This window comes from Microbacterium testaceum (assembly GCF_020781835.1).
Classification (GTDB): domain Bacteria; phylum Actinomycetota; class Actinomycetes; order Actinomycetales; family Microbacteriaceae; genus Microbacterium; species Microbacterium testaceum_H.
In genome coordinates this window covers 1-57,671 of sequence record NZ_JAJGNJ010000011.1, presented here as the reverse complement: position 1 = coordinate 57,671, position 57,671 = coordinate 1, and the positions used below count along the sequence as shown (strand labels likewise).

Genomic DNA, 57,671 nt, shown 5'->3' with positions numbered 1-57,671 from the left:
GCTCATGCAACGCCTGGCCGACGGCACGGTGCAAGAGGTCATCCTCGCCACGAACCCCAACCTCGAGGGTGAGGCGACGGCGACGTACCTCAGCCGTCTGCTGCACACCCTCGAGATCCGCGTGACGCGCCTGGCATCCGGTCTCCCCGTCGGCGGCGACCTCGAGTACGCCGACGAAGTGACCCTCGGTCGGGCGTTCGAGGGGCGCCGGACGCTCTGACGGCGCCCAGGGCGCACGCGAGGCGCGCCGCGGCCGGTGGCCGCGGGCCGGTCCGCCCCGGCGGGTGATGCCGACCGTTGCACGCTCGTGTACCGCGCGTTCATCCGCCGCTGGACCGGCGGAAACCGTGCCGCGCCAGTTTCTTGCCTACGGACTGCAGCGCGGGTACCCGACCCTTCTGTTCTGCGGCCGCCAGACAGGGGTGCCCGTGAACGAGACGCTGTCCGACCGTGCCGCGCGGCGCGCGCGGATCGTGTTCGACACTTTCCGTTCGGTCCACGATCCGCGCCTGGGCGCGTGGTTGTTGTTCCGCTCCCACTTCCTCCCGGAGCTGTCCGTCACGGCCGGCACGCTCGAGGGCACTCCCGAGGCCGCCCTCACCCATCTCGGAGTCTTCGGCGTGTGGCGGCTGCTCGCCACCAACAACCGGGAGCTCGGGCGCTGCGCACGCATCTTCGTCTCGCCGAGAGCAGCGTTCGACGCGGCCGTCGCCGAGCAAGCGCGTGAGGACGAGATGACGGTCACCACGGTCCGGGGACCGCACTCGACGACCCACGGCTGGGTCGTGCGAAGGGGCGATCGGCCGGTGCTGATCGCCGCCCGGTGGTACGAATCCGCGAGCGAGGCCGCCGCCGCCGGGCGCGCGGCGAGCTCGGCTCTGGCCACCGCGGCGATCGCCCAGGGCGTCAGCATCGGTACCGCATCGGGCCGCCGTGCCCGCGTCGTCATGAACACGCCATGATCTCGGCATCCGTCGAGGTCCCTCTGATTCCGGGACGGCCGTGACCCCCGGCCCCGGTCTCATCGCGGAGAGGTTCCGACTCGAGGGATTGCTGGGTTCGGGGGGAACGGCCTCCGTGTTCGCGGCGACCGACACGCTGCTGGACCGGTCCGTCGCCGTCAAGCTCCTGCACCCGCACCTCTCGCAGAGCGCGTCGATACGCGAGGCGTTCCTCGACGAGGCGCGGCGGACGGCCGCTGTCGCGCACCCCGGAATCGTCGAGGTCGTCGACGTCGGGACGTTCCAGGACGGCGCCGTCACGATCGCCTGGATCGCGCAGGAGCTGCTGGAGGGCACGACGCTCGCCGAGCGGGTGCTCACCCACGGCCCGGTCGGTGCAGAGGCCGCCCGTCGCATCGGCGTGACGATCCTCGGCGCGCTCGAGACCGCGCACGCCGCCGGACTGGTCCATCGGGACATCTCGCCGGCGAACGTCCTGGTGCGTTTCGAGGAGACCGAGCCGGTGCGCGTGACGCTTCTGGACTTCGGACTGGCCGACGACGCCGGACGCACCGCTCGCGGCGACGACGTGCTGCGCAGCACCGCGTCCGCGGCGGCGGGAGTGGTGGGGAACGTGCAATACGCCTCGCCGGAACAGCTGCGCGGCGACCCCGTCGGTGTCGGCGGTGACCTCTACCAGGTAGGCGGCCTGCTCTACTTCGCCCTGACCGGACGCGCCCCCTTCGAGGGCGGAGACCGGGATGCCGTGGTGCGGGCGCAGCTGTCGGCGCCGCCGCCGGTGGCCTCGGTGCGTGCCCGCGGCGTGCCGCCGGCCCTGGACCGCGTACTCGTGCGGGCGATGCTGAAGAACCCCGCGGACCGTTTCGCCGACGCGGGGGAGATGCGTCGAGCGCTCGAGGCGGCCGCCCCCGCTCCCGCTCCGCCCGCGCAGACCCGGGTGCTGCGTCCGGCCCCGGCTGCGCCGCCGATCGCCGTCGCCGCACCGCCCGCCGGCCCCGACGACGGCGAGGGGGGCACGCGTTCCCGCGGTGACGGTGCGGGCTGGGGAGCGGCGGCGGTCGTGGTGGTGGTGCTCGCCCTCGTGGCGGTCGCCGTGCCGCTCATGGCGACCGCCGGACGTCCCGAGCCCGGTCCCGCGCCGACCGCCACAGCGCTCCCCACCACGTCCGCCGACCCCGGCGGCACCACGAGCGCGTCCCCGACGCCGGAGGCGAGTGGCGTCGTCGTGCCCGGACTCGGCTCCCTGGAATCGATGCTCGCGGCGCTCGAGGAAGCGGGCCTGGTGGTGGGGTCGATCACGAGGCAGGATTCCCCGTTGCCCGCCGGTGCGGTGCTCGCCGCCGACCCGGCGCCGGGCACCGCCGTGACACCGGGAACCGTCGTGCGTCTCGTCGTGGCATCCGGGACGAACGCCGTTCCGCCCGTGGACGGGTGGACGTCGGCCGAGGCCGACATCGCCCTCCGCGCCGCGGGGTTCGTTCCCGAGCAGGTCGTGGCGGTCTCGGACCGAACGCCGGGCACCGTCATCGGGTCGGCGCCGGCGGGCGGCGCGTCGGCGCCCGTGGGGTCGGTGGTGCGTGTGCTCGTCTCCAGCGGCCGGATGACCGTGCCCACCCCGACACCGACGGCGACGACGACTCCCGCCCCGTCGCCGGTGACGGAGACGCCCACCCCGACCCCGGGGACGCCGTGAGGCGCGCAGGGCCGCGCGAGCCGTGGCATCCCTCGTTCACCTTCCGGCCAGGTCGCGTGGTCGGCCGTTCCCGGCGGCGTTCACGAACCGGATCTAGCGTCGCCCTTGCCGGCGTCCCGAGCCGGTACGAGGGACAGCGGGCGCATCGCGTCGCCAGTGGTCCGCACGTCCCGAGGCCGGCCGCGCTGCGCGGGATGCCGCCGCGGTGTCCTTGCACGACTCGCCCCACGCGACCGACGGAGAGCGCATGACCGACACCACCACCGAGGTTCTCCCTCCCCGCACCGAGGCGACGGCTCCCCGCCGCCGCTCGCTCAAGAGCGCGCCGGTGCAGGCGGACCGGGTGTTCCGCTCGGTCGCCTACGCCGCGGGAGGAGTGACGGTCGCCATCATGCTGGCGGTGGGCGTCTTCCTCACGGCCCGTGCGGGAGACGCGCTCAGCGTCACCGGCGTGAGCTTCCTCGTGACCCAGGAGTGGTCGCCGGAGACCGGATCCTTCGGGGTGGCCGCGGTGCTGTTCGGTACGGTCACGATCGCCGTCATCGCGATGGCCGTCTCGGTGCCCTTGGCGATGGGGACGGCGCTGTTGATCAGCGAGATCGTCCCACCTCAGGTCCGTTCGCTGCTGATCACCCTCGTCGACCTCATGGCCGCGGTGCCCAGCGTCGTCTTCGGTCTGTGGGGCGTGTTCTTCCTGCAGACCAACATCATCCCGGTGTCGCAGTGGATCTCCACGTACTTCGGATGGATCCCGGTCTTCCGCGTCACCGACGAGGCCGGTCAGCGCTTGACCGACGCCGGGGCGTTCACGTCGTCGGCCTTCATCGCGGGCATCGTCGTGGCGCTCATGGTGGTGCCGACGCAGACCTCGGTGATGCGCGAGGCCTTCTCGCAGGCGCCTCTCGGTGAGCGCGAGGGAGCGCTGGCCCTGGGATCCACGCGGTGGGGGATGATCCGAGCCGTCGTGCTCCCGTTCGGTCGAGGCGGCATCATCGGCGGCACGATGCTGGGCCTGGGGCGCGCGCTCGGCGAGACGATCGCCGTCGTCATGATCATCTCGCCGATCTTCACGATCAATCCGCAGGTGCTGAAGACCGGCACGAACTCGGTGTCGGCCCTCATCGCGCTGCGCTACGGCGAGGCGAGCCAGTTCGGGCTCTCGGCCCTCATGGCGGCAGGACTGGTGCTGTTCGTCATCACGCTCATCGTCAACTTCACCGCGTCGATGATCGTCGCGCGCAGCCGTTCTGGAGCGGAGAGCAACTGATGGCGATCCTGGCCCCCGATGCCGCCGCGGCCCGCGAGCACGACTCCGCGCCCGCGAGCGGGCGCACGACGATCCCTCCGCGGACCGGTCACGTGGGCGAGCGCCGCGACCTGCGTACCGTGCCGTTCGGCGACAGGTTCAACGTCCTCGGAAGCACTGCAGCGGGCCTCGCGCTGGCGACGCTTCTGTTCGGGTGGGTGACGCCGATGACGGGGGTCATCGGCTGGCTGATCGTGTCGTTCCTCGGCTTCCTCGGGATCTACGCGGTCCTGTCCTCGTTGCGCGCGGATCGGCTCGCCGTGAGCGAGCGCATCATGACGGCCCTGTTCTACTCCGCCGGTGTGGTGCTGCTGGGTGCCCTGGTCTTCGTCATCCTGTTCACGGTCGTGCGCGGGCTCCCGGCGATCATGAACGTCACCTTCTTCGTCGAGACCATGAAGCTCGCCGGCCCTCTCGATCCGCTGACCATGGGGGGGATCGCCCACGCGATCGCCGGGACGCTCATCCAGATCGCGATCGCCCTGGCGATCACGATTCCCCTCGGTATCACCACGGCCGTGTTCCTCAACGAGATCGGCGGCCCGTTCGCCCGCTTCGTCCGGACGATCTCGGATGCCATGACCGCGCTGCCCTCGATCGTCGCGGGCCTGTTCGTCTACGCCGCCGTGGTGACCCTCATCACTCACCAGCGTTCGGGGTTCGCGGCATCCCTCGCCATCAGCGTCATGATGCTGCCGATCATCATCCGCGCGTCCGATGTCGTGCTCCGTCTGGTCCCGCACAATCTGCGGGAGGCGTCGTACGCGCTGGGCACGAGCCGATGGCGGACGGTGTGGAGCGTCGTGCTGCCCACCTCGCGCTCGGGGCTGGTGACCGCGGTGATCCTCGGCACGGCGCGCGGCATCGGCGAGACCTCGCCCGTGCTGCTGACCTCGGGCGTGACGGCGGAGTGGAACCTCAACCCCTTCTCGGGCCCGATGATCTCGCTGCCCCTGCAGGTCTTCGACTTCGTGAAGTCGCCCGAGCCGAACATGATCGCGCGCGGGTTCGGCGCCGCTGCCACGCTCGTTCTCCTGGTGCTGACCCTGTTCATCGTGGCGCGCCTGATCGGCGGCAAGGGGCCCGGACAGCTTTCGGACCGGCAGCGCCGCAACGCCGCCGCCGCATCGGCGCGCGATCTCGAGCGCATCCTCGCTGCCCGCGGGCGGACGCCCGACGAGCCGTCCTCTCGCGCGGAGCGTCGTGCCAGACCGCCGAAGGGCAGGCCCCCGAGGGATCTGCAGTGGCGACTCTCGCAGCGCACCCCGCCTCCCCGCCCCGACCGACCCACCGAGGAGAACCCGTCGTGAACGTCCGCACCCGTCTGGCCCGCTGGGGGGCCGTGATCGCCACGGCCACCCTCGTGAGCCTGGCCGTCACCCCCGCCCACGCGGCCGACACCTACGTTCCGATCACCGGTTCCGGCTCCACGTGGTCGCAGAACGCCCTCGATCAATGGCGGAAGAACGTCGCCAACAACTACGGCATGACGGTGAACTACAACGGCACCGGTTCGTCCGCGGGCCGCAACGACTTCATCAACCAGACGGTGGACTTCGCGATCAGCGAGATCCCCTTCCAGTCGCAGCCCGAGGACGGCTCACCGCCGGAGACGCCCACGTCGTCCTACGCCTACATGCCCATCGTCGCCGGTGGAACGTCGCTGATGTACAACCTCAAGATCGGCGGGAAGCGGGTGACGAACCTGCGTCTGTCCGGCGAGGTCATCGCCAAGATCTTCTCGGGTCAGATCTCGAACTGGAACGATCCCGCGATCCAGGCCGACAATCCCGCGCTCGCGATGCCCGACCGCCCCATCACTCCGGTGTATCGCTCCGACGGCTCGGGGACGAGCGCGCAGTTCACGCTGTGGATGTCGAAGCAGTTCCCCAGCATCTGGACGCAGGGCATGCGGTCGCAGTTCCCGCAGATCAACGCCTCCTTCAAGGGGCAGAACGGCTCGCTCGGCGTGGCGGGGTACGTGAGCCAGAACTACGGCGAAGGCGCGATCACCTACGTGGAGTACTCGTACGCGATGAAGTCCGGGTTCCCCGTGGCCAAGGTGCTCAACAAGGCCGGGTACTTCGTCGAGCCGACGTATCAGTCGGTGGCCGTGGCGCTGATGTCGGCGGCGATCAACCCCGACCTCACGCAGAACCTCGACGGCGTGTACAACAGCGGCGATCCGCGTTCCTACCCGATGTCGAGCTACTCGTACATGATCGTGCCGACCCAGACGAACAAGATCTTCACGGCCGAGAAGGGCAAGACGCTGAGCATCTTCGCCTCGTACATGATCTGCGAGGGCCAGCAGTCCGCGAAGGATCTCGGGTATTCGCCGCTGCCGATGAACCTGGTCCAGGCGGGCTCGGACGTGATCGCCAAGATCCCGGGCACGGCGGGAGCGGTCGACTTCAACAAGTGCAACAACCCGACGTTCAAGCCCGGCGACTCTCCCTCCAACAATCAGCTCGCGCAGTCCGCCCCCAACCCCCCGGACTGCGACAAGCAGGGCCCGACCCAGTGCCTCGATGGCACGGGCGGCGCGCAGGAGGAGACCCCGGCCACGGGCTCGGGCGGCGTGTCCGGCGACGGGGCCGGGGGCACCGGCGCGACCGGCGGTGACACCACGGGCGCGGCGGCGAACGCGGCCAGTGCCGTCGCGGCCGGTGGAGAACCGGTCTACGACGCCAACGGAAACCTCGTCTCGGGCTCGGCCTCCGGCGTCGCGGCCGCGGCCGTGTCCTCGCCGTTCACCCTGGCCGAGGACGGGTGGGGCACCCCGCAATTCGTCATGCTCGCGGCCGGAGTCCTCGTCGTGGCCGCCATCCTCGTCCCCCCGCTGATGGCCCGACGGCGCGGGGGCGGCTCCCGCGGCTGACGCCCAGCCCCCGGCGGCACCGCGGGTGCCCCGGGGGCGCCAGCGTGCCTAAAAAAGGCCTTTGACCTGGGAATTAAGCGCGTTCGCACCTCCACCACATCACGGCGGTGCCTCGTTACCGCCTCGTTCATTCCGCAGACACTCGGTCGCCTTTAGCTTCTGGCGAGGGCGGACCGAAGCCCTCGACTCCCGAAGGAATCCCGTGCCCGAGAACCCTGTGCTCATCGGCGAGACCGCGCCGTCGCCGACGCCGCGCGCCCGCGTGCGGATCCGTGGCGGGCGAGCCCCCCGATGGATCGCGTCGGTCGCGGTGGGTGTCGTCACCGGCCTCGCGATCTTCGCGGTCACCGGAGGCTCCGGCGTCGTCGCCGGCACGGCATCCCGTGCCGCCGCCGAGGACTCCTCGGCCGTGACCGTGAGCGCCCGCAGCCAGGATGCCGACATCGAGAACGCACCGTTCCCCGACCTCGAGGTGACGGTGTCGCAGACCCGCGCGCTCGAGTCCCAGGGCGTCGTCGTGTCGTGGACCGGCGGTAAGGCGTCGACCGTTCCGAGTCAGCAGATCGGCGGCGCGAACTTCTTGCAGATCTTCCAGTGCTGGGGCGACGACCCGGACGATCCGAACAGCCCGGACCGCACCACGTGCCAGTACGGCATCGGCGGGGTGCCGGGGTCCCACCGCGACGACGTCCGCGAGAGCGACGCCTCCGTCGCCGACGAGGACAGGGAGTACACCGTCCCCTCGGACGGCTTCGCGAGCCCGACCTACACCTCGATCCCGTTCCGCGCCGCGAACGGCAAGACCATCGCCTCGGTCAAGGACGGCGCGTACAACTACACCGTCGGGCCCGACGGCACGACGTCCCTGCCCGACATGAACACCAACGAGTTCTTCTCGAAATACACCACCAACATGGTGTCGTGGGCGGGATCGGGCGGCGACGGCTCGGGATCGGTCAAGTTCGAGGTGCAGACCGCCCTGCAGTCCCAGGGTCTCGGCTGCGGCTCTCCGGTCACCGCCGACGACGGCACGGTCACCGGCACCAGCTGTTGGCTGGTGATCGTGCCGCGCGGCACGAAGGACTCCGGTTCGGCGTTCATCACGCAATCCGGACTCTTCTGGGACGCCTGGAAGCACCGCATCGCCATCCGGCTCGACTTCAAGCCGATCGGTGTCCGGTGCCCCATCGGGGCGTCCGAGCGACAGCTGGCCGGAAGCGAGCTCATCTCCCGCGCGGTGTCATCGTGGCAGCCCGCGGTCTGCAACCAGCAGGGCGGCTCCATCTACTCCGCGATCACCAGCGCCGAGTCCGATGCGGCGTCGACGGCGAACGGCACCGATCCGGCCCCACTCGCGCTGACCTCGCGCGCGCTGGACCCCGAGCTCGGCACCGATCGCCTCCGGTACGCGCCGATCGGCATCACCGGGGCCGCGGTGTCGTTCGCGATCGACCGCAACCCGCGGCCGGAGGATCCGACCGTCCCTGCCGACGTCCAAGGGCGAGCCGGTCTGCCCTTCACATCGCTCAAGCTCACCCCGCGCCTGATGGCGAAGCTGCTGACGAATTCGTACCTGGACTCGCTGCCGACCTTCGCCGACCGTACGCATCTCAGCCACCCGGGCCCCGGCGGCGCCGACGACCCCGTCTACAACCCTCGCACCCTCACCTACGACCCCGACTTCCTCGCGATCAATGACCCCGAGTGGGCCTATCAGGCGCTCGCGGCGGCCTCGCTCGCCGACGTTCTGATCCCGCAGGGACGATCGGATGTCGCGTGGGCGGTGTGGCAGTACGTGCTGAGCGACCAGAGCGCGCGCGACTTCCTCGAGGGCAAGCCCGATCCGTGGGGCATGACCGTCAACCCGTGGAGCGCGACGACCGATGAGGCCAACGCCTCGGGGACCGCGCTCGCGCTCCCGCGCGAGGACTTCCCGAAGGCCGACCCGGTCGAACAGGCGGCGACATCGTCGGCGGGGCCGGTGAACCTGGTGACCTGGCGTCCGTACGTCAACGACTTCGACTCCGGCGCGTACGACACATTGCGCGGCGACGGCCTCATCCTCGGAGACTGGAACCCGACCAGCACGCCGCCGAAGTACGGCAAGGCCGACCGCAACCTCCCCGGGCGCCAGAGCGTGCTCGCCCTCACCGACACGGCATCCGCCGCGCGCTACCAGGTGGTGACCGCGGCCCTGCAGAACCCGGCGGGGCAGTTCGTGGAGGCCACGGCGGAGTCGATGGCCGCTGCCGCAGCCGCCATGACGCCCGACGCGCGGCAACCGCAGGTCTACGGCTTCGACCCGTCGTCCGAGGCGGCGAAGGGGGCCGCGAGCGCCTACCCCCTGACCCTTCCGGTGTACGCGGCGGTGAACCCCCGCATGAACGACGCCGAGCTGCGCGCGAGCTACGCCTCGTTCATCCGCTTCGTCTCGACCACCGGCCAGGAGCCCGGCACCTCGATCGGCCAGCTTCCGGAGGGGTATGTCCCGCTTCCGGAGGGATGGCGCGACCGCGCTCGGGCCGCGGCGGACGACATCCAGAACGGCACCGTGCCCGCGACCCCCACCACGACCCCCGCGAACAGCGGGGGAACCTCGGGCACCCCGTTCCCGACGGGCAGCGTCGTCGGCAGCGCCCCCGCTGCCGCGGTCGCGCCGGCCGCCGCGGCGCCCGCAGGCCCCGCCGACCCGATCGCGAGCGGTGCCGCGGCCGCATCGCTGACCGGCGCCACCACCCCCGACGACCCGGACATGGGTGCGATCACCTGGGCACTGCCCGGCAGCGTTCTGGGCGGACTGGCCTCCGCGCTCGCCGTGCCGCTGCTGGGGCGCCTGCGCCGACGCCTGTGAGCGTCGGACCACGACTTCTCCTCCACCAACTGAACACCCGAAATCACAGTGCAATACCTACGAAAGGTAAGTGAGTTGAAGCTCAACAAGCTGGTCGCTCTGGGGGCGGCTTGCGGTATCGCGATCGCCGGTGTCGGCGTCGCAACCTCCGCCTCGGCGGAGCCGGTCTCCAACAGCTACTCGCTGGTCGGATCGGACACCCTGCAGGACTCGATGAACGCCATCGTGAACGGCACGACCATCACCGGCGCCACGGTCCGCGTGACCTCGAACAACAAGACGCTGGGCAACTTCGACGCGTTCGGTTCGGCCGCCATCCAGACCAAGCCCACGGGTGCCTTCTTCGGCCGTCCCGCCGGCTCGGGCGCCGGCGTCACAGCGCTGCGCGCGTCGATCACGGGCGCCAACTACAGCGGCAACCCCGCCGTGCCGGCGCGTCAGATCCTCGGCCAGGTCGACATCGCCCGCTCGTCGAGCGGACCCGGCAGCAACGCCAACCAGAACGGTCTGCTCGCGTACGTCCCCTACGCCCGTGACGCCCTCGGGTTCGCGTACAAGGGCGGGGACAGCTCGTGGGCGAACCTGACCGCCGCGCAGCTCAAGGCCATCTACGAGTGCACCACGACCCAGATCGGTGGTGTCACGGTCAAGCCGCGCATCCCGCAGAGCGGTTCGGGCACGCGCAGCTTCTTCCTGGGCGCGATCGGCAACCCGACCCTGGGCTCGTGCGTCAGTGACGCCACGGGCACGACGCCGGAGAACGACGCCTCGGTGCTCGGCGACAACGAGCTGATCCCCTTCAGCGTCGCCAACTGGATCTCGCAGGCCAACGGGGCGACCGGTATCAACACCACCACCGCCGCCGGTGTCTCCTTCGGTTCCGCGGTCGCGGGTCAGGCGGCCTTCACCGGCACCGCCCCGAACCTCGTCCCGAACTCGGCGTACTACAGCGACGCGACGTTCGGTCGCGACACCTACCTCGTCGTGGAGTACGCACGCATCACGCCGTCGAACGCCAAGTACGACGCGGCCCTGGCGAACCTCGTGAACCCGAGTGTCAACAACAGCCTCACCAGCTTCGGTTCGCTCTCCAGCTCGGTCGGCGCGGTGAAGAAGAAGTTCGGCTTCCTCGCTCCCTCGACCACCAACATCCAGCGTGCGTTCGCGACGCTCTGACCTCCGATCGACGGATAAAGGACACCTCTCGCAATGAACATCAAGAAGTTCGGATCGATCGTCGCCGCGGCGACGGCGGTCTCGCTCCTCGCCGGTGGCGTCTCGGCCACCGCGGCCAACGCCGCCACCCCGGCCCCGCAGTTCTACCTGATGGACGGCGGCGACGGCTCACGTCTGCCCGACGACAAGGTGATGGCCTGGGACGACCAGGTCATCGCCAGCCCGGGACCGGAGTTCGCCGACATCGACACGCCGTTCATCGGTTCGTCGGATGCCACGGGCGTCGGCTACTTCGTCACCACCCCCGGCACCGAGAACACCCTCTCGTCGTGGACGGCGACGGCAGACGGCGGCTTCATGCCCGGCACCCAGAACATCCTCCAGCCCAACCTCAGCCTGTCGGGCTTCATCGGCGGCAACTGGGCGTCGATCAAGGCCAACGGCGGTGACTACAGCCTCGGCTTCGCGTGGATCAAGAACAACGGTCTGACTATCGCCGACGCCGGCGTGAAGTTCGTCTCGATCCACGTCGAGCCCGGCGGTGCGTGGACGTTCGCCGATCAGACGCCGGCCCAGGCCGACGTGGCTCCGGTCATCACGACCACGTCGCTGAACGCGCTGACGAAGGACTCCGCGTTCTCGCAGACGATCGCCGCCAGCGGAACCGCTCCGATCTCGTGGGCGGTCACGGCCGGCTCGCTCCCCGCGGGCCTGAGCCTGGATGCCGCCTCCGGCGCGATCACGGGCACGCCGACGGCCGCGGGCGCGTACGGCTTCACGCTGACCGCGACCAACGCAGCCGGCTCCGACGACCAGGCCTTCTCGGGCACGGTCGCCGCCACCGCTCCGGTCGAGCCCTCGGGCTCGGACGCCAACAAGGTCACGATCCCGGCCCCGGCCGAGGGCGCGACCACCGTCACGGTCCCCGCCGGTGTCGCCAACGCCAACAAGACGCTGCAGGCGTGGGCCTGGTCCGACCCGACCGACCTCGGTCAGGTCACCACCGACGCCAACGGTGATGCCACGGTCGACGTGTCCTCGCTGCCGTCGGGTACCACCCACACCATCGCCCTGACGCAGCCGGGTGACGCGACCTTCGCGATCCTCGCCTGGGGCACCGTCACTCTCGCCGGTAAGGCGCCCGCCACCGACGACGTCGATCTCACCGCCGCCGTCACCGCCAGCGACCTGTGGTCGCTGAACGCCGAGAAGACCCAGGTCGACTTCGGTGCCGTGGCGCGTGACCAGAGCACCACCAAGGCGCTCGGCAAGGTCACGGTGGTCGACGACCGCAACGTTCTGAAGGGCTGGGACCTGAACGCGGCGTGGACGGCGTTCACCAACGGCTCCGGCGACGAGATCCCCACCAGCGCCCTCACGCTCGCGCCGAAGGCCTACGCGGGCTACACCCTCATCGACGGTGTGACCCTCGGCACCGGCACGAAGATCGCGCAGAGCTCGGCCGTCTCGACGCTGCCGACCGGTGCGCTCTTCGACGCCGATCTGACCTTCACGGCTCCCAAGGACGCCAAGGTCGGCGAGTACCACTCGACGCTGACGGTCACCCTCACCTCCAAGTGAGCTGACCCGGACAGAGCCCTGCGGGGAGGCCGTCCCGGCCTTCCCGCAGGGTGCGTTCTCGCCCGGGCGCCGACATGATCCGTGCCCGCCCGTAACAGCCCTCGTTCACCTGTGCGACACACCTCCGTCGCCCTCATCTGCGGAGATGAACCGTGCTCTCCTCGACCCCGCGCCCGTCCGGGCGCCGTCTGATCTCGGCGCTCGGTGCCGCGGTCCTCGTCGTCGCCGGGATCGCCACGACGCTCGTGGCGCCACCCGCCGCGATCGCGGCAGACGGCGACCAGCCCAGCCCCGCCACGGTCGGCGTGGCCACCCGTCCGGCCGGCGGCGACGGACGCCCCGACGGGCGCACGCGCTTCACCTACAGCGCCGACCCCGGCCAGTCGGTGAGCGACCAGGTGCTGGTCGGCAACACCGGCACGCAACGCCAGGACTTCACCGTCTACGCGACGGACGCCTTCAACGGCCAGGACGGCACGTTCTCCCTTCTCCCCACCGCTGACGTCCCCACCTCGGTGGGTGCGTGGCTCCGCTTCGACAACGGCGCCGATCGGATCCAGTTCTCCCTCGAGCCCGACGAGGTGCGGCTCCTGCCGTTCACGATGACGGTGCCGGCGGATGCCACGCCCGGCGACCATGTGGGCGGGCTCGTCGCCTCCGTGATCGAGGAGGGCCAGCAGGTCAGCCTCGACCGCCGCGTGGCGACGTCGATCTTCGCCCGTGTGTCGGGGGAGTTGCAGCCCCAGCTGTCGATCACGAGCTACGCCGCCTCGTTCGAGGGCGACTGGTGGAACCCGTTCGGCGGCCGGGTCCGGCTCCGGTACACCGTGACCAACCCCGGCAACGTCGCCCTCGCCGCCAACATCACCACGGGCGTGCGCACGTGGCTCGGGATCGCGGCGACCGGCGATCGAGGCGGCAGCATCCCCGTGCTCCTGCCGGGCAACACCGCGTCGTACGAGTTCACCGTCGATGGCGTCGGGCAGTGGTTCTACCTGAACCCGGGGACGACGCTGAACCCGTTCGTGGAGTCTCCGGATGCCGCGCAGCAGCTGCCCGTGTCCGCCGTCTCCCGCGACACGGTGGTGTTCGCCGTGCCGTGGACGGTGCTGATCCTCGCCGTGCTCGTGACCGGCATCGTGCTGTTGATCCGGTGGCGCCGTCGCCGCGACGAGGAGCGGGCGCAGCAGTGGGTCGACTACATGCAGCGTGTGGCCGCCGAGGAGGCGGCCTCCCAGGTCGAGCTCCACGAGGCGTCGCGATGAGCAGACGCGTCGGCGCCGCGCTCGGGGTGACGGCCGTCGTCCTGGCCACCCTGTTCCCGGCGCTGTCGGCCGGAGCGGAAGACGCACCGGTCGGCACGCCGCTGAGCGTCAACGTCACCGACGGCAGCACGCCCTCTCCGACGCCGGCTCCCACCCCGGGAAGCAGCGCCTCGCCGACGACCGTCGTGCCGGTGGCCGGCCGTTCGGGCGGCTCCCCGTCGACCGGCGGCTCGGGCGTCGGTCCGGCTGTCGGTGTCGGCGGCGGGGCCGGAGCGCCCGCCGGCTCCGGCAGCGCGACCGATGAAGTGAACGTCGCCGGCATGCTGTATGTGGGGGGCGTCAACGCGTCCGCCACTCCCATGCTCGATCCCGGCGAGGGGACGGTCTCCCTCTGGTTCACGGTGCGCAACGCGTCCGAGAGCGCGATCGACGCGACGGCGACGTTCTGGATGGACGGAGCGGTCTTCGGCAACCGGCTCGACACCGTCGAGAACGTCCCGGTCGCCGGCCTGCAGCCGGGGGAGAGCCGGGTCGTCTCGGTCGACCTGCACCATGGCGGTCAGTGGACCCTGCTGTCGGCGCACGCGACGCTCACACCCCCCGCCTCCGTCGGGGGAACGGCGCTGACACCGGTGACACGCGACGCGCTGGTGATCCTGTTCCCGTGGCTGCTCGCCCTCATCGCGGTGCTGCTGGTGCTCGCCGTCGTGCTCGTTCGCGTGATCCGCTCGGTCCTGGCGCCGGTTCCCGCCTCGGCGGCCGCGGCATGACGATCGACGAACGACCCGCCCCCGCCGCGCCGCCCCCGCCTCCGCGTCGGGCGCCCCGGCGCCGCCCGGCGTACGCTCCGCTGGGTCCCGCGCAGGTGTTCGCGCGCGGGGCGGCGGCGTCGCTCGCCGTCCTGGTCCTCGCCTTCCTGCTGAACGTCCTCGTCGTCAGCCACGTCATGCACTTGGCGTCCCAGCAGCAGCTGCGCGACACCTACCGTGCGCAACTGGCGGCCGGCACCGCCCCGGTCAGCGAGGGCGACTTCGACAACCACCTGCTCGCCGACGGCGCGCCCGTCGGCATCCTGTCGATCCCGCAGCTCGGCGTCGAGGAGGTCATCGTCGAAGGCACGTCGTCGAGCCAGCTCATGCAGGGACCGGGACATCGTCGCGACACCGTTCTGCCCGGCCAGGCCGGCGTGAGCGTCGTCATGGGACGTGCGGCGGCGTTCGGCGGGCCGTTCGGACGCCTGCAATCGCTGCAGCCGGGCGAGACGTTCACGGTGCGGACGGGGCAGGGGGAGCAGGTCTTCGAGGTCCTCGGCGTCCGCTATGCGGGCGACCCGACACCGCCGGCACCCGCTCGAGACGAGAGTCGCCTCATCCTGACCACAGCGCGCGGGACGCCCTACCTCCCGACGGGGATCGCCTACGTGGATGCCACCCTCACCGGCGACGCACAGCCCCGCGGCGCGCGGCAGACCACCACGATGGCGCTGCCCCCGCAGGCGCAGGCGATGGCCACCGACATGACCACGGTCTGGGCGCTCGTGTTCGCCCTCCAGTTCCTGGTGGTCGCCGAGTTCGTCGCGGTCTGGTCCTACCGACGGGTCGGCTGGCAGAAGACGTGGATCGTCTTCGCCCCGGTTCTCCTGCTGGCGAGCGTGTTCGTCTCCGACCAGCTCATCCGCCTCCTTCCCAATCTCCTCTGACCCGAAGGCCCGACATGACCGATCGCCGCGATTTCGACCGCGAGGACCGCGCTGCCCACCCCGGCGACGACCCCGACGACCCCTTCATGACCGATGTCCTCCGCGCCGACGATGTGCGCGTCCTCGACGAGGTCGTGTTCGAGTCCGCCCCCGTGGGCGATGCCACCCCCGGTGCGTCCTCGGACTCCGCGGCGGGACCGACACCGGATGCCACGCGCGCGAGCCTCGGCATCGTGCACCGGCGCTCGCGTCGAGGGGGCGTGTTCGGCCGCCGCGAGGCGCCCGCCGTCCCCACCGCCGGTGCCGATGAGGTCACGAGTGTCATCCCGGCGCCGGGAGAACCGGGCGACGCCGTCCACGGCGCCCAGGCGACCGTCGTCGCGCCGGTGCTGGTGGCCGGCGCGGACGAGCCCGCATCCTTCGCTCAGCCGGTGACGGATCCCGCCACGCTGTCCGAGCTCGACGCGCGGTCGATCTCGGCCTGGTTCGGGGATCACCAGGTGCTCCTGGACGTGTCGTTGACGATGCCTCGCGGGCAGGTCACCGCCCTCATCGGCCCGTCGGGGTGCGGCAAGTCCACGTTCCTGCGCATCCTCAACCGCATGCACGAGCTCGTCCCGTCGGCGTCGCTCGCCGGCGAGGTGCGGCTGGACGGCGACGACATCTACGACCCCTCCCATCGGCTGATCGACGCGCGGAAGAACATCGGCATGGTGTTCCAGAAGCCCAATCCGTTCCCGGCCATGTCGATCTACGACAACGTCATCGCCGGGCTGAAACTCACCGGCACCCGCGCCTCGCGCGACGAGAAGGACGACCTCGTGGAGCGCTCGCTGACCTCGGCGGGGCTGTGGAAAGAGGTCAAGGACCGTCTGCGCGCGCCCGGCGGCGGTCTCTCCGGTGGACAGCAGCAGCGTCTGTGCATCGCCCGGTCGCTCGCGATCAAGCCTCGGGTGCTGCTGATGGACGAGCCCTGTTCCGCGCTGGATCCGACGTCGACCCGTGTCATCGAGGAGACGATGGGGGAGCTGCAGAAGGAACTCACGATCGTCATCGTCACGCACAACATGCAGCAGGCGCAGCGGGTCTCCCAGCAGTGCGCGTTCTTCCTGGCATCCCAGGGGCAGCCGGGCCACATCGTCGAGCACGGCGACACCGAGGCGATGTTCGACTCGCCGATCGACCCCCGCACGTACGACTACGTGAACGGGCGATTCGGGTGATGCGCCGGATGCGCCGCCCGTTCGCTTTCGCCGTGGCGGCTGCGGTGGCCACGGTCGTCCTCCCGGGCCCCGGGTCGTGGGCGGCCGTCGATGCGTACGCCCCCCTCAGCGGCTCGGGGTCGACCTGGGCGCAGAACGCCGTCGAACAGTGGCGTCGCGACGTCGCCGAGCTCGACGGCCTGACCGTCTACTACGCCGGCAGCGGGTCGACGGCCGGTCGCCGCGACTTCATCGACCAGACCGTCGACTTCGCCGTCACCGACATCCCGTTCCAGACCGCACCCGAGGACGGGTCGCTGCCCGAGACGCCCACGTCGTCGTTCGCCTACGTTCCGACCGTGGGCGGCGGTCTGGCGCTGATGTACAACCTCCGGATCGACGGCGAGCGGGTCACCGACCTCCGCCTGCCCGGTGAGGTCGTAGCGGGGATCTTCTCCGGCGCGATCACCCGGTGGAACGATCCGGCGATCCGGGCCGACAACCCGGGGGTGGCGTTGCCCGACCGCGCCATCACCCCCGTCTACCGCGCGGACGCCAGCGCGACCTCGCTGCAGCTGACGTCCTGGATGGCCGATCGCTACCCCGAGGTCTGGACGAAGGGGGCGAGTTCGCAGTTTCCACCGGTCGCCCCGCCGTTCACCGGTCAGAGCGGCTCGCTCGGGGTCGCCGGGTTCGTGAGCCAGAGCTACGGCGAAGGCGCCATCACGTACGTGGAGAACGCGTACGCGATGGCGACCGGGTTCCCGGTCGCCAAGGTCCTCAACGACGCGGGTTACTTCGTCGCGCCGACGCCGGCAGCGGTGTCCATCGCCCTGCAGGACGCTCAGATCCGCGCGGACGGATCGCTCGATCTCGCCGCCGCCGGCCGCAGCACGGATCCGCGTGCCTATCCGCTCCCGACGGTGTCGTACACGGTCGTGCCGACGCAGACCACCCGGATCTTCACGGCGGAGAAGGGCCGATCGCTCGCCCGCTTCCTCGCGTACGCGCTGTGCGCCGGTCAGCAGCGCGCCCCCGGCCTCGGGTACGCGGCCCTTCCCCTTCCGCTCGTTCGGAACGCGGCCGCGCGGGTCGCCGACATTCCCGGCGCGTCCGGGCCGGTCGATCTGAGCAGCTGCGCGAACCCGACGTTCGCCTCCGGCGACACGGACTCCGACACCGTCCTTCTGCGCACCGCCCCGATGCCACCGACAGCCGACAAGCGCGCCGGCGTCGTCGCTCTCGGCGACCTGACCGAGGCCCGGCGCACGATGACGATCACCCTCGTCGACGGTGGTCCCCGCGCGCGGCTGGATGCGGGGCCGACGTGGGCCGGTGCGACGCTGCGCGCGGGGACCTTCACCCCGACCACCACGCTGGGACAGACGACCCTGGATGCCACGGGTGTCGCCGTCGTGACCCTGCCGCCCACGGCGACGCCGGGCACCGTCGTGCCGGTGTACCTCGCTCAGAGCGACGGCACCGTCGCGGCCTGGAATGCCGTGACGATCCCCGCGGCGGGGTTCCCGCAGCGGACGACCGGAGACCTGGTCGCGACGGTCACGGCATCGGGCCTGTTCCAACTGTCCGCTCCAGCGGCGACCGTGGTCGACTTCGGCGACCTCCGGCGCGAGGTGACCTCGGCCGCTCGGGCGCTGGGTCGTTTCACCATCACCGACGATCGAGAGACGCTCTCGGGGTGGAGCCTGCAGATCGCCGTCGCCGACTTCGTCTCCGCGGCCGACCCGACGACGACGTTCCCCGCTTCGGCCCTGGGTTACGCCCCGGAACAGGTCACTCTCCCCTCGGGCGTGGCGTTCTCGGACGCGCAGGAGGCCGGCGCGGCGGTCTACCCCGCGGTGCTGGCAACGGGTGAGCCGGGCACGTCGACGGCGCTGGCGGGAGCGACCCTGGACGCCGCGCTGAGCCTGCGTGTCCCGAAGGACACCCCCATCGGCTCCTACCGCTCGACGCTGACCCTGACGCTCATCGCCCGCTGAACCGGCGCTACCGCCGCGCCCGAGCCCGAGCACGCACCACGCTCGACAGCGTCGCGCGCACCGGCTGCCCGAGGTAGATGCCGAGCGAGGCGCCCACGGCCAGGGCGATACCGATGGTCGCCGCGCCCGCGAGGGTCGTGACGCCGGTCATCAACACCGCGGCGTCGTCGCCGGACTCCACGATGCCGAGGAGTCCGCGGAACACCGCCGCTCCCGGCACCATGGGCAGGATCGCGGCGGTCGTGATCGCCACCGACGGCACATGCAGGCGGTAGGCCACCACGACGCCGATGAAGCTCGCGACGAACGCGCCGACGCCGCTCGCGGCGGCCACCTCGAACCCCACGCCCGAGGCGGCGATGTACCCGAGCCACGCGATGATGCTGAGCCCCGCGCTCACGAGCACGATGCGGGCGCCCGCACCGTTGTAGATCGCCACGGCGACCGCGATGACCGCGGCGCCGACGAACTGCACGGGCAGCGGGCCGAGCGGGAGCGCCGTCGACGGCGGCGACATCCCGAGGCCCAGAACGCGCACGGTCTCCAGGCCCGCGAGGATGCCCAGCACGACGCCGAGCGTCTGCGTCGTCAGCTCGAGGATGCGCCCGGTCGCGGTGAGCGCGAAGCCGTCGATGGCATCCTGGGCCGCCCCGACCACGGTGAGTCCGGCGAGCATCAGCACGATCCCGGATGCCACGATCACCGAGGGCCGGATCGCCGCGGCCGCGTCGAGCCCGGTGTAGCGCAACAGGGGGGAGAGCGCCGCGACGACGGTGATCACGAAGCCTCCGGCGATCTGCGCGAAGAAGTACGGCACGCGCACCCGGGCGAGGAGGTACTGGGTCGTGGCGGCAAGGGCCGCGGCGACGAACGAGAGGATGAGCGCCAGCCAGTTCGCGCCGAACATGATCGCGACACCCAGGGCCAGCGTCGCCTGGGCGCCGACGACGGCGGCCGGACGGTACCGGAACGGCAGGCGCCGGATCGCGCGGCATCGGGTGATCGCGGCCTCGAGTTCGAGACCGTCGGTGATCTCGCTCACCAGCGCCTGCAGCCGCTGCAGCTTGGCGTGATCGGGCACCGAGCCGCGGACGACGCGGAGCAGGGTCGTGGGGTGCGCCGCCCCGGGCAGGCTGTGCGCGATCGTGATCGAGTTGTACGTGACGTCGACGTGCACCGGATCCAGACCGTACGCTCCGCACACGCGGACGATGGTCAACGTCACCTCGTTGGCGGGCGCCCCGACCACGAGCATCGTCTCGCCGATGCGGATCGCGAGGTCCAGGATCCGGGTGGCCAGCCCCTCATCGATGACCGTGAGGAGTTGGGTCTCCGGCGCGAGGGTCTCGTCGGCGTGGACCAGACGCCGCAGCGACGACAGCCATCGAGCGGGGGTGGGGGACATCCGCAGCGCTCCCAGGGGCAGAGGGTGGAACCCCACGATCCTAACCGCGCAGGACCGTGCGTCCCGCGGACCGCATGGCGTCGGCGGCATGCGGGCGCCTCTAAGATGAACCTTCGGGCGTGGCATCCGAGCGCCCCGTCGTGGCATCCCGACGCCCGTTCCTCCCGGAGTTCCCCTCATGGCGCTGATCGTCCAGAAGTACGGCGGTTCCTCCGTCGCCGACGCCGAGAGCATCAAGCGCGTCGCCAAGCGCATCGTCGACACCCGGCGCGCCGGCCACGAGGTCGTCGTCGCGGTGAGCGCCATGGGCGACACCACCGACGAGCTGCTCGACCTCGCCGGGCAGGTCGCCCCGATCCCCGCGCCGCGCGAACTCGACATGCTCCTGTCCAGCGGCGAGCGCATCTCGATGGCGCTGCTGGCGATGGCGATCCACTCGATGGGCTTCGAGGCCCGTTCCTTCACCGGCAGCCAGGCGGGCATGATCACGGATGCCACGCACGGCGCGGCCCGCATCGTCGATGTGACCCCCGTGCGCCTGCGCGAAGCGCTGGACGAGGGGGCGATCGTCATCGTCGCCGGCTTCCAAGGCTTCAACCGCGACACCCGCGACATCACCACCCTCGGTCGCGGCGGTTCGGACACCACCGCGGTCGCGCTCGCCGCGGCGCTGAACGCCGACGTGTGCGAGATCTACAGCGACGTCGACGGCATCTTCACCGCCGACCCGCGCGTGGTGCCCTTGGCCCGCAAGCTCGACCGCGTCTCGAGCGAAGAGATGCTCGAACTCGCCGCCAACGGCGCCAAGGTGCTGTACATCCGCGCGGTCGAATACGCCCGCCGCCACGGCGTGCTCATCCACGCCCGGTCCACATTCAGCTCGAGCGAGGGCACCTGGGTGCTCGACGCCTCGAAGAAGTCCCCGCTCGTCCCCGAGGGAGCCACCATGGAAGAGCCCATCGTCGCCGGCGTCGCCACCGACCTGAGCCAGGCGAAGATCACCGTCATCGGCGTGCCCGATGTCCCCGGCAAGGCCGCCGACATCTTCAAGATCGTCGCCAAGTCCGGTGCCAACGTCGACATGATCGTGCAGAACGTCTCGGCCGCCGCGACCGGCCGTACCGACATCTCTTTCACGCTGCCCAAGACGGACGCCGCGACCGCGCTGAAGGCCCTGGCCGGTGAGCAGACCGACGTCGGGTTCGAAAGCCTCGTCCACGACGACCAGATCGGCAAGCTCTCGGTGGTCGGCGCCGGTATGCGTACGCACTCGGGTGTCTCCGCGACCCTGTTCGAGGCCCTGAGTCTCGCCGGCGTCAACATCGAGATGATCTCGACGTCCGAGATCCGCATCTCGGTCGTCGTGCGCGGCGTCGACCTCGCCGAGGCCGCCCGTGTCGTGCACACCGCCTATGGCCTCGACAACGACATCGAGGCGACCGTCCACGCCGGCACCGGGCGCTGAGCCGCCCCCCCCCCGGTCCTGCTTCCCGCGCGCGAGCGCACGACTCCTGCAATTCGGCGGCTTTCGGTCGTGATCTGTCCGTCACGGACCGCCGCGCAGGAGTTCGACGCACCCCGCGCGCGCTACCCTGTCCCGAACGCCGTCGTCTCGGCATCCATCACCGCATACCCGAGGTACTTCGCATGACCCGCATCTCCGAATCCGGAATCTCGCTCGCCGTCGTCGGCGCCACCGGCCAGGTCGGCTCGGTGATGCTGGAGATCCTCGCGGAGCGGTCGTTCCCCATCCGCGACCTCCGCCTGTTCGCGACCGCTCGCTCGGCGGGCACGGCGCTGGACTTCGGCGGTCACGCGATCGTCGTCGAGGACGTCGCCACGGCCGACCCGTCGGGCATCGACGTCGCGCTGTTCTCGGCCGGGGCCACCGGTTCGCGTGCGCACGCGCCCCGCTTCGCCGAGGCCGGCGCGCTCGTCATCGACAACTCCAGCGCGTGGCGCATGGACCCTGAGGTCCCGCTCGTCGTCAGCGAGGTCAACCCGCACGCGATCGCCGAAGCGAAGAAGGGGATCGTCGCCAACCCGAACTGCACGACGATGGCCGCCATGCCGGTCCTGAAGGTCCTGGATGCCGAGGCCGGCCTCGAGCGTCTCATCGTGAGCACCTACCAGGCGGTGTCGGGCTCCGGCCTCGCCGGAGCACAGGAACTCCTCGGCCAGGTCGAGGGTGTCCTCGCCCAAGGCGATGTCGAGCGCCTCGTGCGCGACGGCTCGGCGCTGGACTTCCCGAGCCCGGAGAAGTACGTCGCCCCCATCGCCTTCGACGTCATCCCGTTCGCGGGCAATCTCGTCGACGACGGTCTCAACGAGACCGACGAGGAGAAGAAGCTGCGCAACGAGAGCCGCAAGATCCTCGAGCTGCCCGACCTCCGCGTCGCGGGCACCTGCGTGCGCGTCCCCGTCTTCACCGGCCATTCGCTGAGCATCAACGCCGAGTTCGGCCGTGACATCACGCCCGAGCGTGCGCGCGAGCTGCTCGCCGACGCCCCGGGTGTCCGGCTCGAGGAGGTGCCGACGCCGCTGCAGGCCGCGGGCACCGACCCGAGCTACGTGGGCCGCATCCGCGCGGACCAGTCCGCTCCCGAGGGCAAGGGCCTCGTGCTGTTCATCAGCAACGACAACCTCCGCAAGGGCGCCGCGCTGAACGCCGTGCAGATCGCCGAGCTCGTCGCGCAGGAGCTGTCCGCACGCGCCTGAGGATCGGCATCCGGATGCCGCAGGGGCCGTCGTTGTCTCGACATCGAAGCGACCGATCTCTCGATGTCGAGACACCTTCGCCCGCCACCTAGAATCGACGGGTGACCGAAAACGTCGACGTTCTCCTCATCGGGGGCGGCATCATGTCCGCCACCCTCGGCACGATGCTGAAGGATCTTCAGCCCGATCTGAAGATCGCGGTGATGGAGCGACTGAGCGATGTCGCGCAGGAGAGCTCGAACGCCTGGAACAACGCCGGTACCGGCCACGCCGCCCTGTGCGAGCTCAACTACATGCCGGACAACCCTGGCGGCCCGCTCGATCCGGCGAAGGCCGTCACGATCAACGAGCAGTTCCAGCAGAGCCGTCAGTTCTGGGCCTCGCTGGTCGCCGAGGGGGTTCTCGACGAGCCGTCGACCTTCATCAACCCCACCCCGCACATGACGTTCGTGCGTGGTGAGAAGGATGTCGCGTACCTCCGCAAGCGGTACGAGGTGCTCAAGCAGCAGCCGCTGTTCGCCGGCATCGAGTACAGCGAGGATTCGCGTGTCATCAACCAGTGGGCACCGCTGCTCATGCAGAAGCGCCGCAAGGGCGAGCCCTTCGCCGCCACCCGCGTCCCCGCGGGCACCGACGTCGACTTCGGCTCGCTCACGCGCCAGCTCTTCGCGGGTCTGCGCGAGAAGGGCGTCGAGGTCGTCACCAACCACGAGGTGAAGAAGCTCAAGAAGCGCAAGGACGGACGCTGGGACGTCACGTACCGCCACACCATCGGTCACACCCCCGGCACGATCACGGCGAAGTTCGTCTTCGTCGGCGCCGGCGGGTGGGCCCTGAAGCTTCTGCAGCGGTCCCGCATCGACGAGATCAAGGGCTACGGCGTCTTCCCGATCGGCGGGCAGTGGCTGAAGACCTCCAACCCCGCGATCGTCGCCCAGCACAAGGCCAAGGTGTACTCGCAGGCGTCCGTGGGCGCGCCGCCCATGTCGGTCCCGCACCTCGACACCCGCGTGGTCGACGGTGAGACCTCGCTGCTGTTCGGTCCCTTCGCGACGTTCAGCCCGAAGTTCCTGAAGAACGGCTCGATGCTCGACATCGTCACCCAGGTGCGTCCGCACAACCTCCTCCCGATGCTGAAGGTCGCCGTCGACAACCCCGGCCTCATCAAGTACCTCATCAGCGAGCTGCTGAAGACTCACGCGAAGAAGGTCGACAGTCTGCGCGAGTTCATGCCGACGGCCAAGGCCGAGGACTGGGAGCTCCTCGACGCCGGTCAGCGCGCGCAGGTGATGAAGCGCGACAAGGACAAGGGCGGCGTGCTGCAGTTCGGTACCGAGGTCGTCACCTCCGCCGACCACTCGATCGCCGGGCTGCTCGGCGCCTCGCCGGGCGCCTCGACGGCGGTGTCGATCATGCTGGGGCTCATCAAGACCTGCTTCCCCGAGCGCATGCCCGAATGGGAGCCGCGTCTGCGAGAGCTCATCCCCAGCTACGGTGAGACGCTCAACACCCGTCCCGAGGCGGCGCGTGCCGAGCTGGATGCCACGGCTCGGGCGCTCGCCATCAACGCCTGAGGCACCCGTGGCGAAACTGTACTTCCGCTACGGGGCGATGAACTCCGGGAAGTCCACGGCCCTGCTGCAGGCGGCGTACAACTACGAGGAGCGCGGACAGCGGGTGCTGCTGGCCAAGCCCGCGATCGACACGAAGGGCGCGGACCAGATCGACAGCCGCCTGGGCGTGTCGCGACCGGTCGACTTCCTCGTCGGTCCCGACGACGATCTCCGTGCCGTCTTCCACGACGCGGCCGGTAAGGCACCCGTTGCGTGCCTGCTCGTCGACGAGGCGCAGTTCTTCACCGCCGGGCAGGTCGACGACCTCCTGCGCATCGCGGTGCTCGACGGCATCCCGGTACTCGCGTACGGCATCCGGACGGACTTCCGTACCGAGGCGTTCCCGGGGTCTGCGCGGCTGCTCGAGATCGCGCACAGCCTGGAGGAGCTCAAGACCATCTGCCGCTGCGGACGGAAGGCGGTGTTCAACGCGCGGCTGGTCGGCGGTCGCTTCGTCTTCGACGGTGACCAGGTCGCCATCGACGAGGCCCAGATCGCCGGCGACGTGACGTACGAGTCGATGTGCGCCGCGTGTTACCTGCGAGAGTCCGGCGGGCGGCTCGACGGGCGCTGAGCGGCGGTGCGTGTCGGTCACGGCCGATAACCTGGACGTATGCGCGTACTTCTCGCCGGCGGGGCCGGATACATCGGAGCACACACCGCCGTCGCCCTGCTGGATGCCGGCCACGATGTCGTCCTCCTCGATGACCTCTCCGGCACGCACGCCGTCGCCGCGGAGCGCGTCGAGCGCATCACGGGCAAGCCCGCACCGCTGGTCGTCGGAGACGCCGCCGACGAGTCCGTCGTCGCCGCAGTGTTCGATGAGCACGGACCCATCGACGCGATCATCCACCTCGCCGCGTTCAAGGCCGTGGGGGAGTCCACCCAGAAGCCGTTGGAGTACTACTCCAACAACCTCGACACGACGTTCGCGCTGCTGCGCGTCGGCATCGCCCGCGGCATCCGATCCTTCGTCTTCTCCAGCACCGGAACGGTGTACTCCGACCCTGCCGACCTTCCCTTCACGGAAGAGTCGACGACGAGCGTCGACCTGTCGAACGCGTACAGCAAGTCGAAGCGCATGAACGAGGTCGTCCTCGCGGACGTCGCGCGCGTGAACCCCGATCTGAACGTGACGGTGCTGCGGTACTTCAACCCGGTGGGCGCGCACCCGTCCGGTCTCATCGGTGAAGACCCGGCCGGCATCCCGAACAACCTCATGCCGTTCGTCTCCCGCGTCGCGATCGGCACGCTCGACGAGATCGGCGTCTTCGGCGACGATTACGACACCCCCGACGGCACCGGGCTGCGCGATTACATCCACGTCGTGGACCTCGCCGAGGGGCACGTCGTGGCGCTCGAGCAGGCGCAGCCCGGACACCAGGTCTTCAACCTCGGCACGGGTCGCCCGGTCAGCGTGCTCGAGCTCGTCTCGTCGTTCGAGAAGGCCGTCGGACACGAGCTGCCCAAGAGGATCCTCGCCCGCCGGCCGGGTGACGTCGCCGCGACGTACTGCGACCCCACCAAGGCCGCCGAGGTGCTCGGCTGGCGCACGCGATTCACGATCGACGACGCCTGTCGCGACTACTGGAACTGGCAGACCCGTAACCCCGCGGGTTACGCAACCCCCGCCGAGGCCTCCTCCCCGCGGGCGTAGGGTTGTGTGGTCAGGCCACACACGCGCCTGACACGACGAAGGGGATGCCCGTGGCGGATTCCGCGTTGCGCGCGTGGCAGGTGGTGCTCGAGCGGATCGAGGGCGACCTGCGGGAGGGACGACTCTCGCCCGGTGATCGGCTGACGCCGGAGCGCGAGCTCGCGGCGCAACTGGGCGTCGGCCGCTCCAGTGTCCGAGAGGCGATCCGGGTGCTTGAGGTGCTCGGTGTCGTGCGGACGGCCACCGGGTCCGGCCCGTCGTCGGGCGCGATGATCGTGACGACCCCTCGGGGTGGACTCGCTGCCTTCCTGCGGCTCCAGGTCGTGGCCAGCGGCTTCCCGCTCACCGACGTGGTCCGCACGCGCATCGTGCTCGAGTGCGACGTCGCAGAGACGCTCGCGGGTGCCGACGCCGACCTCGCGGAGATCCGCGGCATCCTGGATGCCATGGATGCCGACGGCCTTCGCCGCGAAGAGTTCCTCGCCCTCGACGCACGCTTCCACCAGGCTCTGGCGGAAGCGTCGGGCAACGCCGTGATCGCCGCGATGATGGCGGGACTGCGCAGCTCGATCGAGTCGTACACGCAAGCGGGTGCCGCGTTGCTGGACGATTGGCGCGCGACCTCCGAACGGCTGCGGGCCGAGCATCGTGCGGTCGTCGACGCGGTCGCCGAGGGTGAGGCGTCCATCGCCCGCGACCGCATCCGGGCGCATATCTCCGGTTACTCGTCGCAGGTCGCGGACGCGCTCCGCGCGCGGAACGTCGCCGACGGGAGGGATGCGGCATGAATGAGCGTCCCGCGCGTCCTCCGCGCCCTCAGCACGTGCTCGAGGTCGTCTCGACCGAACGTCTCACGCCGCACCTCGTGCGCGTGCGCGCGCGGGGGACCGATCTGTCGGCGTTCCACGAGAGTCCGCACACCGATCGCTACGTGAAGATCACGTTCGTGAAGCCGGAGTTGGGTCTGGAGCCTCCCTACGACATCGCGGCCCTGCGCGCGACGCTCGCACCCGAAGACTTCCCCGTGACCCGTACGTACACCGTGCGCGCGGCCGAGGGGGACGAGCTCGTGATCGACTTCGTCGTGCATGGCGAGGAGGGGCTCGCCGGTCCCTGGGCGGCGCGGGCTCAGCCCGGTGATCGTATGGTCGTCTCCTCGCCGGGTGGCGGGTATTCCCCCGATGCCGAGGCGTCCTGGCATCTGTTCGCCGGCGATGAGTCGGCGCTGCCCGCCATCGCGGCGGCGCTCGAAGCTCTGGGGCCCGATGCGCGCGGCGTCGCGTTCCTCGAGGTCGCCGGCGCCGCCGACGAAGTTCCGCTGGCCGCGCCCGAAGGGGTGGCGGTCGCGTGGCTGCACCGCGGCGAAGTGCCGGCCGGGACCTCCGGCGTCCTGGTCGAGGCCGTTGCGGCATGGCCGGTACCGCAAGGGCGCGGACAGGTGTTCGCACACGGGGAGCGCGAGGCCATGAAAGCGCTGCGCGAGGTGTTCTTCTCCGCGTGGGCACTCGAGCGCGCCCAGGTGTCGCTGTCGGGCTACTGGGCGTACGGCCGCACCGAGGATCGTTTCCAAGCCGAGAAGCGCGAGCCGATCGGCCAGATCCTGTGAGTCGGCGGGCGGTCAGTCCCGCGCGGGCAGCGTCGGGATGAGCGCCTCGAGGTAGTCGGCCGTGTCCTCCCAGCCGTGCACCGCATGGCACTCGACGCCCATGGCGAGCACGGGGTAGTCGTTTCCATCGGGGTCGAGCCGGTCGCCGACGAAGAGCATGTCGTCGAGGTCGATGCCCGTCGCCTCGGCGAGCTGGCGCATCCCGTAGGCCTTGTCGATGCCGCGGTGAGTGATGTCCACCGACGTCGATCCGCCCGAACGCACCTCGAGATCGGGGATGCGTGCGGCCACGGCCTCGCGCAGGCTGTTCTTCTTCTCGCCCGTGGGGTCCCACGCCATCTTCGCTTCGAGCGGGGCCTTCTGCCCGAGGGCGGAGAACGTGATCTGCGAACCGCGGTCCTCGAGGATGTCTCCCCACGGCTCCGACTCCCACAGGCCGAGACGCTCGGCCTCTTCGCGGACCGCCGTGAGAGCACGCGACTTCTCGTCGTCGGTCAGCGAGTGGGCGTAGACGGTCTGGATGCCATCGCCACCGAGGCGGTAGTACTGCGTCCCGCAGGTGGGCATGAGGTGCAGGTGCGACAGCAGGTCGGAGGCGGCCTCCGGCAGGCGCTCGACGACCTGGGTCTTGAACTGCTGGAGCTGGCCGCCGGAGATGATCGCGACCTCGACCCGCTCGGCCAAGGCGAGAAGCAGGTCGCCGATGCGCGGATCGATCGCCGTCTTCGACGGGGCGAGCGTGTCATCGAGGTCGAAGGCGACCAGTCGGGGCGAGGTGTCGGACACGATGCTCCTGAGGGCGGGTGAGGTCGGTATCTCGGTACACGAGAGGCCCCATCCGAAGATGGAGCCTCTCTGCGGTCGGGGTGACAGGATTTGAACCTGCGGCCTCGTCGTCCCGAACGACGCGCGCTACCAAGCTGCGCCACACCCCGTGGCCAACCCTGCAAGTCTACCCCGTCCGCGGCCGTGCTCCGAACCGGGGCGTCGGGCGGGCGCGTCGCTCGTCAGCACCCGGGGGCGGGTCGCTTGTCGAGCCGCCGGGGTGAGCGCGTCACGATCGAGATAGGGCGCCCACCCCGGGTGCGGTCGTTCAGGCGCGGGCGATCGATCGCCGGCGGCTGCGTGCGATCGCAATCACGGCGATGCCGACGGCGATGCTCGATCCGGCGAGAATGCCGGCGGGCGCGAGAGCCGCCTGAGTGGTGCCGGTCACCGCGAGGGAGGTCGCCGGGGGCTCTGCGGCCGGAGGTGGGACGAGCGTCGGCGTGGGGGTCGGCGTCGGGGCATCGGCCGGCGGCGGCGGGGCCACCAGCTGTTCGGTCTGCGCGGGTGTGGCGAAGCGCTCGACCCAGCGGTAGTGCGTCGGGAGATGAGGGATGGTCGCAGCATCCTGGTCGGCGCGCTCGATGCTCCAGACCGCGGTGTACACACCGGGGCCGGGGAGCGGTTGATCGGTCGTCGCCGTGTAGGTTCCGGCGCCGACGGCAGGGTCGGTCGTGACCTCGAGATGCGCGACGGGCTCGAGCCCGGCGGGGATCTCGGCGGACTCGGCGGGGAAGGCTCCCGTCCGATAGAGGCCCGCCCGGGCGCGCAGTTGCACGAACGTCCCGTCGGCATGGCGGGGCCAGACACCTTCCCCGGGGGAGAGCGTCACCTCGTCGACGAAGCGACCGTCCTCCAACCGTGCCTCCGTCCGAACCCGGGGCGAGAACCGGACGGGGCGAGCCGTGGCATCCTCCGCCGTCAGGTCGAAGCGCACCGGGTCGGCCGGGCCAGCCGACTCCTGCTGGCCGGGAGTGCTGAAGTAGCGGATCGCCGCCGCCCGAACCGTGAAGGCACCGCGGGCGGTCACCGTGTACGGGCTTCCGTCGTTGCCCGCGGGCGGCGACGCCAAAATCGGGTAGGACACACCCGGCGTCACCTCGGAGCGGTCCGCCGAACCGGTGTCGGCGAAGACGGCACCATCGAGGTGCAGACCGCCCACGGCGTCCGGGTCGACGTCCGCGGTGACGGTTCCGCGCGTCGGGTCGTCCGCGTCGGTGGTGAGCTCGAGCTCACCTCCCACACGGGGCACGCGGACCGCGGCTGCCTCGGTGAGATACTGCTCAGCGCGATCCTGGACAGCCGCGCTATTCTCCGGACTGGCGCGACGCATGATGTAGTCGATCGCCTCACGCAGTGAATCGCCTTCGTACCCCCACGAGTGCAGGGTCGTGTCGCGGTCGACGATCGCCTTCACCGCCCACCCGACGCTCGCCGCCTGCACCGGGTCGTCGGTCTGGCCGTATGTGGTGACGAGGTGGTTGATCGACGCGAGCTGTTGCGCGGTGAGTCCGTCGACCTCCGTCCGTACGCCCAGGTCGGTCGTGGGGCCCGTCGCCACCGGCAGGCCCGGATGGATGCAATAGGTGTGAACGTCGCCGACGCGCATGGAGCCGTGCCATCCGGTCGACGACAGAGGTGCCCAGGTGCCGAAGCCGGTTCCGCGCTCAGCGGCGTGGGCGGGGGCTGTGACGAGCGCGGGCGTGGCCAGGATGCCGGTGGCCGCGAGGATCAGGGCCAGGGCTCCGAGTCGGTTGCGGCGCCGTCGCGGGGAAGGTTGGTGCATCGAGTGTCCCTTCGGTCGAGGAGACTCGATCATGCGATTGCGGTGCGTCTCCGCGACGGCCGAAAAGGCCGACCCGTGGACGGATCGATCCTTCGGTAGCCCGGGGAGGAGAGGTCAGCGCGGCAGCAGCGTCAGCAGCGTGGCCTCAGGACGGCACGCGAACCGCACGGGGGCGTAGATCGAGTGTCCGAGGCCGGCGCTGACATTGAGCGGTACGGTTCGACCGCCGTGGCTCCACTCACTCAAGCCGCGTGCCTGATCCAGCGGCAGGTCGCAGTTGGACACGAGCGCCTTGCGGCTGAACGGCACCCGCACCTGCCCGCCGTGGGTATGCCCGGCCAGCAGCACGTCGGCACCGAGGTCGATGAAACGGTCGAGCGTCCGCCGGTAGGGCGCGTGCATGACACCGAGCGTGAGGTCGGCATCCCTCAGCGTCGACAGCACCGGGGGGATGAGCTCCGGCTTGTCCCAGTTACGGTGGGCGTCGTTCACGCCGAAGGCGGTGATCCGCAGACCCTTCACGTCGACCGAGACCGCCGTGTCGTCGAGGATGCTCCAGCCGAGGTCGTCGGTGAAGAAGCGGTCGAGTGCGTCGACGTCCAGGTGCTTGTGCACGGGCGGGTTGCCCGAGGGGCCGAGGAAGTAGCGCAGCGGGTTCCGCGGCGACGGCTCTTGGAAATCATTCGATCCGTGGACGACGAACCCGGGCACCCCGCGCAGCGGCGCAAAAGCCGTCCGTATGCCCTTCAGTCCGTCGCGATGCCCCAGGTTGTCGCCCGTGTTGACGACGAGGTCCGGCGACAACTCCGCCAGGCGAGCCATCCATTCCTGTTTGCGGTGCTGCCAGGGCGCCATGTGGGCGTCCGAGACGTGGAGCACGCGGACGACATCGGAGCCTTTGGGGAGCACCCGTAGGGCGTGATAGCGGACGGTGAACAGATACCTCTCGATGCCCGTTCCCCACACCGCGGCGCCGACAGCGGCCGCCCCCGCGACCCCGAGGGGCGCGAGGGCGGCCTTTGCGAGAGGACCCGTCACGGGCAGTCCTTCGCGACGATGTCCAGCGTGACGTTGGTGCTCTTGTTCGCGGAGGAGTTCGCCGCGGGGTTCATCCCCGTCACCTCGCCCTCCGCTGGGGCCGACTCCTCCTCGCGACAGGCGCCGATCGAAACGGTGCCGTAGCCGGCCGAGAGCAGCGTCGCCCGTGCGACGTTGACGTTCTGGCCCGTCACGTCGGGAACCGTCCCGCCCTGCCCGTTACCCGGACGGATCGTGATGGTCGAGCCTGCCGCGGCCGTCCCGCTCGGGCTCTGTTCGGCCACGCGGTCGCCGCCGACCTCCGCGTCGACCGGGTCGCCCACGGTCACGTTGAAGCCCGCGCGATCCAGGATCGAGGTCGCTTCGTCGATGCTGCGGCCGACGACGTTGGGGACGTCGCGCTGCACCGTGCGGAGCAGGTTCTGCGCGGGGTCGGGGAAGCGGTCACCGCCGTAGAACTCGTCCGCTGCCCGTTGGACGTCACGCGCCAAGGTGTACCGCATGTCGCTCAGACGGAGCCCGTTGGAGTAGCGGCCGAAGAGGTCTTCGTCACCGTCCCAGTTGCCCACCCACACGGCGGTGGTGGCGTTCGTGGACGACTCGACCATCCAGGTCTGGAAGCCCTCGTGCGTACCGGTCTTGCCCATGACAGGGGTGCCGTCGCCGGGGTTGGCCGACTGACCGGTGCCGCCGCCGGTCATGACGCCCTGAAGCGCGTACGCGGCGGTCGCGGCGACCTCGGGGGTCAGCACCGTCTCGCACGTGCGCTCCGGGATCGGGCGCTCGGCGCCGTCGGCATCCGTGACCTTGTCGATGACCTTCGGCTGGCAGTGGCTGCCGCCGTTGGCGACCGCGGCGAAGGCGCCCGCCATGGCGATCGGGGAGACGTTGTCGCTACCGATGACCTCGTTGGCGTTGGCCATCAGGATCTCTTTGCCGTCACCGGTGGTGACGCCGAGCTTCTTGACGACCTTGGCGATGTCGCACAGGTCCAGCTGTGCGGCCATGGCGAGGTATCCCGTGTTCAGCGAGTCGCGGGTGAACCGCATCGGGGTGCCGTAGTAGCCGGGGTTGTTGGCGAAGTTGTTGATGCGCACGTTGCCCTGGTTGATCCAGTCGCCCTGGCACGAGTTCTTCATGTTCGGCACCGGCTGCAGTCGACCGTTGAGCTGTTCGTTCAGGGAGTGGCCCTTCTCCAGCCAGTCCACCAGCGTGAACAGCTTGAACGTGGAACCGGCGTTGAAGCCGATCGAGCCGCCGTTGGTCGAGTCGCCCGCGAAGATGATCGAGTTGTACGACGGGTCGGACTGCGCGAGGTCGGGGTCCTGCGTGAACTTGGTGTTCTGCGCGATCGCGAGGATGCGGCCGGTCTTGGCCTCGGTGCTCACCGCAGTGGCGCCGAACTTCATCCCCTCGAGGCTCTGCGGCGTGTTCTCGTCCATCGTGGCCTGCGCGGCATCCTGCACTCGCCAGTCGAGCGTGGTCTGGATGGTGAGCCCGTCCTGGCGCAGCGCGCGCACGCGGTCGTCGGGCTCGGCGCCGAAGGCGGGGTCGTTGAGGATCGTCGAGACGACGTACTGGCAGAAGTACGGCGCCCGTGACGATCCGCAGCCCTGGTCGGTCGGCGTGATCTGGGGCGAGATCGGCTCGATCGCGAACTGCACGTACTGCTCGTGCGTGATCTTGCCGTCGGCTTCCATGCGGCTGAGGACGTAGAGCTGACGGCCCTTGGTCTCGCTGTAGCCGTCGGCGGCGGCGACCAGCTGCTCCTGCGAGATCTCGCCGTTGTCCCGCAGCGTGTAGAGCGCCTGGATCGTGCTCTGGTCGACGTCGTCGATGGAACCGTCGGGCTGCTTGTTGTACGCCGTGCCGTCGTTGTCGAAGATCGAGCCCTCGGCTCGGTCGATGCGGAAACGGTTGGGGTTCTGCACCATGCCGGCGAGCGTCGCGGCCTGACCGATGTTGAGCTGAGATGCGGGCACGTTGAAGTAGTACTTGGCCGCGGCATCGATGCCGTAGGTCACACCGCCGAAGTTGGCGATGTTCAAATAGCCGAGCAGGATCTCGTCCTTCGTGTACTGCTTCTCGAGCTGCACCGCGTAGCGCATCTCCTGCAGCTTGCGCTGATACCCCTCGATGCCCTCGGACTGGATGGCCTCGAGCGCGCACTGCTGCAGCGCCTCGTCGCGCGTCATCGCCGGCTCGTCGTCCGTGGCCTCGACCGCGCGGGCATCCCGCTCGCAGCGCTGGACGAGCACGTTCTTGACGTACTGCTGGCTGATCGAGGATCCACCCTGCGTCTCGCCGCCCGCGGCGTTGCTGAGGAGGGCGCGGGTGGTTCCGATGAGGTCGACGCCGCCGTGCTGGTAGTAGCGCGGGTCCTCCGAGGAGAGGATCGCGTCGTACATGACCGGGTTGATCTGGTCGAACGTCACCGGGGAGCGGTTCTGGTCGTAGAACTTCGCCAGCACCTGGTCGCCGGCCATCAGCGTCGTCGGCAGCATGAGCTGGTCAGGCTCCAGGTAGCTCGGCATGTTGTCGAAGATCGTGATCGCGCTCGACGCCGCCAGGCCCGAAACGGCGATCGCCGGGGTCACTGCCGCGGTCACGAGGACGCCGGCGGCCGCGCTCAGGCCGACGAGGCCGACGATGCCGCCGAGGGCACCGCTGGCCGTACGTTTGTTCTCAGGCATAGGCTTGATGCTAAGCGACGTTGCTGGGCGATGCCTCGAAGGCGTGCGCTCGCGCGTACGCGTCCACCCTCTCGCTCGACCGCCGAGCCGACCCGCCGGGAGCCCCGATGACCACGTGGGAATACCTCACCACGCCGCTGCTGATCCATAACACCGCCGCGATCCTCAACAACTGGGGCAAGCAGGGGTGGGAGCTCGTCCAGGTCGTCACCGGCCCCGAGGGCGGCCTGGTCGCGTACTTCAAGCGCCCCGTCGGCGGGGGAGAGGCCAACGCCGGCCTCGGTGCCGCCGCCACTGCCGCGCGCCAGTTCGAGGGCCAGCAGTGAGCGTCTCGGAGCGCCTCGGGGCGCTGGGCGTCGAGCTCCCCGGAGTCGTCCCGCCGGTCGCGGCCTACATTCCCGCGAAGCGTCACGACGACCTCGTCTACACCTCCGGGCAGTTGCCGATGGTGCAGGGAGCGCTCCCCGCGACGGGCAAGGTCGGCGAGGGCGACGGACTCGTGTCGCCGGCGGATGCCAAGGCCTACGCGCGCCAGTGCGCTCTCAACGCCCTCGCGGCGGCGGCGTCTCTGGTCGGCGGTGTCGACAACATCACCGGTGTCCTGAAGATCACGGGGTTCGTGGCATCCGTTCCCGAATTCACCGGGCAGCCGGGCGTCATCAACGGCGCGAGCGAGTTCCTCGGCGAGGTCTTCGGCGATGCCGGTGCGCACGCGCGCTCCGCCGTCGGCGTGCCGGTGCTGCCCCTGGACAGCCCGGTCGAGGTCGAGGTCGTCTTCACCGTCTCCTGACCGGCGTCACCGCGTCGCGACATCGCCGAACAGGCGCGCGATCGGCGCGAGCACGAGCGGTCGCGCGGCGATCCACGCCGCCGCGATCACCGCGAGGGATGCCGCGAACAGCACGATCCCGAGCCACCCGGCGCCGTCCTGGGCCGCGTACATGTGGTTGAGGTTTCGTCGCGCGCCGGTGGCGAGCACGAGTCCGACGTGGACGACCGTGAACGCGACGAAGAACAGCATGACGGGGTAGTGGACCGCGCGAGCCCATTCGATCGGGTAGGCGCGGTTCAGGCGGGCGGAGTCGCGCGGCCAGACGCTCGACATCCGGATGCCGGACACGATCGCCAGCGGCGCGGCGACGAAGGTGATCGCGAAGTACGACAGCTGCTGCAGCGCGTTGTAGTTCACCCAGCCGTTCTCGGTGGGCCAGTCGAGCGATACGTACTGCAGGGCGGCGCTGATCGCGTTCGGGAGGACCTCCCACGACGTCGGGACGATCCGCATCCACTGCCCGGTCGCGCACAGCAGCACCACGAACAGCACGCCATTGACGACCCACAGCACGTCGAGCGCCTGGTGGAACCACAGGGTCAGGCTGATCCTGCGTTTCGGGTCGCGCCGCGGCGACCAGAAGGCCAATGGTCGGGTCTGGTGCCGCACCTGCACACCGGATCGCACGATCAGCACGAGGAAGAACGCGTTGAGGAAGTGCTGCCACCCGAGCCACGCCGGCAGACCGACCGGTGCGGTGTCGGGGGGCGGATACTCGCCCGGGTACGCGGCGAAGAACGCCTCCAGGGGCGGGGTGCTGACGAGCCATCGCGTGAACAGCACGACCATGCCCGCGGTGACGGCGAGGGCGATCATGCCGAGGACGGTGAAGCCGAGGCGGCGGGGCTCAGCGATGGCCGGCTGCCGTTCGTGTCCGAGACGTTCGGCGCGCAGAGCGCTCCACCGCTCCGATGACGCCGTCGGGAAGACGGTCCGGCGCACGCGCAGGGGCGGACGGGGGCCGGTGAGGGCAGCGGGGTCGACGGATGCCGCGGGCGCGGCGTTCGGCACGGGTTGGGCGGCGGCGCGCCGTGCGGAGGCGGGCGGCCACGGCTCTCCGCCGGGCACGCGCGGGAGTCCTCGCCGCTGGCCCGGTGCTGACACCCCGGGTGCGGTGGCGGTGGCGGCCTCATCCGTGGTTGCGAGGTCGGGGCGCGCGCCGTCCCGCGGGGTTTCCGCGGAACTCGCCGTCGGGAGCCGGTCGGCGGCGGTGTGTCGGGCATGAACTCCGCCGGACGGCACGGCCCCGCCCATGGTTGGCACGGCCTCGCCCATGGTTGGCACGGCCTCGCCCATGGTTGGCACGGCCTCGCCCATGGACGGCACGGCCTCGCCGGACGGTGGCCACGGCTCCCCGCCCGCCACACGCGGCAGGCCCCGGCGCAGCACGGCGTTCACGACCGCCTCGCCTCCAGTGCCGCGATGGCCTGCGGCACGACCGCGAAGACGTCGCCCACGATGCCGAGGTCGGCGATCGCGAAGATCGGCGCCTCGGGGTCCGTGTTGACGGCGATGATCGTCTGCGCGGTCTGCATCCCCGCGCGATGTTGGATCGCACCGCTGATGCCGAGCGCGACATACAGCCGCGGCGACACCGACACCCCGGTCTGACCGACCTGGGCCGCAGCGGCGACGTAACCGGCATCCACCGCCGCCCGGGAGGCTCCCACGGCGGCGCCGAGCGCATCCGCCAACTGCTCGACCAGGGCGAACCCCTCGGCGGAGCCGAGACCCCGCCCGCCCGAGACGACGGCCGCGGCGCTGCGCAGCTCCGGGCGGGCCGAGGGGGCGTCGGCGGGTTCGATCTGGTCGACCGTCGCTGCGGGCGCGCCCGAGGCAGCGACGTCGAGCGTTTCGACCGGGACCTGCGGCACCGCGGCGGCGCGCGCGTCGAACGCCCCGGGCCGCACCGTGACGACGAGAGCGCCGAACGTGGAGGCCGACGTCACGTCGAACGCGCCGCCGAAGACCGAATGCCGTGCGAGGACGCCCTTCTCGTCGCGCTCGATGCCCACGGCATCCATCGCGAGGGGCAGGCGCCGCCGCACCGCGAAACGTCCGGCGGCGTCGCGTCCGTCGACCGTGTGCGGGATCAGCACCGCGGCGGGCGACACGCGCTCGAACGCGGCGTCGAGGACGTCGACGACCGGGCCGGTGAGGGCGGTGGGATCGCCGGCCGCCACGAGCACCCGCTCTGCTCCGGCTGCGACGGCCCCGTCGACGACGGCGGTGCGCTCGCCGTCCACCACGACGAGCGCGACCGCCGTGCCGATCGTGCGCGCGGCGGAGATCATTCCCGCGGCGGAATTCGCGAGCGCGCCCGCGGGAGTCGTCTCCAGAAGGACCAGGATGGAGTCGGTCATGGTCGCCCCCTCATACCAGCCGGTTCTCGACCAGGAACGCCGCGAGTCGCTCGCCCGCGTCGCCCTCATCGACGATCACCGTGCCGGCCGCGCGCGGCGGTCGCGCGGCGACAGCGGTCATGATCGACCACGGTGCCCGCGCCGGGTCGGCATCGAGACCGAGATCGGCCAGGGTCAGCGTCTCGTAGGGCTTCTTCTTGGCGGCCAGGATGCCTTTGAACGTGGGGAAGCGTCCGTCCGGCAGTGCTTCGGTGACGGAAATGACCGCCGGAAGCGGTGCCGACACCCGTGCCGTCGCCGATTCGGTCGCGCGTGTGCCCGACACCTCGCCGTCGCCGATCTCGAGCTTCGACAGCGAGGTGGCGTGCGGCACGCGCAGGTGCTCGGCGAGCATCGCAGGGAGCGCTCCGCCGGCCCCGTCGGTGGAGAGGTTGCCGGCGACGACGAGATCGAAGCCGATGCGTCTCAGCGCCGCCGCGAGCACCTCGGCCGTCAGGGAGAGGTCGGCGCCGCGCAGAGCGTCGTCGACGACGTGGACCGCGGCGTGCGCGCCCATCGCCAGCGCCTTCCGCAGCGTCGGCACCCCGGCATCCGGTGCCATCGAGAGCACGACCACCTCGGCATCCGGATGCGCGTCGGCGTGGGTCAGGGCCGCTTCGACGGCGCGCTCGTTGATCTCGTCGAGGACGTGGTCGCTGTCCCCGCGCCGCGTCAGGCCCGTCTCCGGGTCGAGCGAGCGCTCGCCCCAGGTGTCGGGCACGTCTTTCACCAGGACCACGATCTTCATCGATCTCTCCTCGTCCGATCCCGCCGCGTCGCGGGACCTGTCGTCGGCCCCGGGTGCGGGGCCCATCTCACCGCCCCGGGTCGGGGCGGCGGGATCACTGCGCTTCTTCGTCGCGCTCGGCGACCTCCCGCTCGGCCTCGCCGGCGACGTAGCCCTCGACGTGCCGCTCGTCGGATCCGTTGTAGGCCGACAAGGGACGGATGAGGGCGTTGGATGCCGCCTGCTCCATGATGTGCGCCGTCCACCCGGTCACGCGCGCGGCGACGAACAGCGGCGTGAAGGTGAGGGTGTCGAAGCCCATGAGGTGGTATGCCGGACCGGACGGATAGTCGAGGTTGGGGTAGATGCCCTTGCGGCCGACGAATTCCGTCTCGAGCGCGTCGTACAGAGCGGCGAGGTCGCCGGCGCCGTAGTGCTCGACGAGGGTGTCGAGAGCGGCTTTCATGGTCGGCACCCGCGAGTCGCCCTTCTTGTACACGCGGTGCCCGAAGCCCATGATCTTGCGCTTCTCGGCGAGAGCGGCATCCAACCACGGCGCGACGTTCTCGGCTGAGCCGATCTCGTCGAGGATGTGCATGACGGCCTCGTTCGCGCCGCCGTGCAGCGCACCCTTGAGGGCTCCGATCGCGCCGACGACGGCGGAGTACAGGTCGGCGGTGGTCGAGGTGATGACGCGCGCGGTGAAGGTCGACGCGTTGAAGGAGTGCTCGGCGTACAGCACCATCGACACGGCGAACGCGCGGGCGACCACCTCGTGCGGCTCCTCGCCGAAGGTCATCCAGAGGAAGTTGCGCGCATAGTCGAGGTCGGCGCGCGGCTCGACGATCTCCTCGCCCCGGCGGCGGCGCTGGTCGTAGGCCACCATCGCCGGGACCTTCGCGAACAGCAGCTTCGCCTTGGCGAGGTCGGCCGCGGCGGAGGAGTCGGCGACCTCGGCCGCCGGAGCGGAGGCTCCGAGCACCGAGACGGCGGTGCGGACGACGTCCATGGGGTGCGCGTCCAGCGGCAGCAGGTCGATCGCGGTGCGGACGGCCGGGTCGAGATCGCGGTGGGCCCGCTCGAACTCCTCGAAGGCGCGCAGCTCCTCGGCATCGGGGAGTTCGCCGTTCCACAACAGAAGGGCCACGGCCTCGAACGGCTGCGTCGCCGCGAGCTCCTGCACGGGGTAGCCCCGGTAGAGCAGGCTGTTGGTCTCGGGGTTGACCTTGCTGATGGCGGTGTAGTCCACCGTCACCCCGGCCAGGCCCTTCTTGATCTCGACGTCGGTCATGCTCACTCCTTCGTGACGGTGAAGTCGAACACGTTCGCGTCGAAGCGCGAGTAGTGCTCGTAGTCGATGAGGTCGTACAGGTCCGCCCGGTGCTGCATCTCGCCCAGCTGGTCGCGGAGGTGGCCCTCGGATGCCAGGGCGTCCAGGCCACGTCCGGCGGCCCCCATCGCCAGGCGCAGGAGAGACACGGGCCAGATGACCATGTTCACGCCGACGTCGCGCAGCTGGTCCGTGGAGAAGAGCTCCGACTTTCCGAACTCGGTCATGTTCGCGAGGATCGGGACGTTCAGCGCCGCGCGCATGGCCTCGAACTCGCCGAGGTCGCGCATCGCCTCGGGGAACACCGCGTCGGCGCCGGCGTCGACCAGGGCTTTCGCGCGGTCGACGGCGGCATCCAGGCCCTCCACGGCCCGCACGTCGGTGCGGGCGATGAGGAGGAAGTCGGGGTCGCGCCGGGCGTCGACGGCGGCGCGGATGCGCTTGATCGCGGTGTCGGCGTCCACGACGCTCTTGCCGTCCAGATGCCCGCAGCGCTTGGGGTTGACCTGGTCCTCGATGTGGGTGCCGGCGAGTCCGGCGTCCTCCAGGGTCTGGATCGTGCGGGCGACGTTCATCGGCTCGCCGAACCCGGTGTCGGCGTCGATGATCGCGGGGAGCTCGGTCATGCGCGCGATCTGCTGGCCCCGGCCCGCGACCTCGGTGAGCGTCGTCAGCCCGATGTCGGGCAGTCCCAGGTCGGCCGAGATCACGGCACCCGAGATGTAGACGCCCTCGAAGCCCTTGCGTTCGATGAGCCGGGCCGAGAGCGGGTTGAAGGCGCCCGGCATCCGCACGAGCTCCCCGGATGCCAGCTTCTCGCGCAGGGTGCGACGCTTCTGCGCCGGGGTCGCCTGGGAGTACAGCATCAGCTCTGTTCCTTTCGTGCCGCGCTCCGGAGGATCACTGCCCGTCCGCGCGCGCCGCGCCGAAGAGACCCGCCGCGGTGGCTGATCTCCGGAGCCCGGCACGGGGTCCCGCAGAGGCTCTGCATCAGAAGAGGCCCTTCGGTGCGGGAGCCAGCGCCAGGACGCCGGGTTTGGCGACGATGGTCAGCTGCAGCACCTCTTCGGCGGTGAGCTCGGGCAGGCGCTGGGCGAGGTCGAGGAAGCGCTCGATCTCCTCGGCGGCGAGGACCGGTTCGGCCAGCAGCCGGAACTTGCGCACGTAGTCCTCGCGGGCGAAGGGGCGGGCGCCGAGGGGGTGGGCGTCGGCGACGGCGATCTCGTCCTCGACGACGGAGCCGTCGGTGAGGGTGATCACGACGCGTCCGCCGAAGGCCTTCTCGTCGGGGTCCTCGGAGTGGTAGCGGCGCGTCCACTCGGCGTCCTCGGCCGTCGTGATCTTGTGCCACAGGGCGACGGTGTCCTCGCGGCCGGCACGCTCCGGGGTGTACGAGTCGACGTGGTGCCACGCGGCATCCTGCAGGGCGACGGCGAAGATGTACGGGATCGAGTGGTCGAGCGTCTCGCGCGAGGCGGTGGGGTCGTACTTCTGCGGATCGCCCGAGCCCGAGCCGATGACGTAGTGCGTGTGGTGGCTGGTGTGCAGGACGATGGATGCCACGTTCGCGGGGTCACGCAGGTCGGGGCGCTCGGTGCCGAGGCGCCGGGCGAGATCGATCCACGCCTGCGCCTGATACTCGGCCGAGTGCTCCTTCGTGTACGAGTCGAGGATGGCCCGCTTGGGCTCGCCCTCGGCGGGCAAGGGCACGTCGTAGGTGGCATCCGGTCCGCCCAGCATCCAGGCGATCACGCCGTCCTCGCCTTCGTAGATGGGGGAGGGGCTGGTCTCGCCGCGCATCGCGCGGTCGACGGCCTCGACGGCCATCTTCCCGGCGAAGGCGGGGGCGTGGGCCTTCCACGTCGAGATCTCGCCCTTGCGGGACTGCCGGGTGGCGGTGGTGGTGTGGAGAGCCTGACCGATCGCCTGGTAGATCGTCTCCTGGTCGAGGTCGAGCAGTGTGCCGATGCCGGCGGCCGCCGAGGGGCCGAGGTGGGCGACGTGATCGATCTTGTGCTTGTGCAGCGAGATCGCGCGAACGAGATCGATCTGCACCTCGTACGCGGTCGCGAGGGCGCGCACGACGGCGGCGCCATCGCGACCCGTGTGCTGCGCCACGGCGAGCACGGGCGGGATGTTGTCGCCGGGGTGCGAATAGTCGGCGGCGAGGAAGGTGTCGTGGTAGTCGAGCTCGCGGACCGCGACGCCGTTGGCCCACGCGGCCCACTCGGGGCTCGAGCGACGCTCGAGCGTGCACCCGAAGACCGTCGCGCCGACGCCGCCGATCGAGACGGCGTGGTCGAGTGCCTGCTGGCGGGCGGCGCTGACGGGCTGGCGGGTGAGCGAGGCTGCGGCGACGGCGGCGTTGTCGATGACGCGGTTGACGATCATGTCGACCACGTCGTCGTCGACCGCCACCGGGTCGACGGCGATGCGCGCGAGACCCCACGCCAGCTGTCCCTCGCGGGCGAGGTTCTCGTCACTGCGGTGGACGCGGAGGTGGTGGGTGATCGTCATGCGAGGGCCTTTCGGTCGGGCGAGGGCGCGGCGTCATCGAGGGACTCGAGGATGCTCGTCAGGGCGTTGTGCAGGTGCACGTGGGTCGCGTGGGCGGCGAGGTCGCCGTCGCCGGCAGCGATCGCGGCGGCGATCAGCCGGTGCTCCGACACCGAGGCGGCGAGCCGCTCGGGCTGGTAGCGGGCGAGCCGGCGGACGCGCACGAGGTGGGTGCGGACGGTGCGCAGCGCCGAGGTGAGGTACTCGTTCGCGGCGGCGGCGTCGAGGGCTGCGTCGAACTCGGCGATGAGGCGGTAGTAGGCGTCGCGGGCGGCTTCTCCGTCGAGGCGTGCGGCGTCGAACGCCTGGACCAGGGCGGCGAAGCGCGCCGCGCGGGGGGATGCGGCGGCGAGCCGCGCGGCGGTCTCCTCGAGCGCGCGCCGCACGACGAAGAGCGCGCGGATGTCATCTCCGTCGACGTGGGTGACGACGGTGACCCGCGGCGACGTCTGGGCGACGAGCCCGTCTGCGGTGAGGCGGGCGAGGGCCGCGCGCAGGGGAGTGCGGCTCACGCCCAGGCGGGCGGACTGCTCGACCTCACCGAGCACGGTGCCGGGCGCGAGGGCACCGGTCTGGATCTCTTCGAGGAGCGCGGAGTAGGCCCGGTCGCTGGCGCGCATCGCATCCCTCCTCGCCGTTGGTCTCCTTAGTGTATACACACGCCGTTCCGCGGACGCATTGGGGCTCTTCGTATGCGCTTTTCGTATACACGGCAGCGTTCGGGGCACGTCGAATGAGGAACGCGTCGCGGATGCCGGATCCCCGGCACCCGCGACGCGAGTGCCTCACTTCACCTGGGCGCTGATGACGCTCATGACCGCCGTGTCGGCGAGCGTCGTGGTGTCGCCGACCTCGCGGCCCTCGGCGACGTCGCGGAGCAGACGCCGCATGATCTTGCCGGACCGGGTCTTTGGCAGCTCGCCCACGATGTACACGTCGCGCGGACGGGCGATGGGGCCGATCTGCTCGCCGACCCACTTGCGCAGCACGTCACCGAGTCCGTCGACGCCGTTCTTCTTCATGTAGCGGCTCTTGATGATGACGAACGCGACGACCGCCTGGCCGGTGGTCTCGTCGGACGCCCCGACGACTGCGGCTTCGGCGACGCCCTCGTGGCCCACCAGCGCCGACTCGATCTCGGCGGTCGAGAGGCGGTGGCCGGAGACGTTCATGACGTCGTCGACCCGGCCGAGCAGCCACACGTCTCCGTCGTCGTCGAGGCGGGCGCCGTCGCCGGCGAAGTAGTAGCCCTTGTCCGAGAACTTCTCCCAGTACGTCTCGACGAAGCGGTCGGGGTCGCCCCAGATGCCGCGCAGCATCGACGGCCACGGCTCGGTGATGACGAGCAGTCCGCCGTTGCCGTGACCGACGTGCTCACCGGCGTCGTCGACGACGTCGACCGATATACCCGGCAGCGGCACCTGCGCTGCACCCGGCTTTGTCTCGGTGACGCCGGGCAGGGCCGAGATCATGATCGCGCCCGTCTCGGTCTGCCACCACGTGTCGACGATCGGTGCGTGGTCGCCGCCGATGATGTCGCGGTACCAGACCCACGCTTCGGGGTTGATGGGCTCGCCCACCGACCCGAGCAGGCGGAGCGACGACAGGTCGAAGCTCTGCGGCACATCGCGACCGATCTTCATGAACGAGCGGATGGCGGTGGGCGCGGTGTAGAAGATCGTGACGCCATGGTTCTGGATGAGCTCCCACCAGCGGCCGGGGTGGGGGGTGTCGGGCGTGCCCTCGAAGAGCAGCTGCGTCGCGCCGTTGGCGAGAGGGCCGTAGGCGACGTAGGTGTGGCCGGTGATCCAGCCGATGTCGGCGGTGCACCAGTACACGTCGGTCTCGGGGTGCACGTCGTGAACGACGCGGTTGGTGAAGGCGGCCTGGGTCAGGTACCCGCCCGAGGTGTGCAGGATGCCCTTCGGCTTCCCGGTGGTGCCCGAGGTGTAGAGGATGAACAGCGGGTTCTCCGCCGGGAAGGCTTCCGCCTCGTGGTCGCTCGAGGCCTGCGGCACGACGTCGTGCCACCAGATGTCCCGGTCGTCGGTCCACTCGATGTCGTTCTCGCCGCGCTTGACGACGAGCACGTGTTCGACGGTCTCCTGGATGCCGGACCCGTTGCGGTCGGAGAGCGCTTGATCGACCGCCGGCTTGAGGGGAGAGACCTTGCCCTTGCGCCAGCCACCGTCGGCGGTGATGACGAGCTTGGCGCCGGCGTCGTCGATCCGGGCGCGGAGGCTGTCGGCCGAGAAGCCGCCGAAGACGACGGAGTGGATGGCGCCGATGCGGGCGACGGCGAGCATGGAGGCGATGGCCTCGGGGATCATCGGCAGGTAGATCGCGACCCGGTCGCCGCGCTCGATCCCGAGGCCGATCAGCACGTTGGAGAGGCGCTTGACCTCGTCGGTGAGCTCGGCGTACGTCACGTTGCGGCGATCGCCGGGCTCACCCTCCCAGCGCAGGGCGATGCGGTCGCCGTTGCCGGCCTCGACGTGACGGTCGAGGCAGTTGTAGGCGACATTGAGCTCGCCGTCGGCGAACCATTCGGCGAACGGCGGGTTCGACCAATCGAGCACCGTCGTGAAGGGTGTGTGCCAGTGCAGTTCACGCGCCTGGTCGGCCCAGAAGCCCTCGCGGTCGGCGGCTGCGCGCTCGTACAGGCTCGCGTCGGCGACGGCGTTCGCGGTGAACTCCGCCGACGGGGCGAAACGGCGGGTCTCGGTGAGGAGATGATCGATCTGGCTGCTCATCTGGCGCTCCTTCGCGGTCGAGGCACGGCGCGTCCTCGCGCCACGGTCACGTTATCCCTCACCCGCAAGGGGCGGTTACCTCCGATAGTTGGCATCGGCGCCCCGCGACCCACCTGATATATCGCTCGCTTATCCCGTGACGAGAGTTGGCGGTGGCCGCGTGCATGCGTACGCTGGGCTTTGCCCGAACTTCGTTTCCGGCAGCGCGTCGGGGGGAGCCCCCCAATTTTTCCCCGGCGCGTGGCGGCATCCCTCGCCCCCCATTGACGGGATGCCGCCCCCTCTTTCTTCGAGCGGCGGCTGCGGCGCCGGTTCTCCCCAGGTCGCGGATCAGCAGAATCCTCCACCGATCGGTCTTCGAGCCCCGCGATGATGCGGGCCGTCTTCGTACCGTCGTGGACGTGACATCCCCCCGTCTGCTTCTCGTTCCCGGCACGGCCTCTTCAGCGCGTCCGTCGTCCTCCGATACGTCTGCCGCATGGGCTGACCCCGCCCTCGCGTTCCTCCGCCCCTTCCTCGACGATCCCGCCGTGAGCGATGTCTTCGTCAACGGAGAGGACGGCCTCTTCGTCGACCGAGGCGACGGTGCCGAGCGGGTGCCCTCGTGGCGCGCGAGCGAGGGGGAGGTACGTCGCCTGGCGGTACGGTTGATCGCTCTCGGTGGACGCCACCTCGATGATGCGTCCCCGTGTGTCGACGTGCGACTCGAGCGGGGCACGCGGGTGCACGCGGTCCTCGCCCCCGTCGCCACCCGCGGAACAGCCATCTCGATCCGCGTGCCGCGGTGGGACGCGCCCGACCTCGACGGGCTACACCGAGCGGGGATGTTTCCGGGGGTGGTTCGACACCGGCTCGACACGCTCGTCGGTCAACGCGCCAACCTCCTCATCACCGGTGCGACGGGTGCGGGGAAGACGACACTGCTGTCCGCCCTGCTGTCCGCGGTCCCCGATGCCGAGCGGATCGTGACCATCGAGGAGGTGGCCGAGTTGCACCCGCGTCACCCGCACCACGTCGCCCTCGAGGCTCGTCAGGCCAACCTCGAGGGCGCCGGCGGGATCGAGTTGGCGCGTCTCGTGCGCGAGGCCTTGCGGATGCGACCCGACCGCCTGGTCGTGGGAGAGTGCCGTGGCGCAGAGATCCGCGAGTTGCTCCTCGCGCTGAACACGGGCCACGACGGCGGCGCGGGAACGCTGCATGCCCGCGGGCTCAGCGAGGTGACGGCCCGGCTGGAAGCGCTCGGAGCGTTGGCGGGCATGGATGCCACCGCGCTGGCGCGCCAGGCGGTCAGCGCCGTGCACGCCATCGTGCATGTCGAACGGAGGGGTGGTCGGCGGCGGGTCGTCGGCATCGGTCGGCCGGTGCTGCGTGGCGATCGGCTCGCGATCGACGAGGAGCTCCTCGGATGAGGACGCGATCCCCGGACGCTTCCGACATACCGACGATCGAAGCCGTGATGCGCCTCGCCGTCCTCCTCGCGGCGGGTGTGACCCCGTCGGCGGCGTGGCGACACCTCGCACGGGGCCGGGATCCGCTGCTCGTGAATACGGCGCTCGCCGCACAGAACGGCGGCGACGTCGCGGCCGTGCTTCGCGGTGGGGGCGGTTCATGGCCCGACATCGCCGCCGTGTGGTCGGTCGCTGTTGCCGTCGGTGCTCCGCTCGCCGACACCCTCCGGTCCGCCGTCGGCGCTCTGCGTGATGCCGCGGAGGTCCGCGCCGACGTGTCGGTGGCACTGGCCGAACCCCTTGCCACCGCTCGGCTTCTGAGCTGGCTCCCGCTGCTCGGTCTCCCGTTCGGCATCCTCGTCGGACTCGATCCGGTCTCGATCCTCAGCGAACCGTTGGGCGGTTGTGCACTGATCGCGGGGTTGCTGCTTGTGGGAGCGTCGCGTCTCTGGACGCGCCGTTTGGCGCGTGGGGCGCAGCCCGGAGACGGAATTCCCGGATGGGATGCCGAGCTCCTCGCGGTCGCTCTGTCATCGGGGGCGTCGATCGAGCGGGCACGCGCGCTCGTGGCGACCGAGGGCTGTGGCGTCACCGTGCAGCCGTCGCCCGGCGTCGCCGACGCTCTGGACCTCTCCGTGCGGACGGGAGCGCCCGCGGCCGAACTTCTCCGCGGTGAGGCGTGGCTCGCTCGTCAGCGCGCCCGCACCCGTGGCCGCGAGAGCGCGGCGCGATTGGCGACGCGGCTGCTCGTTCCGCTCGGCGTGTGCACTCTGCCCGCTTTCCTCCTTCTCGCGGTCGTGCCGGCCGTGCTGGGAGTGATGCGGTCCACGATCGTCCCCCTATGACCCCTCCTTCCGCCGTATCCATCACAGAGAAAGAGAGACCGATGTCCCACCCCATCACAAGCTGTGCGCCCGCGTCGCCGAGCTTCCCGACGCTCACGCGTCGACGCGCCTCTGCCCTGTTCCTCGACGACCGCGGGGCGGCCACCGCCGAGTATGCGATCGCCACCATGGCTGCTGTCGCTTTCGCCGGCCTCCTCGTCGTCATCATGCGCTCCGACGAGGTGCGCGGCATCCTCACCGACCTGGTCCGTCGCGCCTTGACGGTGCAGTGAGACGCCGGCTCCTCGACGATCGGGGATCGGTCACGGCCGAGTTCGCCATCGCGCTGCCCGCGATCGTGCTGGTGCTGATGTTGAGCCTCGGCGCGCTTGCCGCGGGGATGACGGCGGTGCGACTGCAGCATGCCGCGGCCGAGTCGGCGCGGCTGTTCGGCCGAGGCGACGATGATCGCGCCCGAGCCGTCGTCGCCGGTATCGGTGCGACGGCTTCGGTGGGGAGGGACGACACCCTGGTGTGCGTCGACCTCTCGGCCCCGATCCCCGGACCGGTGCCACTCGGACCCCTCACCGCGCGCTCGTGCGCGCTGGACGGGGGAGGGTGATGGCGGGCAGCGTGTCGACGGTCGGGGTCATGGCTGCGGTCATGATCGCGGCGCTCGGCTTCGCCGCGGTGGCGGGGGCCATGACCGAGACTCAGCGCGTCGGCGGTATCGCGGATGCCGCCGCGCTCGCCGCCGCCGACACCGTCAGCGGCGCGATCCCCGGGGTGCCGTGCGAAGCGGCCGCGGCGGTCGCGGAGGCCGGCGGCGTGGACCTGGACGAATGCGATGTCGACGGCCTCGTCGCCACGGTCACGGTCCGCAGCGCGTACGGTGGGATTCCGTTCGCTGCACGCTCGCGGGCAGGACCCCCCGATGTCTCGACCGCAGACGACCTCCCGGATCCCGACCAGGAAGGCGTGTGTATGGTGTGCAACGAAGAAAGGACCCCAGTGGCAAACGGCAAGAAGCTCGTCATCGTCGAGTCCCCGACGAAGATGAAGTCGATTCAGGGATACCTCGGCGACGGATACGAGGTGCTCAGCTCCGTCGGGCACATCCGCGACCTCGCCTCCAAGAAGGAGATCCCCGCCGACAAGAAGGCGGCGTACGGAAAGTACTCCATCGACGTCGAGAACGACTTCGACCCGTACTACGTCGTCAACGACCGCAAGACCAAGACGGTCGCCGAGCTCAAGCGCGCCCTGAAGTCCGCCGACGAAGTCCTGCTCGCGACCGATGGTGACCGCGAAGGTGAAGCCATCGCGTGGCACCTGCGCGAGGTGCTCAAGCCCAAGGTCCCCGTGCGCCGCATGGTCTTCCACGAGATCACCAAGGACGCGATCCAGGACGCGGTCAACCACACGCGCGACCTCGATGAGTCGCTCGTCGACGCGCAGGAGACCCGTCGCGTCCTTGATCGTCTCTACGGCTGGGACGTCTCGCCGGTGCTCTGGCGCAAGGTCGGTTCCGGCCGCGAGGGCACCGCTCTGAGCGCCGGTCGCGTGCAGTCCGCCGCCACCCGCATGGTCGTCGAGCGCGAACGCGAGCGCATGGCGTTCGTCTCGGCCACGTACTGGGACGTCGAGGCCTTGGCATCCAAGTCCGGCTCCTCCTTCACGACACGCCTCAACCGTCTGGACGGCGCCCCGCTCGCTCGCGGGGGCGACTACGACGACAACGGAAAGCTCAAGAAGGCCGTCGTCGTGCTCGACGAGGCGCAGGCCCGGGCACTCGCCGCCGACATCGTCGCCGCGGCCAAGGCCACGGTCGCGAAGGTCGAGGCCAAGCCCGGCACTCGCAGCCCCCGCGCCCCTTTCACCACCTCGACGATGCAGCAGGAGGCGGGGCGCAAGCTCTCGATGAGCGCCAAGCACGCCATGGGCGTCGCTCAGCGTCTGTACGAGAAGGGGTACATCACCTATATGCGCACCGACTCCACCGCACTGTCGACGCAGGCCGTCAAGGCCGCGCGTGCACAGGCGGTGGCGCTCTACGGCGACAAGGCGGTGCCGGCCAACCCCCGCGTCTACAAGAGCAAGTCGAAGAACGCGCAGGAGGCGCACGAAGCCATCCGCCCCTCCGGCGAGGACTTCCGCACCCCCGCGGCAGTCGCCTCCGCGCTCGACCGCGACGAGCAGAAGCTGTACGACCTCATCTGGAAGCGCACGATCGCCAGTCAGATGTCGGATGCCAAGTACGAGACCACCACGGTCACCCTCGCCGTCCAGGCCGGGGAGAAGAACGCCGAGTTCACCGCTTCGGGCACCGTCTACACCTTCAAGGGCTTCCTCGAGGCGTACGAGGAGGGCAACGACGAGAAGCGCAACGACGACGACGCCGACCAGTCCCTCCCCGTCGTCGCCGTCGGCGACGAGCTGGCGATCAGCGACGTCGAGCCCAAGGGCCACAGCACCTCGCCGAAGCCGCGATACACCGAGGCCAGCCTCGTCAAGGCGCTCGAAGAGAAGGGCATCGGCCGTCCGTCCACCTTCGCCAGCATCATCGGCGTGATCCTCGACCGCGGCTACGTCACCAAGCGCGGCCAGGCCCTCGTGCCCAGCTGGCTCGCCTTCAGCGTGGTGCGGTTGCTCGAGCAGCACTTCGCCGACCTCGTCGACTACGACTTCACCGCGGCGCTCGAAGACGACCTGGATGCCATCGCCCGCGGCGAGCAGCGACGCACCGAGTGGCTCAGGGCCTTCTACTTCGGCTCCGAGAAGCAAGTGGGTCTGCGCCACATCGTCGAGAACCTCGGCGAGATCGACGCGCGCGAGCTCAACTCCACCCGCATCACCGACACCGCGACCCTCCGCTTCGGCAAATACGGCCCTTACCTCGAGGTCGTCGAGCCCGGTGCCCCCGAGGACGCCAAGCCGCGCATCGTCAACATCCCCGAAGACCTCGCACCCGACGAGCTCACCCCCGAGAAGGCCCAGGAACTCATCGACGCCCCCGTCGCCGGTGACCGCGTGCTCGGAGAGAACCCCGAGAACGGCAAGCTCGTCGTCGTCAAGGACGGCCGGTTCGGCCCCTACGTGCAGGAGGTCGAGGCCGAAGAGCCCGAAGAAGTCGACCAGGCCACCGGCGAGGTCGTCGAGGCGCCGAAGAAGCGCGGAGCGAAAAAAGAGGCGGCGCCCAAGCCTCGCACCGCGTCGCTCTTCCGCTCGATGTCCGTGGACACCATCGACCTCGACACCGCGCTCCAGCTGCTCTCGCTTCCGCGCGTGGTCGGCGCCGACCCGACGTCGGGGGAAGAGATCACCGCACAGAACGGCCGGTTCGGCCCCTACCTGAAGAAGGGCACCGACTCGCGATCGCTCGACTCGGAGCAGCAGATCTTCGACATCACGCTCGAAGAGGCCCTCGCCAAGTACGCCGAGCCCAAGTACGGCGCCCGTCGCGCATCGAGCGCCCTGAAGGAGTTCGACGCCGACCCCGTCAGCGGCAAGCCCATCAAACTGAAGGACGGCCGCTTCGGCCCGTACGTCACCGACGGCGAGACCAACGCCACCGTGCCACGCGGAGAGAACGCCATGGAGATCACCTTCGAGCGGGCCGTCGAACTCATCGCCGACAAGCGCGCCAAGGGCCCCGCACCCAAGCGCACCGCCGCGAAGAAGACGACCACCGCCCGCAAGGCCCCGGCGAAGAAGTCGTGACGACCGAACCGTCCCGGCCGCCGCACGCCCCGCGTGCGACGACCGCCGGGGGGCCGGGCCTGTTCCTCACCTTCGAGGGGGGCGACGGTGCCGGCAAGACCACGCAGGCCGCACTCCTCGAGCAGTGGCTGCGGCACGCGGGGCACGAGGTGGTTCGCACCCGCGAACCCGGGGGCACCGACGTCGGTGTCCGCATCCGCGACATCGTCCTGCACCATCGCGGACACATCGCGCCGCGCGCCGAAGCCCTGCTGTACGCCGCCGACCGCGCCCACCACGTCGAAACGGTCGTGCAGCCGGCGATCGCCCGCGGTGACGTCGTCATCCAGGACCGCTACCTCGACTCGTCCGTCGCCTACCAGGGCGCGGGACGTGTGCTCGACGCGGACGACGTGCGCGAGCTCTCGCTGTGGGCCACGGGCGGACTGCTGCCCGACCTCACCGTCCTCCTCGACCTCGACCCCGCCGCCGCGCGGGCGCGTCTCGACGCCGCCGACAAGCCGTTCGATCGGCTCGAGGCGGAGAAGAACGAGTTCCACGAGCGCGTCCGCGCCGCCTTCCTCGCTCTCGCCGCCGCCGAGCCCGACCGCTTCCTCGTCCTGGACGCCACCGAGCCCGCGTCCGCTCTCGCCGAACGCGTGCGTGAGGCTGTGGCATCCCGTCTTCTCTGACCGATTCACCACCGACCCCCAGCCGGTCGACAGCGGCGGTGTCGGTGGCCCCGATTAGGGTGGAACGCATGCCGGCCGCAGTGGACTCGCCCTCACGACCCGCCGCCGCGCCCTTCCCCTGGGACGCCGTCTGGGGGCAGACCGATGCCGTCGAGACGCTCCGCGCCGCCGCCGCCGACCCCGCGGCGCTCGCTCACGCCTGGCTCATCACCGGTCCGCCCGGCTCGGGTCGCTCGACCCTCGCGTACGCCTTCGCTGCGGCGCTGATCGCCGACCCCGACGACGAGGCGGCGCAGCGCCAAGTACTGGCGCGCACCCACCCCGACCTCACGGCGCTGCGCACAGAGCAGGTCGTCATCCGCATCGACGAGGCCCGCCGCCTCGTCGAGCGCGCCTCGTTCGCGCCGTCCCTCGGGCGGCACCGCGTCATCGTCGTCGAAGACGCCGACCGCATGGCCGAACGCACGTCGAACGTCCTGCTGAAGGCCCTCGAAGAGCCACCGGAGCAGACGGTGTGGGTGCTGTGCGCCCCCAGCGACGCCGATCTGCTGCCCACCATCCGCTCCCGCGTCCGCGTCCTGCGTCTGCGCGAACCGTCGGTCACCGACGTCGCGTCCCTGATCGTCGAGCGCACGGGTGTCCCCGCCGATGTCGCCGAAGAGTCGGCGCGCCACGCGCAACGTCACATCGGCATGGCCCAGCGGCTCGCGACCGATGACGACGCCCGCGCCCGTCGCGCGGAGACGCTCTCCGCCGTCCTCGCCGTGCGCGGCATCAGCGACGCCGTCGACGTGGCCGGCCACATCGTGCGTCTGGCCACCGACGACGCGAAAGCGCTCACCGCCAGCCGTGACGAAGAGGAGCGCCGCACCCTTCTGCGCACCCTCGGCGTCGCCGAGGGTGCCGCTGTCCCGCCGAGCGTGCGCGGACAGCTGAACGCCCTCGAAGACGACCAGAAACGTCGGGCCACCCGAAGCCTCCGTGACGGCATCGACCGCGTGCTCACCGACCTGCAGTCGCTCTTCCGCGACGTCGTCATGCTCCAGTACGGACGCGACGGCGACCTCGTCAACGCCGAAAGGATCGACGACCTGCGCTCCCTCGCCACCGAGTGGACCCCCGCCCGCACCCTGGGCGTCCTCGACCGCATCACCGACACCCGTCGCAACCTCGAGCAGAACGCCGCTCCGCTGCTCGCGCTGGAGAGTCTGCTCATCACCGTCGCGAACGGATCAGCGCCGTGAGCCTGTGTCGTCGGCTCGTCACCGCCGTGGCGGGCGTCGCGGCCCTCACCGTGGCCCTTTCCGGGTGTCTCTATGCACAGATCCCCCCGCTGGCTCCCGACGACGGCGCCTCGCTGGCCCCGCAGACCGACGGCATCCCTGCCGAGCTGCTGCCGTACTACGGGCAGACCCTGGACTGGGAGGAGTGCGGCACCGGGCTCGACTGCACGACGGTCACCGTACCCCGCGACTACAGCGACCCGGCCTCGGGAGAACTCGAACTCGCCGTCGCGCGGCACCGCGCGACCTCCGGCAATCCGATCGGGTCGCTTCTGACCAACCCCGGCGGTCCCGGCGCGGCGGGAGTGTCGTTGATGAAGCAGGCGCTGTCGATCCTCGTCGACGACACACTCACCGAGGCGTACGACGTCATCGGGTTCGACCCGCGCGGGGTCGGCGAGTCCACCGCGGTCACCTGCTACGACCCGCCCGGCCTCGACGCCTACCTCTACGACATCCCGCCGGGTGCGCGGGGCAGTGACGAACGGCAGGCCGCCCTCGACCAACGTGCCGCCGACTTCGCTGCGGCCTGCGAGCAGCACAGCGACGGCATCCTGCCCTACATCACCACCGAGAACTCCGCCCGCGACATGGACGTGCTCCGCGCGGTGCTCGGCGACTCGAAACTCACCTACCTCGGCTTCTCGTACGGCACGTTCCTCGGCGCCACCTATGCCGGGCTGTTCCCCGAACGCGTGGGCCGCATGGTGCTCGACGGCGGTATCGATCCGAGCGTCTCGGGCACCGACACGTCGCTTCGCCAGGCGGTCGGATTCGAACAGTCTCTCCGCGCGTTTATGTCCGACTGCCTGGGCACCGACGAGTGCCCGTTCGCCGGCGAGGTCGACGACGCCCTGTCCGACCTCTCCGCACTCCTCGCCCGCGTCGACGCGCGCCCCATCACCGCGGCGGACGGGCGTCGACTCGGCGGCGACTCGCTGATGACGGCCATTACCGCGGCGCTGTACAGCGAGGAGAGCTGGCCGTACCTGCGGTCGGCACTCTCCGAGGTGAACGACGGCCGGGCCGACGTGGCCTTCCAACTCGCCGACTTCTACAACGGCCGTGTGGGAGACCACTACGACGGCAACACCATGGAGGCGTTCGTCGCCTACAACTGCATGGACTACCCCGACGAGGGGACGGATGCCGATCTCGCGGCGCTCCAGCAGAGGCTCGACGCCGAGGCGCCGATCGTCGCGCCGTACTGGGCCGGGGGAGGAGACCCGTGCGCGTCGTGGCCCGTGCCGCCCACGGGCGAGCGCGAGCCGATCACCGCACCCGGATCCCCGCCCATCGTGGTGATCGGGACCACCGGCGACCCCGCCACTCCCTACGAGGGCGCGCAGAGCCTCGCTTCGCAGCTCGCGCAGGGCGTCCTGGTCACGAACGTCGGCGAAGGGCACCTCGGGTACAACAAGGGCAACGCGTGCGTCACCGATGCCGTCGACGCGTACCTCGTCGACGGGACCGTACCCGAGGACGGGCTGCGCTGCGGCTGAACGACCGCGACCGCGGCGCCCCCCCGCTCGTCCCCGGAGGTGCCGGCGACCGTCGGGCCCCAACACGGCACCGCCGCCGGAACGTAGGCTTGTCCTCGTCCCCGCCCGAAGGAGCATCCATGACCACGCCCGAGCTGGCCACGTACATCGACCACACGCTGCTGAAGCCCGAGGCCACGCGCGCCGACGTCGAGCGCACCATCGCCGAGGCCGCCGAGCTCGGCACGTACAGCGTGTGCCTGTCGCCCTCGTTCCTGCCCGTCCAGGTGCCCGCGGGGCTCAAGGTCGCCGTCGTGTGCGGTTTCCCCAGCGGCAAGCACCACGCCGAGGTCAAGGCCGCCGAAGCCGCGCTGTCGGTCGCCCAGGGTGCCGACGAGATCGACATGGTCATCGACATCGGTGCCGCCGTCGAAGGTCGCTACGAGGTCGTCGAGGCCGAGATCCGCGCGGTGCGCACCGCCGTCCCCGCACCCACCGTGCTCAAGGTCATCATCGAGTCCGCGGTGCTCTCCGACGACGCGATCGTCGCCGTCTGCGAGGCCGCCGTGGCCGCCGGTGCCGACTTCGTGAAGACGTCCACCGGGTTCCACCCCGCCGGCGGAGCCAGCGTCCACGCCGTCGAGTTGATGAAGCGCACCGTCGGCGACCGTGCCGAGGTCAAGGCATCCGGAGGCATCCGCACCCGCGCGGCGGCGGAAGAGATGATCGCCGCCGGTGCGACGCGACTCGGTCTGTCGTCGAGCCGCGACATCCTCGCCGACCGCTCCGCGACAGGCGACTACTGAGCCCCGGCTCCGATTCGTCCGTCGGCCCGGTGAGCATGTAAGATCGATGATCGTGCACGCGTCAGCGGTGCGCCGCCTTAGCTCAGACGGCAGAGCGATTCACTCGTAATGAATAGGTCAAGGGTTCGATTCCCTTAGGCGGCTCCGAACGAAACGGCCTCCGATCCCCTGAAACAGGCGGATCGGGGGCCTTCTTCGTTTCTCAAGCGAGCACACCTGCCCACATCTTGCCCACAGCAGCGGCGCGTGTCGCGGCGTCCATACGGTCGGCGACGGCGTCCAGGTCGTCGGGAAACAGATCGGCGTAGGTGTCGAGCGTCTCGGCGGCCGAGGCGTGCCCGAGCATGTGCTGGACGGCCTTCACATTCGCGCCGGCGCTGACGGCGATGCTCGCAGCGGTGTGGCGCAGATCGTGGGAGGTAATCCGGGGGAAGGTCGGGTCCATCCTCCGCACACGGGAGACGGCGCCGTCGAACCATCCGTCGCGGGTCTTCGAGGGTCGGAGGTGCACGAGTCCGTCTCCGATGAGGAGGTCGTCGGGGCCTTTGCCGGCGGCGAGTTCGGAGAGGGTCGAGTCGAGGAACCGTGGGTAGGGGACGTACCTGAACTCGTGGGACTTCGGGGTGCCGACGTGGATGACGTTGCCGACGAGAACCGCGTTCTCCTCGACGTGGACGCGTCGGCGGACTGTGTTGATGTGTCGCACCCGGAGGGCGGTCGCCTCGGACCAGCGCAGCCCGCAGTAGACCATGATCAGAATGAGCCCGGGGTAGCGCGCCTCGGCGGCGAGGGCGTGTACCTGGTCGATCGTGAGGTATGAGCGGCCGGGCTTCCGCTTGGCCTTTCGTGGCATGTTTTTCAGACCGCGAGCTGGGTTCCGCTTCATCCGGCCGTCGGCGATCGCCATGTCGAGGATGCCGGCGAGCACGCCGAGCGCGCGCAGGGCGACCGTAGCTGACTTGCCGGGCTGGTTGCTGACGGGCTGTCCCATGCCGGTGACCCACTCCTGCACCTCGGAAGGGACGATGCTGCGGATCTCTCGGTTCCCCCAGCGGGGCTCGACGTGCACCCGCCAAGAGATCTCGAGCGGCTCGTACGACGACGGCTTCATCGCGGGCGGCCGCTTCCCGGCGAGCCACCGGTCAGCGAGCTGGCCGATGGTGACACGGGAGAGGGCGGGGTCTATGTAGTCGCCGACCGCCTTAGAGACCGTGAGCGAAGCCTCGTAGAGGTCGGCCTCACGCTTCGTCTTGAACCCACGCTTGTCAGTCCGCTGGCCGTTGGGCTTCTGGTAACGGACACGCCACCGGACTCCGGCGGCGGTGTCGTACTTCTTGACGGACATCAGGCGACAATCTCGCGGTGCGTCCACATGCCGGCGCCCATCTTCGGCTGCACGTAGACGACGTCGCCGAGGCGCAGGAGGACGGCTTGGAACGCCTCGAGGGTGGAGCGCATGACGTCGAGTTCGCCGGCCATCGCGCCGAGGTGGCCGGCGTGGAGCTCTTCGACGTGCCGGTAGTCGTCGAGCGCGATCAGGCGGAGCGCGCCCCACTCTTCGGCTGCGCGTTCCTGTTTCGCGCGTGCTGGGCCGAAGGGCGTCGGCCGGTGTCCGAGGGCGTGGTGGCCGAGTTCGTGTGCGAGCACGCAGCGGTGCAGCCGGGCGTGCATCCCGGGGCGGAGGCGAATGAGTCGGCGGTCGATATGCGACTCTCCGTCGCGGCCATCGCGCAGGCGGGCGTACTCAATTCGGACACCTGCCTGTCGGGCGAGGTCGGTGAGATAGTCGTCGGTCGGGGTCATTGCTCGTCGGTGGGCTCCGGGTCGGTATCGCGCGCTACGGCGTCCAGGTCATCCTCGGTGGGGGCTCCGACATCGGATCCGAAGCGACCGCGGATGATGTTGCCGTCGATGGTCGTGGGGTCGGCGTCCTCGGTTCGGTAGACGACCTTCTCGCCTCGGCGTGAGAGGACTTCGTAGCGGGGGACGAGTCGCCCTTCGTAGTCGCTCGCCTCGGGGAGCTGGACGCGGGCTAGCAGCTCCTCAGGCTCGAGGTCGAACATGCGCGCGAGCATCTCGAAGTCGCGGAGTGTGAACGCTGCGGCACCCGTGACGCGTTTCGCGGTGTAGCCCTTCGACATACCGATGGCGCGTGCGACGTGGTCGTAGGACCACCCGAGGTCAACGATGCGTCGTTGCACGTAGCGAGCGACGTCCTGTGCAAGGCCGACGACGTCTGGTTCTTTCCCTGATGCCATAAGAGGAGCGTACTCATCTAGATACAAAAATCCCGTTTGGAGTTGCAGAAGTATCCAACGAGAGTTACCGTGCTCATATGGAAACGGTGACCGAACAGGCGTGGTGGCAGAAGGTAGCCACTGGCGTGCGGGCGCAGCTCGCCATTCAGAGAAGAACCTCCGTCGATCTCGCTGCGGTTCTGGGCAGAGGCAGCAACTATGTGTCCCTCTGCATCAACGGCAAGAAGCCGTTCAAGCTGGACGAGATCGAGAAGGCGGCCGACTGGTTCGGCGTCTCGGTCGAGTCGCTCGCAAAGGAGCAGGGCTGATGGCCCGCCTCGCTGCGCTCAGAGCGCCCGAGGCTGAGCCGGACACCGTCTGGCTCTCGCCCGCTGACGTTTGCAAGCTGCTGCCGACCGTGACGGAGGACATCCTCGCCGCGCGTCGCAGCCGCAGGCAGGATCCCCCCTTCTACAAGCCCACCGGTGGATCCGGCAACGTCGTGCTCTACGACCGCGCCGAGGTCATAGCGTGGGTGCGGAACAGCCGCGTTGAGACCCGCTCCGCGGCGGTGGCATCATGACCACCCTCACTTCCTCCTGTGGATCGCGCCCCGCAGGTACTGACTCGTCCCGCCCGTTCGC

At 70.3% G+C, this 57,671-nt stretch carries 50 protein-coding genes and 2 tRNA genes (1 of these 52 running past the window's edge); 35 read left to right on the top strand and 17 right to left on the bottom strand.

From position 1 onward, the window contains the following. The 14 genes from recR to LL239_RS14830 all read left to right on the top strand — a co-directional run. Positions 1-220, top strand: the final stretch of a protein-coding gene (gene recR, locus LL239_RS14895) for a recombination mediator RecR (protein WP_228164231.1). 374 nt of this gene lie to the left of the window's left edge; only the last 220 of its 594 coding nucleotides appear in the window; its start codon lies off the left edge, out of view; the stop codon is at positions 218-220. A 208-nt stretch (positions 221-428) separates the two neighbouring features. Continuing rightward, entirely contained in the window at positions 429-962 is a 534-nt protein-coding gene (locus LL239_RS14890) for a hypothetical protein (protein WP_228164230.1), read from the top strand. A 40-nt stretch (positions 963-1,002) separates the two neighbouring features. Next, positions 1,003-2,655, top strand: a complete 1,653-nt coding sequence (locus LL239_RS14885; protein ID WP_228164229.1) for a protein kinase domain-containing protein — start codon at positions 1,003-1,005, stop codon at positions 2,653-2,655. A 247-nt stretch (positions 2,656-2,902) separates the two neighbouring features. Further along, positions 2,903-3,922, top strand: a complete 1,020-nt coding sequence (gene pstC, locus LL239_RS14880; protein WP_228164228.1) for a phosphate ABC transporter permease subunit PstC — start codon at positions 2,903-2,905, stop codon at positions 3,920-3,922. Beyond that, complete coding sequence (gene pstA / locus LL239_RS14875; protein ID WP_228164227.1) at positions 3,922-5,271, top strand: phosphate ABC transporter permease PstA; 1,350 nt, start codon at positions 3,922-3,924, stop codon at positions 5,269-5,271. The genes pstC and pstA overlap by 1 nt, the downstream gene beginning before the upstream one ends. Further along, a complete protein-coding gene (gene pstS, locus LL239_RS14870; protein WP_228164226.1) occupies positions 5,268-6,842 on the top strand; it encodes a phosphate ABC transporter substrate-binding protein PstS in 1,575 nt (524 codons plus the stop codon). Before pstA ends, pstS begins: the two co-directional genes overlap by 4 nt. 202 nt (positions 6,843-7,044) lie before the next feature. Next, positions 7,045-9,693, top strand: coding sequence for a hypothetical protein (locus tag LL239_RS14865; protein WP_228164225.1), 2,649 nt, complete (start codon positions 7,045-7,047; stop codon positions 9,691-9,693). A 75-nt stretch (positions 9,694-9,768) separates the two neighbouring features. Continuing rightward, positions 9,769-10,869: a hypothetical protein gene (locus LL239_RS14860; RefSeq protein ID WP_228164224.1), complete on the top strand. Its 1,101-nt coding sequence runs from the start codon at positions 9,769-9,771 to the stop codon at positions 10,867-10,869. 33 nt (positions 10,870-10,902) lie between these two features. After that, entirely contained in the window at positions 10,903-12,450 is a 1,548-nt protein-coding gene (locus LL239_RS14855; RefSeq protein WP_228164223.1) for an Ig domain-containing protein, read from the top strand. Between the two features lie 152 nt (positions 12,451-12,602). After that, positions 12,603-13,715 carry a COG1470 family protein gene (locus LL239_RS14850; RefSeq protein WP_228164222.1) on the top strand — a complete coding sequence of 371 codons (1,113 nt, stop codon included), beginning with the start codon at positions 12,603-12,605 and terminating at the stop codon, positions 13,713-13,715. Next, positions 13,712-14,485, top strand: coding sequence for a hypothetical protein (locus LL239_RS14845; RefSeq protein WP_228164221.1), 774 nt, complete (start codon positions 13,712-13,714; stop codon positions 14,483-14,485). The genes LL239_RS14850 and LL239_RS14845 overlap by 4 nt, the downstream gene beginning before the upstream one ends. After that, positions 14,482-15,414 carry a sortase gene (locus LL239_RS14840; RefSeq protein WP_228164220.1) on the top strand — a complete coding sequence of 311 codons (933 nt, stop codon included), beginning with the start codon at positions 14,482-14,484 and terminating at the stop codon, positions 15,412-15,414. Before LL239_RS14845 ends, LL239_RS14840 begins: the two co-directional genes overlap by 4 nt. A gap of 449 nt (positions 15,415-15,863) precedes the next feature. Next, positions 15,864-16,637 (top strand): phosphate ABC transporter ATP-binding protein, encoded by a 774-nt coding sequence (locus LL239_RS14835; protein WP_228164297.1) that lies wholly within the window; start codon positions 15,864-15,866, stop codon positions 16,635-16,637. An 8-nt stretch (positions 16,638-16,645) separates the two neighbouring features. Next, positions 16,646-18,616, top strand: a complete 1,971-nt coding sequence (locus tag LL239_RS14830; protein WP_228164219.1) for a phosphate ABC transporter substrate-binding protein PstS — start codon at positions 16,646-16,648, stop codon at positions 18,614-18,616. 7 nt (positions 18,617-18,623) lie between these two features. On the opposite strand, the gene LL239_RS14825 is transcribed toward LL239_RS14830, so the two are convergent. Further along, on the bottom strand, positions 18,624-20,021 hold the full coding sequence (locus LL239_RS14825; protein WP_228164218.1) for a threonine/serine exporter family protein: 1,398 nt from the start codon (positions 20,019-20,021) through the stop codon (positions 18,624-18,626). A 178-nt stretch (positions 20,022-20,199) separates the two neighbouring features. Here LL239_RS14825 and LL239_RS14820 point away from each other — a divergent pair, with 178 nt between their 5' ends. The 7 genes from LL239_RS14820 (at position 20,200) to LL239_RS14790 (ending at position 27,615) form a co-directional block, all read left to right on the top strand. Further along, positions 20,200-21,486, top strand: coding sequence for an aspartate kinase (locus tag LL239_RS14820; RefSeq protein WP_228164217.1), 1,287 nt, complete (start codon positions 20,200-20,202; stop codon positions 21,484-21,486). A 182-nt stretch (positions 21,487-21,668) separates the two neighbouring features. Continuing rightward, positions 21,669-22,739: an aspartate-semialdehyde dehydrogenase gene (locus tag LL239_RS14815; RefSeq protein ID WP_228164216.1), complete on the top strand. Its 1,071-nt coding sequence runs from the start codon at positions 21,669-21,671 to the stop codon at positions 22,737-22,739. 101 nt (positions 22,740-22,840) lie between these two features. Beyond that, on the top strand, positions 22,841-24,313 hold the full coding sequence (locus LL239_RS14810) for a malate:quinone oxidoreductase (protein WP_228164215.1): 1,473 nt from the start codon (positions 22,841-22,843) through the stop codon (positions 24,311-24,313). A gap of 7 nt (positions 24,314-24,320) precedes the next feature. Further along, positions 24,321-24,926 carry a thymidine kinase gene (locus LL239_RS14805; RefSeq protein WP_228164214.1) on the top strand — a complete coding sequence of 202 codons (606 nt, stop codon included), beginning with the start codon at positions 24,321-24,323 and terminating at the stop codon, positions 24,924-24,926. A 39-nt stretch (positions 24,927-24,965) separates the two neighbouring features. Next, on the top strand, positions 24,966-26,009 hold the full coding sequence (gene galE / locus LL239_RS14800) for a UDP-glucose 4-epimerase GalE (RefSeq protein ID WP_228164213.1): 1,044 nt from the start codon (positions 24,966-24,968) through the stop codon (positions 26,007-26,009). A gap of 50 nt (positions 26,010-26,059) precedes the next feature. Next, positions 26,060-26,797 (top strand): FadR/GntR family transcriptional regulator, encoded by a 738-nt coding sequence (locus LL239_RS14795; protein WP_228164212.1) that lies wholly within the window; start codon positions 26,060-26,062, stop codon positions 26,795-26,797. Beyond that, the gene (locus tag LL239_RS14790; RefSeq protein ID WP_228164211.1) at positions 26,794-27,615 is read left to right on the top strand and encodes a siderophore-interacting protein; all 822 of its coding nucleotides are present in this window, start codon (positions 26,794-26,796) and stop codon (positions 27,613-27,615) included. The genes LL239_RS14795 and LL239_RS14790 overlap by 4 nt, the downstream gene beginning before the upstream one ends. Positions 27,616-27,627: 12 nt before the next feature. On the opposite strand, the gene LL239_RS14785 is transcribed toward LL239_RS14790, so the two are convergent. The 5 genes from LL239_RS14785 to LL239_RS14765 form a co-directional block, all read right to left on the bottom strand. Beyond that, positions 27,628-28,401: an HAD-IIB family hydrolase gene (locus tag LL239_RS14785; protein ID WP_228164210.1), complete on the bottom strand. Its 774-nt coding sequence runs from the start codon at positions 28,399-28,401 to the stop codon at positions 27,628-27,630. Positions 28,402-28,476: 75 nt separating this feature from the next. Further along, a tRNA-Pro gene (locus LL239_RS14780) sits at positions 28,477-28,550 on the bottom strand. A gap of 158 nt (positions 28,551-28,708) precedes the next feature. Further along, positions 28,709-30,226, bottom strand: a complete 1,518-nt coding sequence (locus LL239_RS14775; RefSeq protein WP_228164209.1) for a hypothetical protein — start codon at positions 30,224-30,226, stop codon at positions 28,709-28,711. 114 nt (positions 30,227-30,340) lie between these two features. Further along, positions 30,341-31,264, bottom strand: a complete 924-nt coding sequence (locus LL239_RS14770; RefSeq protein WP_228164208.1) for a metallophosphoesterase — start codon at positions 31,262-31,264, stop codon at positions 30,341-30,343. Beyond that, on the bottom strand, positions 31,261-33,957 hold the full coding sequence (locus LL239_RS14765) for a transglycosylase domain-containing protein (protein ID WP_228164207.1): 2,697 nt from the start codon (positions 33,955-33,957) through the stop codon (positions 31,261-31,263). Before LL239_RS14765 ends, LL239_RS14770 begins: the two co-directional genes overlap by 4 nt. A 107-nt stretch (positions 33,958-34,064) precedes the next feature. Here LL239_RS14765 and LL239_RS14760 point away from each other — a divergent pair, with 107 nt between their 5' ends. Both LL239_RS14760 and LL239_RS14755 read left to right on the top strand, forming a co-directional pair. After that, entirely contained in the window at positions 34,065-34,283 is a 219-nt protein-coding gene (locus LL239_RS14760; protein ID WP_026095616.1) for a hypothetical protein, read from the top strand. Continuing rightward, entirely contained in the window at positions 34,280-34,747 is a 468-nt protein-coding gene (locus LL239_RS14755; RefSeq protein WP_228164206.1) for a RidA family protein, read from the top strand. The genes LL239_RS14760 and LL239_RS14755 overlap by 4 nt, the downstream gene beginning before the upstream one ends. Positions 34,748-34,753: 6 nt before the next feature. Here the strand turns inward: LL239_RS14755 and LL239_RS14750 are convergent, their stop codons facing one another. The 8 genes from LL239_RS14750 to acs all read right to left on the bottom strand — a co-directional run bounded on the left by LL239_RS14750 (position 34,754) and on the right by acs (position 44,557). Then, entirely contained in the window at positions 34,754-35,857 is a 1,104-nt protein-coding gene (locus LL239_RS14750) for a cytochrome b/b6 domain-containing protein (RefSeq protein WP_228164205.1), read from the bottom strand. Positions 35,858-36,183: 326 nt separating this feature from the next. Next, positions 36,184-37,152, bottom strand: a complete 969-nt coding sequence (locus LL239_RS14745; protein ID WP_228164204.1) for an electron transfer flavoprotein subunit alpha/FixB family protein — start codon at positions 37,150-37,152, stop codon at positions 36,184-36,186. A gap of 10 nt (positions 37,153-37,162) precedes the next feature. After that, positions 37,163-37,939, bottom strand: a complete 777-nt coding sequence (locus LL239_RS14740; RefSeq protein WP_228164203.1) for an electron transfer flavoprotein subunit beta/FixA family protein — start codon at positions 37,937-37,939, stop codon at positions 37,163-37,165. Positions 37,940-38,033: 94 nt separating this feature from the next. Next, a complete protein-coding gene (locus tag LL239_RS14735; RefSeq protein ID WP_228164202.1) occupies positions 38,034-39,209 on the bottom strand; it encodes a bifunctional 2-methylcitrate synthase/citrate synthase in 1,176 nt (391 codons plus the stop codon). Positions 39,210-39,211: 2 nt separating this feature from the next. Next, positions 39,212-40,114, bottom strand: coding sequence for a methylisocitrate lyase (prpB, locus tag LL239_RS14730; RefSeq protein ID WP_228164201.1), 903 nt, complete (start codon positions 40,112-40,114; stop codon positions 39,212-39,214). 124 nt (positions 40,115-40,238) lie between these two features. Next, positions 40,239-41,765, bottom strand: a complete 1,527-nt coding sequence (locus LL239_RS14725; RefSeq protein ID WP_228164200.1) for an MmgE/PrpD family protein — start codon at positions 41,763-41,765, stop codon at positions 40,239-40,241. Continuing rightward, the gene (locus LL239_RS14720; protein WP_228164199.1) at positions 41,762-42,424 is read right to left on the bottom strand and encodes a GntR family transcriptional regulator; all 663 of its coding nucleotides are present in this window, start codon (positions 42,422-42,424) and stop codon (positions 41,762-41,764) included. Before LL239_RS14720 ends, LL239_RS14725 begins: the two co-directional genes overlap by 4 nt. 165 nt (positions 42,425-42,589) lie before the next feature. Beyond that, a complete protein-coding gene (acs, locus tag LL239_RS14715) occupies positions 42,590-44,557 on the bottom strand; it encodes an acetate--CoA ligase (protein ID WP_228164198.1) in 1,968 nt (655 codons plus the stop codon). A 401-nt stretch (positions 44,558-44,958) separates the two neighbouring features. Between acs and LL239_RS14710 the strand changes: the two genes are divergently transcribed. From LL239_RS14710 to LL239_RS14665, 10 genes are all read left to right on the top strand, one after another. Then, positions 44,959-45,966 (top strand): TadA family conjugal transfer-associated ATPase, encoded by a 1,008-nt coding sequence (locus tag LL239_RS14710; RefSeq protein WP_228164197.1) that lies wholly within the window; start codon positions 44,959-44,961, stop codon positions 45,964-45,966. Further along, entirely contained in the window at positions 45,963-46,850 is an 888-nt protein-coding gene (locus tag LL239_RS14705) for a pilus assembly protein TadB (RefSeq protein ID WP_228164196.1), read from the top strand. The genes LL239_RS14710 and LL239_RS14705 overlap by 4 nt, the downstream gene beginning before the upstream one ends. A 41-nt stretch (positions 46,851-46,891) precedes the next feature. Further along, a complete protein-coding gene (locus tag LL239_RS14700; RefSeq protein ID WP_228164195.1) occupies positions 46,892-47,122 on the top strand; it encodes a DUF4244 domain-containing protein in 231 nt (76 codons plus the stop codon). After that, a complete protein-coding gene (locus LL239_RS14695) occupies positions 47,119-47,451 on the top strand; it encodes a TadE family protein (RefSeq protein ID WP_228164194.1) in 333 nt (110 codons plus the stop codon). Before LL239_RS14700 ends, LL239_RS14695 begins: the two co-directional genes overlap by 4 nt. Further along, positions 47,451-50,549 carry a type I DNA topoisomerase gene (gene topA, locus LL239_RS14690; RefSeq protein WP_228164193.1) on the top strand — a complete coding sequence of 1,033 codons (3,099 nt, stop codon included), beginning with the start codon at positions 47,451-47,453 and terminating at the stop codon, positions 50,547-50,549. The genes LL239_RS14695 and topA overlap by 1 nt, the downstream gene beginning before the upstream one ends. Beyond that, on the top strand, positions 50,546-51,220 hold the full coding sequence (gene tmk / locus LL239_RS14685) for a dTMP kinase (protein WP_228164192.1): 675 nt from the start codon (positions 50,546-50,548) through the stop codon (positions 51,218-51,220). The genes topA and tmk overlap by 4 nt, the downstream gene beginning before the upstream one ends. A gap of 68 nt (positions 51,221-51,288) precedes the next feature. Beyond that, positions 51,289-52,464, top strand: a complete 1,176-nt coding sequence (locus LL239_RS14680; RefSeq protein ID WP_228164191.1) for a DNA polymerase III subunit delta' — start codon at positions 51,289-51,291, stop codon at positions 52,462-52,464. Continuing rightward, complete coding sequence (locus LL239_RS14675; protein ID WP_228164190.1) at positions 52,461-54,005, top strand: alpha/beta hydrolase; 1,545 nt, start codon at positions 52,461-52,463, stop codon at positions 54,003-54,005. The genes LL239_RS14680 and LL239_RS14675 overlap by 4 nt, the downstream gene beginning before the upstream one ends. A gap of 119 nt (positions 54,006-54,124) precedes the next feature. Continuing rightward, the gene (gene deoC / locus LL239_RS14670; RefSeq protein ID WP_228164189.1) at positions 54,125-54,790 is read left to right on the top strand and encodes a deoxyribose-phosphate aldolase; all 666 of its coding nucleotides are present in this window, start codon (positions 54,125-54,127) and stop codon (positions 54,788-54,790) included. A gap of 71 nt (positions 54,791-54,861) precedes the next feature. Further along, a tRNA-Thr gene (locus LL239_RS14665) sits at positions 54,862-54,934 on the top strand. A 58-nt stretch (positions 54,935-54,992) separates the two neighbouring features. Here LL239_RS14665 and LL239_RS14660 read toward each other — a convergent pair. Genes LL239_RS14660 through LL239_RS14650 form a run of 3 tightly spaced genes read right to left on the bottom strand, consistent with a single transcriptional unit; the run spans position 54,993 to position 57,048 of the window. Then, on the bottom strand, positions 54,993-56,135 hold the full coding sequence (locus LL239_RS14660) for a tyrosine-type recombinase/integrase (protein WP_228164188.1): 1,143 nt from the start codon (positions 56,133-56,135) through the stop codon (positions 54,993-54,995). Further along, positions 56,135-56,593: an ImmA/IrrE family metallo-endopeptidase gene (locus tag LL239_RS14655; protein WP_228164187.1), complete on the bottom strand. Its 459-nt coding sequence runs from the start codon at positions 56,591-56,593 to the stop codon at positions 56,135-56,137. Before LL239_RS14655 ends, LL239_RS14660 begins: the two co-directional genes overlap by 1 nt. Continuing rightward, a complete protein-coding gene (locus LL239_RS14650) occupies positions 56,590-57,048 on the bottom strand; it encodes a helix-turn-helix domain-containing protein (RefSeq protein WP_228164186.1) in 459 nt (152 codons plus the stop codon). Before LL239_RS14650 ends, LL239_RS14655 begins: the two co-directional genes overlap by 4 nt. A gap of 77 nt (positions 57,049-57,125) precedes the next feature. Here LL239_RS14650 and LL239_RS14645 point away from each other — a divergent pair, with 77 nt between their 5' ends. Together LL239_RS14645 and LL239_RS14640 are read left to right on the top strand one after the other, a co-directional pair. Next, entirely contained in the window at positions 57,126-57,356 is a 231-nt protein-coding gene (locus LL239_RS14645) for a helix-turn-helix domain-containing protein (protein WP_228164185.1), read from the top strand. Then, positions 57,356-57,610, top strand: coding sequence for a hypothetical protein (locus tag LL239_RS14640; protein WP_228164184.1), 255 nt, complete (start codon positions 57,356-57,358; stop codon positions 57,608-57,610). Before LL239_RS14645 ends, LL239_RS14640 begins: the two co-directional genes overlap by 1 nt. The last annotated feature ends 61 nt before the right edge of the window (positions 57,611-57,671 follow it).

What these genes read in the sequence shown, in the direction of transcription:
- pstC (WP_228164228.1), top strand. Translation starts at nt 2,903, where the DNA reads ATGACCGACACCACCACCGAGGTTCTCCCTCCCCGCACCGAGGCGACG.
- pstA (WP_228164227.1), top strand. Translation starts at nt 3,922, where the DNA reads ATGGCGATCCTGGCCCCCGATGCCGCCGCGGCCCGCGAGCACGACTCC.
- LL239_RS14855 (WP_228164223.1), top strand. Translation starts at nt 10,903, where the DNA reads ATGAACATCAAGAAGTTCGGATCGATCGTCGCCGCGGCGACGGCGGTC.
- LL239_RS14845 (WP_228164221.1), top strand. Translation starts at nt 13,712, where the DNA reads ATGAGCAGACGCGTCGGCGCCGCGCTCGGGGTGACGGCCGTCGTCCTG.
- LL239_RS14840 (WP_228164220.1), top strand. Translation starts at nt 14,482, where the DNA reads ATGACGATCGACGAACGACCCGCCCCCGCCGCGCCGCCCCCGCCTCCG.
- LL239_RS14830 (WP_228164219.1), top strand. Translation starts at nt 16,646, where the DNA reads ATGCGCCGCCCGTTCGCTTTCGCCGTGGCGGCTGCGGTGGCCACGGTC.
- LL239_RS14825 (WP_228164218.1), bottom strand. Translation starts at nt 20,021, where the DNA reads ATGTCCCCCACCCCCGCTCGATGGCTGTCGTCGCTGCGGCGTCTGGTC.
- LL239_RS14820 (WP_228164217.1), top strand. Translation starts at nt 20,200, where the DNA reads ATGGCGCTGATCGTCCAGAAGTACGGCGGTTCCTCCGTCGCCGACGCC.
- LL239_RS14815 (WP_228164216.1), top strand. Translation starts at nt 21,669, where the DNA reads ATGACCCGCATCTCCGAATCCGGAATCTCGCTCGCCGTCGTCGGCGCC.
- galE (WP_228164213.1), top strand. Translation starts at nt 24,966, where the DNA reads ATGCGCGTACTTCTCGCCGGCGGGGCCGGATACATCGGAGCACACACC.
- LL239_RS14790 (WP_228164211.1), top strand. Translation starts at nt 26,794, where the DNA reads ATGAATGAGCGTCCCGCGCGTCCTCCGCGCCCTCAGCACGTGCTCGAG.
- LL239_RS14775 (WP_228164209.1), bottom strand. Translation starts at nt 30,226, where the DNA reads ATGCACCAACCTTCCCCGCGACGGCGCCGCAACCGACTCGGAGCCCTG.
- LL239_RS14765 (WP_228164207.1), bottom strand. Translation starts at nt 33,957, where the DNA reads ATGCCTGAGAACAAACGTACGGCCAGCGGTGCCCTCGGCGGCATCGTC.
- LL239_RS14760 (WP_026095616.1), top strand. Translation starts at nt 34,065, where the DNA reads ATGACCACGTGGGAATACCTCACCACGCCGCTGCTGATCCATAACACC.
- LL239_RS14745 (WP_228164204.1), bottom strand. Translation starts at nt 37,152, where the DNA reads ATGACCGACTCCATCCTGGTCCTTCTGGAGACGACTCCCGCGGGCGCG.
- LL239_RS14740 (WP_228164203.1), bottom strand. Translation starts at nt 37,939, where the DNA reads ATGAAGATCGTGGTCCTGGTGAAAGACGTGCCCGACACCTGGGGCGAG.
- LL239_RS14735 (WP_228164202.1), bottom strand. Translation starts at nt 39,209, where the DNA reads ATGACCGACGTCGAGATCAAGAAGGGCCTGGCCGGGGTGACGGTGGAC.
- prpB (WP_228164201.1), bottom strand. Translation starts at nt 40,114, where the DNA reads ATGCTGTACTCCCAGGCGACCCCGGCGCAGAAGCGTCGCACCCTGCGC.
- LL239_RS14725 (WP_228164200.1), bottom strand. Translation starts at nt 41,765, where the DNA reads ATGACGATCACCCACCACCTCCGCGTCCACCGCAGTGACGAGAACCTC.
- LL239_RS14720 (WP_228164199.1), bottom strand. Translation starts at nt 42,424, where the DNA reads ATGCGCGCCAGCGACCGGGCCTACTCCGCGCTCCTCGAAGAGATCCAG.
- acs (WP_228164198.1), bottom strand. Translation starts at nt 44,557, where the DNA reads ATGAGCAGCCAGATCGATCATCTCCTCACCGAGACCCGCCGTTTCGCC.
- LL239_RS14705 (WP_228164196.1), top strand. Translation starts at nt 45,963, where the DNA reads ATGAGGACGCGATCCCCGGACGCTTCCGACATACCGACGATCGAAGCC.
- LL239_RS14700 (WP_228164195.1), top strand. Translation starts at nt 46,892, where the DNA reads ATGTCCCACCCCATCACAAGCTGTGCGCCCGCGTCGCCGAGCTTCCCG.
- topA (WP_228164193.1), top strand. Translation starts at nt 47,451, where the DNA reads ATGGCGGGCAGCGTGTCGACGGTCGGGGTCATGGCTGCGGTCATGATC.
- LL239_RS14680 (WP_228164191.1), top strand. Translation starts at nt 51,289, where the DNA reads ATGCCGGCCGCAGTGGACTCGCCCTCACGACCCGCCGCCGCGCCCTTC.
- deoC (WP_228164189.1), top strand. Translation starts at nt 54,125, where the DNA reads ATGACCACGCCCGAGCTGGCCACGTACATCGACCACACGCTGCTGAAG.
- LL239_RS14660 (WP_228164188.1), bottom strand. Translation starts at nt 56,135, where the DNA reads ATGTCCGTCAAGAAGTACGACACCGCCGCCGGAGTCCGGTGGCGTGTC.
- LL239_RS14655 (WP_228164187.1), bottom strand. Translation starts at nt 56,593, where the DNA reads ATGACCCCGACCGACGACTATCTCACCGACCTCGCCCGACAGGCAGGT.
- LL239_RS14650 (WP_228164186.1), bottom strand. Translation starts at nt 57,048, where the DNA reads ATGGCATCAGGGAAAGAACCAGACGTCGTCGGCCTTGCACAGGACGTC.
- LL239_RS14645 (WP_228164185.1), top strand. Translation starts at nt 57,126, where the DNA reads ATGGAAACGGTGACCGAACAGGCGTGGTGGCAGAAGGTAGCCACTGGC.
- LL239_RS14640 (WP_228164184.1), top strand. Translation starts at nt 57,356, where the DNA reads ATGGCCCGCCTCGCTGCGCTCAGAGCGCCCGAGGCTGAGCCGGACACC.